The sequence below is a fragment of the Mesorhizobium sp. P2_F8 genome (genome assembly GCF_056403655.1).
This window is the reverse complement of record NZ_JBFUFB010000002.1, coordinates 505,842-561,366: the sequence shown is the minus strand read 5'-3', so window position 1 is coordinate 561,366 and position 55,525 is coordinate 505,842. Positions and strand designations below refer to the sequence as shown.

At 64.2% G+C, this 55,525-nt stretch carries 57 protein-coding genes (2 of these 57 only partly in view); 16 read left to right on the top strand and 41 right to left on the bottom strand.

Going from position 1 to position 55,525, the window contains the following annotated elements; genetic code table 11:
* On the top strand, nt 1-467 hold the final stretch of the coding sequence (locus tag AC1DZP_RS06405; protein WP_477300924.1) for a DHA2 family efflux MFS transporter permease subunit. It extends 964 nt beyond the left edge of the window; only the last 467 of its 1,431 coding nucleotides appear in the window; its start codon lies off the left edge, out of view; it ends in the stop codon at nt 465-467.
* An 88-nt stretch (nt 468-555) separates the two neighbouring features.
* Here the strand turns inward: AC1DZP_RS06405 and AC1DZP_RS06400 are convergent, their stop codons facing one another.
* The 8 genes from AC1DZP_RS06400 to AC1DZP_RS06365 all read right to left on the bottom strand — a co-directional run bounded on the left by AC1DZP_RS06400 (nt 556) and on the right by AC1DZP_RS06365 (nt 7,895).
* Nucleotides 556-1,011, bottom strand: a complete 456-nt coding sequence (locus AC1DZP_RS06400) for a MaoC/PaaZ C-terminal domain-containing protein (RefSeq protein WP_477301172.1) — start codon at nt 1,009-1,011, stop codon at nt 556-558.
* Complete coding sequence (locus AC1DZP_RS06395) at nt 1,008-2,081, bottom strand: Gfo/Idh/MocA family protein (protein ID WP_477301170.1); 1,074 nt, start codon at nt 2,079-2,081, stop codon at nt 1,008-1,010. Before AC1DZP_RS06395 ends, AC1DZP_RS06400 begins: the two co-directional genes overlap by 4 nt.
* Complete coding sequence (locus AC1DZP_RS06390) at nt 2,077-2,406, bottom strand: L-rhamnose mutarotase (protein ID WP_477300922.1); 330 nt, start codon at nt 2,404-2,406, stop codon at nt 2,077-2,079. The genes AC1DZP_RS06395 and AC1DZP_RS06390 overlap by 5 nt, the downstream gene beginning before the upstream one ends.
* Before the next feature lie 9 nt (nt 2,407-2,415).
* Entirely contained in the window at nt 2,416-3,528 is a 1,113-nt protein-coding gene (locus tag AC1DZP_RS06385) for a mandelate racemase/muconate lactonizing enzyme family protein (protein WP_477300920.1), read from the bottom strand.
* A 4-nt stretch (nt 3,529-3,532) separates the two neighbouring features.
* Nucleotides 3,533-4,630 (bottom strand): ABC transporter ATP-binding protein, encoded by a 1,098-nt coding sequence (locus AC1DZP_RS06380; protein ID WP_477300918.1) that lies wholly within the window; start codon nt 4,628-4,630, stop codon nt 3,533-3,535.
* A gap of 3 nt (nt 4,631-4,633) precedes the next feature.
* Nucleotides 4,634-5,500, bottom strand: coding sequence for a carbohydrate ABC transporter permease (locus tag AC1DZP_RS06375; protein WP_095080845.1), 867 nt, complete (start codon nt 5,498-5,500; stop codon nt 4,634-4,636).
* A gap of 16 nt (nt 5,501-5,516) precedes the next feature.
* Entirely contained in the window at nt 5,517-6,413 is an 897-nt protein-coding gene (locus AC1DZP_RS06370) for a carbohydrate ABC transporter permease (protein WP_477300916.1), read from the bottom strand.
* A 162-nt stretch (nt 6,414-6,575) separates the two neighbouring features.
* Nucleotides 6,576-7,895, bottom strand: coding sequence for an ABC transporter substrate-binding protein (locus AC1DZP_RS06365; RefSeq protein WP_477300914.1), 1,320 nt, complete (start codon nt 7,893-7,895; stop codon nt 6,576-6,578).
* A gap of 168 nt (nt 7,896-8,063) precedes the next feature.
* On the opposite strand from AC1DZP_RS06365, the gene AC1DZP_RS06360 reads away from it, so the two are divergent.
* Both AC1DZP_RS06360 and AC1DZP_RS06355 read left to right on the top strand, forming a co-directional pair.
* A complete protein-coding gene (locus AC1DZP_RS06360) occupies nt 8,064-8,849 on the top strand; it encodes an IclR family transcriptional regulator (RefSeq protein ID WP_477300912.1) in 786 nt (261 codons plus the stop codon).
* 63 nt (nt 8,850-8,912) lie between these two features.
* Entirely contained in the window at nt 8,913-9,752 is an 840-nt protein-coding gene (locus AC1DZP_RS06355) for an amidohydrolase family protein (protein ID WP_477300910.1), read from the top strand.
* Here the strand turns inward: AC1DZP_RS06355 and AC1DZP_RS06350 are convergent.
* From AC1DZP_RS06350 to AC1DZP_RS06325, 6 genes are all read right to left on the bottom strand, one after another.
* The gene (locus tag AC1DZP_RS06350) at nt 9,749-10,903 is read right to left on the bottom strand and encodes an extracellular solute-binding protein (RefSeq protein ID WP_477301168.1); all 1,155 of its coding nucleotides are present in this window, start codon (nt 10,901-10,903) and stop codon (nt 9,749-9,751) included. The two genes, AC1DZP_RS06355 and AC1DZP_RS06350, sit on opposite strands and share 4 nt — an antisense overlap.
* 26 nt (nt 10,904-10,929) lie before the next feature.
* Complete coding sequence (locus tag AC1DZP_RS06345; protein ID WP_477300908.1) at nt 10,930-12,090, bottom strand: CaiB/BaiF CoA transferase family protein; 1,161 nt, start codon at nt 12,088-12,090, stop codon at nt 10,930-10,932.
* A 2-nt stretch (nt 12,091-12,092) separates the two neighbouring features.
* A complete protein-coding gene (locus AC1DZP_RS06340; RefSeq protein WP_477300906.1) occupies nt 12,093-12,644 on the bottom strand; it encodes a MaoC family dehydratase in 552 nt (183 codons plus the stop codon).
* Nucleotides 12,645-13,031: 387 nt separating this feature from the next.
* On the bottom strand, nt 13,032-14,054 hold the full coding sequence (locus tag AC1DZP_RS06335) for a Tim44 domain-containing protein (RefSeq protein ID WP_477300904.1): 1,023 nt from the start codon (nt 14,052-14,054) through the stop codon (nt 13,032-13,034).
* Between the two features lie 74 nt (nt 14,055-14,128).
* Nucleotides 14,129-14,428, bottom strand: coding sequence for a TFIIB-type zinc ribbon-containing protein (locus AC1DZP_RS06330; RefSeq protein ID WP_477301166.1), 300 nt, complete (start codon nt 14,426-14,428; stop codon nt 14,129-14,131).
* Between the two features lie 166 nt (nt 14,429-14,594).
* On the bottom strand, nt 14,595-15,584 hold the full coding sequence (locus AC1DZP_RS06325) for a zinc-dependent alcohol dehydrogenase family protein (protein WP_477300902.1): 990 nt from the start codon (nt 15,582-15,584) through the stop codon (nt 14,595-14,597).
* A gap of 101 nt (nt 15,585-15,685) precedes the next feature.
* Here AC1DZP_RS06325 and AC1DZP_RS06320 point away from each other — a divergent pair, with 101 nt between their 5' ends.
* Entirely contained in the window at nt 15,686-16,588 is a 903-nt protein-coding gene (locus AC1DZP_RS06320; RefSeq protein WP_477300900.1) for a LysR family transcriptional regulator, read from the top strand.
* Nucleotides 16,589-16,660: 72 nt separating this feature from the next.
* On the opposite strand, the gene AC1DZP_RS06315 is transcribed toward AC1DZP_RS06320, so the two are convergent.
* From AC1DZP_RS06315 to AC1DZP_RS06280, 8 genes are all read right to left on the bottom strand, one after another.
* Nucleotides 16,661-17,830, bottom strand: a complete 1,170-nt coding sequence (locus tag AC1DZP_RS06315) for a substrate-binding protein (RefSeq protein ID WP_477225859.1) — start codon at nt 17,828-17,830, stop codon at nt 16,661-16,663.
* Nucleotides 17,831-17,910: 80 nt separating this feature from the next.
* Nucleotides 17,911-18,612, bottom strand: a complete 702-nt coding sequence (locus AC1DZP_RS06310) for an ABC transporter ATP-binding protein (protein WP_477300898.1) — start codon at nt 18,610-18,612, stop codon at nt 17,911-17,913.
* A gap of 2 nt (nt 18,613-18,614) precedes the next feature.
* On the bottom strand, nt 18,615-19,319 hold the full coding sequence (locus tag AC1DZP_RS06305; RefSeq protein WP_095080870.1) for an ATP-binding cassette domain-containing protein: 705 nt from the start codon (nt 19,317-19,319) through the stop codon (nt 18,615-18,617).
* Nucleotides 19,316-20,302, bottom strand: a complete 987-nt coding sequence (locus AC1DZP_RS06300) for a branched-chain amino acid ABC transporter permease (protein WP_477300896.1) — start codon at nt 20,300-20,302, stop codon at nt 19,316-19,318. Before AC1DZP_RS06300 ends, AC1DZP_RS06305 begins: the two co-directional genes overlap by 4 nt.
* Nucleotides 20,299-21,156: an urea ABC transporter permease subunit UrtB gene (gene urtB / locus AC1DZP_RS06295; RefSeq protein WP_477300894.1), complete on the bottom strand. Its 858-nt coding sequence runs from the start codon at nt 21,154-21,156 to the stop codon at nt 20,299-20,301. The genes AC1DZP_RS06300 and urtB overlap by 4 nt, the downstream gene beginning before the upstream one ends.
* A gap of 4 nt (nt 21,157-21,160) precedes the next feature.
* Nucleotides 21,161-22,282, bottom strand: a complete 1,122-nt coding sequence (locus tag AC1DZP_RS06290) for a class II histone deacetylase (RefSeq protein ID WP_477300892.1) — start codon at nt 22,280-22,282, stop codon at nt 21,161-21,163.
* A gap of 83 nt (nt 22,283-22,365) precedes the next feature.
* Nucleotides 22,366-25,080, bottom strand: coding sequence for a winged helix-turn-helix domain-containing protein (locus tag AC1DZP_RS06285; RefSeq protein ID WP_477300890.1), 2,715 nt, complete (start codon nt 25,078-25,080; stop codon nt 22,366-22,368).
* The gene (locus AC1DZP_RS06280) at nt 25,081-25,749 is read right to left on the bottom strand and encodes a GNAT family N-acetyltransferase (RefSeq protein ID WP_477300888.1); all 669 of its coding nucleotides are present in this window, start codon (nt 25,747-25,749) and stop codon (nt 25,081-25,083) included.
* Between the two features lie 177 nt (nt 25,750-25,926).
* Between AC1DZP_RS06280 and AC1DZP_RS06275 the strand changes: the two genes are divergently transcribed.
* The 4 genes from AC1DZP_RS06275 to AC1DZP_RS06260 are packed head-to-tail and all read left to right on the top strand — an operon-like array spanning nt 25,927 to nt 30,273.
* Nucleotides 25,927-27,228 (top strand): ArgE/DapE family deacylase, encoded by a 1,302-nt coding sequence (locus AC1DZP_RS06275; protein ID WP_477300886.1) that lies wholly within the window; start codon nt 25,927-25,929, stop codon nt 27,226-27,228.
* On the top strand, nt 27,225-28,283 hold the full coding sequence (locus AC1DZP_RS06270; protein ID WP_477300884.1) for a phosphotransferase: 1,059 nt from the start codon (nt 27,225-27,227) through the stop codon (nt 28,281-28,283). Before AC1DZP_RS06275 ends, AC1DZP_RS06270 begins: the two co-directional genes overlap by 4 nt.
* A complete protein-coding gene (locus tag AC1DZP_RS06265) occupies nt 28,284-29,600 on the top strand; it encodes an aspartate aminotransferase family protein (protein ID WP_477300882.1) in 1,317 nt (438 codons plus the stop codon).
* Nucleotides 29,601-29,616: 16 nt separating this feature from the next.
* On the top strand, nt 29,617-30,273 hold the full coding sequence (locus AC1DZP_RS06260) for a GntR family transcriptional regulator (RefSeq protein ID WP_477300880.1): 657 nt from the start codon (nt 29,617-29,619) through the stop codon (nt 30,271-30,273).
* Between the two features lie 8 nt (nt 30,274-30,281).
* On the opposite strand, the gene AC1DZP_RS06255 is transcribed toward AC1DZP_RS06260, so the two are convergent.
* The 5 genes from AC1DZP_RS06255 to AC1DZP_RS06235 are packed head-to-tail and all read right to left on the bottom strand — an operon-like array spanning nt 30,282 to nt 35,032.
* Entirely contained in the window at nt 30,282-31,586 is a 1,305-nt protein-coding gene (locus AC1DZP_RS06255; RefSeq protein WP_477300878.1) for an NAD(P)/FAD-dependent oxidoreductase, read from the bottom strand.
* 47 nt (nt 31,587-31,633) lie between these two features.
* On the bottom strand, nt 31,634-32,566 hold the full coding sequence (locus AC1DZP_RS06250) for a branched-chain amino acid ABC transporter permease (protein WP_477301164.1): 933 nt from the start codon (nt 32,564-32,566) through the stop codon (nt 31,634-31,636).
* Complete coding sequence (locus AC1DZP_RS06245) at nt 32,563-33,471, bottom strand: branched-chain amino acid ABC transporter permease (protein WP_477300876.1); 909 nt, start codon at nt 33,469-33,471, stop codon at nt 32,563-32,565. The genes AC1DZP_RS06250 and AC1DZP_RS06245 overlap by 4 nt, the downstream gene beginning before the upstream one ends.
* Nucleotides 33,468-34,235 (bottom strand): branched-chain amino acid ABC transporter ATP-binding protein, encoded by a 768-nt coding sequence (locus AC1DZP_RS06240; protein WP_477300874.1) that lies wholly within the window; start codon nt 34,233-34,235, stop codon nt 33,468-33,470. The genes AC1DZP_RS06245 and AC1DZP_RS06240 overlap by 4 nt, the downstream gene beginning before the upstream one ends.
* Nucleotides 34,232-35,032 (bottom strand): ABC transporter ATP-binding protein, encoded by an 801-nt coding sequence (locus AC1DZP_RS06235; protein WP_477300873.1) that lies wholly within the window; start codon nt 35,030-35,032, stop codon nt 34,232-34,234. The genes AC1DZP_RS06240 and AC1DZP_RS06235 overlap by 4 nt, the downstream gene beginning before the upstream one ends.
* Nucleotides 35,033-35,159: 127 nt before the next feature.
* Between AC1DZP_RS06235 and AC1DZP_RS06230 the strand changes: the two genes are divergently transcribed.
* From AC1DZP_RS06230 to AC1DZP_RS06200, 7 genes are all read left to right on the top strand, one after another.
* On the top strand, nt 35,160-35,894 hold the full coding sequence (locus AC1DZP_RS06230) for a GntR family transcriptional regulator (RefSeq protein ID WP_095081116.1): 735 nt from the start codon (nt 35,160-35,162) through the stop codon (nt 35,892-35,894).
* Entirely contained in the window at nt 35,891-36,373 is a 483-nt protein-coding gene (locus AC1DZP_RS06225) for a DUF3830 family protein (protein ID WP_477300871.1), read from the top strand. The genes AC1DZP_RS06230 and AC1DZP_RS06225 overlap by 4 nt, the downstream gene beginning before the upstream one ends.
* Entirely contained in the window at nt 36,374-36,727 is a 354-nt protein-coding gene (locus tag AC1DZP_RS06220; RefSeq protein ID WP_477225874.1) for a TIGR04076 family protein, read from the top strand.
* On the top strand, nt 36,724-37,779 hold the full coding sequence (locus AC1DZP_RS06215) for an aldo/keto reductase (RefSeq protein ID WP_477300869.1): 1,056 nt from the start codon (nt 36,724-36,726) through the stop codon (nt 37,777-37,779). Before AC1DZP_RS06220 ends, AC1DZP_RS06215 begins: the two co-directional genes overlap by 4 nt.
* A complete protein-coding gene (locus tag AC1DZP_RS06210) occupies nt 37,776-38,204 on the top strand; it encodes a DUF4440 domain-containing protein (RefSeq protein WP_095080910.1) in 429 nt (142 codons plus the stop codon). Before AC1DZP_RS06215 ends, AC1DZP_RS06210 begins: the two co-directional genes overlap by 4 nt.
* 102 nt (nt 38,205-38,306) lie before the next feature.
* Nucleotides 38,307-39,566, top strand: coding sequence for an ABC transporter substrate-binding protein (locus AC1DZP_RS06205; protein ID WP_477300866.1), 1,260 nt, complete (start codon nt 38,307-38,309; stop codon nt 39,564-39,566).
* A gap of 162 nt (nt 39,567-39,728) precedes the next feature.
* Nucleotides 39,729-41,138 (top strand): FAD-binding oxidoreductase, encoded by a 1,410-nt coding sequence (locus AC1DZP_RS06200; protein WP_477300864.1) that lies wholly within the window; start codon nt 39,729-39,731, stop codon nt 41,136-41,138.
* Nucleotides 41,139-41,182: 44 nt separating this feature from the next.
* On the opposite strand, the gene AC1DZP_RS06195 is transcribed toward AC1DZP_RS06200, so the two are convergent.
* The 8 genes from AC1DZP_RS06195 to AC1DZP_RS06160 form a co-directional block, all read right to left on the bottom strand.
* On the bottom strand, nt 41,183-41,983 hold the full coding sequence (locus tag AC1DZP_RS06195; RefSeq protein ID WP_095080914.1) for an ABC transporter permease: 801 nt from the start codon (nt 41,981-41,983) through the stop codon (nt 41,183-41,185).
* The gene (locus tag AC1DZP_RS06190) at nt 41,980-42,852 is read right to left on the bottom strand and encodes an ABC transporter permease (RefSeq protein WP_477300862.1); all 873 of its coding nucleotides are present in this window, start codon (nt 42,850-42,852) and stop codon (nt 41,980-41,982) included. The genes AC1DZP_RS06195 and AC1DZP_RS06190 overlap by 4 nt, the downstream gene beginning before the upstream one ends.
* Nucleotides 42,849-43,952, bottom strand: a complete 1,104-nt coding sequence (locus tag AC1DZP_RS06185; protein ID WP_477300860.1) for an ABC transporter ATP-binding protein — start codon at nt 43,950-43,952, stop codon at nt 42,849-42,851. Before AC1DZP_RS06185 ends, AC1DZP_RS06190 begins: the two co-directional genes overlap by 4 nt.
* A gap of 76 nt (nt 43,953-44,028) precedes the next feature.
* Complete coding sequence (locus AC1DZP_RS06180; protein WP_477300858.1) at nt 44,029-45,054, bottom strand: ABC transporter substrate-binding protein; 1,026 nt, start codon at nt 45,052-45,054, stop codon at nt 44,029-44,031.
* A 52-nt stretch (nt 45,055-45,106) separates the two neighbouring features.
* The gene (gene araD1, locus AC1DZP_RS06175) at nt 45,107-46,105 is read right to left on the bottom strand and encodes an AraD1 family protein (RefSeq protein WP_477300856.1); all 999 of its coding nucleotides are present in this window, start codon (nt 46,103-46,105) and stop codon (nt 45,107-45,109) included.
* A 32-nt stretch (nt 46,106-46,137) separates the two neighbouring features.
* Nucleotides 46,138-46,914: an SDR family NAD(P)-dependent oxidoreductase gene (locus AC1DZP_RS06170; RefSeq protein ID WP_477300854.1), complete on the bottom strand. Its 777-nt coding sequence runs from the start codon at nt 46,912-46,914 to the stop codon at nt 46,138-46,140.
* A 13-nt stretch (nt 46,915-46,927) separates the two neighbouring features.
* Complete coding sequence (locus AC1DZP_RS06165; RefSeq protein WP_477300852.1) at nt 46,928-48,655, bottom strand: IlvD/Edd family dehydratase; 1,728 nt, start codon at nt 48,653-48,655, stop codon at nt 46,928-46,930.
* Nucleotides 48,652-49,452: a FadR/GntR family transcriptional regulator gene (locus tag AC1DZP_RS06160; RefSeq protein WP_477300850.1), complete on the bottom strand. Its 801-nt coding sequence runs from the start codon at nt 49,450-49,452 to the stop codon at nt 48,652-48,654. The genes AC1DZP_RS06165 and AC1DZP_RS06160 overlap by 4 nt, the downstream gene beginning before the upstream one ends.
* Nucleotides 49,453-49,504: 52 nt before the next feature.
* On the opposite strand from AC1DZP_RS06160, the gene AC1DZP_RS06155 reads away from it, so the two are divergent.
* On the top strand, nt 49,505-50,428 hold the full coding sequence (locus AC1DZP_RS06155) for an aldose 1-epimerase (protein ID WP_477300848.1): 924 nt from the start codon (nt 49,505-49,507) through the stop codon (nt 50,426-50,428).
* 30 nt (nt 50,429-50,458) lie between these two features.
* On the opposite strand, the gene AC1DZP_RS06150 is transcribed toward AC1DZP_RS06155, so the two are convergent.
* From AC1DZP_RS06150 to AC1DZP_RS06125, 6 genes are all read right to left on the bottom strand, one after another.
* Nucleotides 50,459-51,904, bottom strand: coding sequence for an aldehyde dehydrogenase (locus AC1DZP_RS06150; RefSeq protein WP_477300846.1), 1,446 nt, complete (start codon nt 51,902-51,904; stop codon nt 50,459-50,461).
* A 76-nt stretch (nt 51,905-51,980) separates the two neighbouring features.
* Nucleotides 51,981-52,766, bottom strand: a complete 786-nt coding sequence (locus AC1DZP_RS06145; RefSeq protein ID WP_477301162.1) for a coniferyl-alcohol dehydrogenase — start codon at nt 52,764-52,766, stop codon at nt 51,981-51,983.
* Nucleotides 52,767-52,768: 2 nt separating this feature from the next.
* Entirely contained in the window at nt 52,769-53,827 is a 1,059-nt protein-coding gene (locus AC1DZP_RS06140; protein WP_477300844.1) for a branched-chain amino acid ABC transporter permease, read from the bottom strand.
* Nucleotides 53,824-54,714, bottom strand: a complete 891-nt coding sequence (locus tag AC1DZP_RS06135; protein WP_477300842.1) for a branched-chain amino acid ABC transporter permease — start codon at nt 54,712-54,714, stop codon at nt 53,824-53,826. Before AC1DZP_RS06135 ends, AC1DZP_RS06140 begins: the two co-directional genes overlap by 4 nt.
* Nucleotides 54,711-55,439, bottom strand: a complete 729-nt coding sequence (locus tag AC1DZP_RS06130) for an ABC transporter ATP-binding protein (RefSeq protein ID WP_477300840.1) — start codon at nt 55,437-55,439, stop codon at nt 54,711-54,713. The genes AC1DZP_RS06135 and AC1DZP_RS06130 overlap by 4 nt, the downstream gene beginning before the upstream one ends.
* A protein-coding gene (locus tag AC1DZP_RS06125; protein WP_477301160.1) for an ABC transporter ATP-binding protein crosses the window boundary here: on the bottom strand, nt 55,436-55,525 show its 3' end. Its footprint extends 654 nt past the window's final position; the window shows 90 of its 744 coding nt (coding positions 655-744); the start codon falls outside the window, past its right edge; its stop codon occupies nt 55,436-55,438. Before AC1DZP_RS06125 ends, AC1DZP_RS06130 begins: the two co-directional genes overlap by 4 nt.

The following is a 55,525-nucleotide window of genomic DNA, read 5'->3' as shown; positions in this document are numbered from 1 at the left end:
GGCCGCTGCTGTCGCCGCTGTTGCGGCGCTTCGGTTTCAATGTCGTGCTGATCGGCAGCGCGCTTGTCGGCTCCGCCGCTGTGGCGGGCTTCGCCCTGATCGGCGCCGACACGCCACACTGGATGATCGGCCTCTACGTCTTCGTGTTCGGCATCATCCGGTCGGCGCAGTTCATGACCTCCAACACGCTGTCCTACGCCGACCTGCCGGCGGACAAATTGAGCCGCGCCACCAGCCTCGGCGGCGTCCTGCAGCAGCTCAGCGTTTCGCTCGGCGTTTCAATCGCCGCCATGGTGCTGGGTCTGGTTGCCGGGGAAACCCACATCGTGACACCGGAGCGCTTTCATCAGGTGTTCCTGCTGACCGCGATCATCCCGCTGCTGTCCATTCCCGGCTTCCTGTATCTGCGCGCCGAGGACGGCGTGCAGGTTAGCGGCCACGTCCGGAAGGACAATTCTCGCAAATAGGGCGACGAAAGTTATGACGTAGCATCGGGGCGCGTATACGGGCATACTTGCATCCACACAGGGAACCATCGTTAGGGTGCCCTGAGCTTCAGCTCTCCGCCGGCTTGCGTTCGACGATGTAGATGTGGTCGGCCGCCAGCACCACTTCGCCGCGCTGGTTGATCACTTCGCAGCGCTCGATGACTCGTCCCGAAGCCGGCCGCTTGGGATCGCCTTCCTTGGCCGCGATGGTGGTGCGCGTCCGGATCGTGTCGCCGATGAACACCGGCTTGATGAAGCGCAGCCGGTCGTAGCCATAGGAAAAGGCGACAGGATTGACGATGGTCGCCGTCAACCCGATGCCGATCGAGAACACCAGCGTGCCATGCGCGATGCGCTGGCCGAACGGCGTCGTCTTCATGAACTCGGCGTCCATGTGATGCGGGAAGAAATCGCCGGTGTGGCCGGCATGGACGACAAAGTCGGTTTCGGTGATGGTGCGGCCGCTGGTGAGGCGCGACGCGCCGATCTCGTAGTCCTCGAAATACTGGATCTGTTCCATCAGGGTCTTTCTGCGATCGGTGTCGCCGGTGCCGAACTCGACTGATAGGCCGCCTCGACCAGCGCCATCGTGCTCCAGGCATCCTCGACCGGACTGATCAGCGTCGCGTCTTCGCCGGTTGCAAAACGCTGGACATTGGCCATGCGGCCGACGAAGGCATCGGGAAACCACTCGCCGGCCAAGGGCACCGCGACCCAGTCCGTCCCGCCTTTGGGGTAGATTTCCAGCACATCCGGTTCACCGCGCGGATAGTCGAGGTTGAGGCCAAGCTTGAGATAGGCAGCGCCCTGGGTGCCGCAGATGCGGAACTCGCAGGCCTGGTGCCGGCGGCCGAACTTGTGGTCATGGTTGATCGACAGCACGCAGCGTACGGTGTCGCCATAGTCGAGAATGGCGCTGGTGCGCGTCTGCGCCACCGCATGGTTGGGATGGCCGAGCGTCTTGGCGTGCACGCCTCGGGGGTCACCGAGCAACTGCCGGATCAGGTCGAGATAGTGGATCGAATGCATGGCGATCTCGACGCGTGGCGCCTTGAGCAGGAATTCCCACAGTTCCCACGGTGTCGCCAGCGCCAGCCAGGCGTCGAAGTCGACGATCTCGCCGAGCCAGCCCTTGGCGATGGCGTCCTTGAGCGCCAGCATCATCGGCGCGAAGCGCAACTGGAAGTTCACCGCTGCCTGAAGCTTTTTGGCGCGACAGATTTCGAGGATCGTGGTTGCTTCGGTGAGGTTGCTGCCCATTGGCTTCTGGATCAGCGCCACCGCGCCGTCAGGCAAGGATTTCAGCACATCGGCATGGCGCGACGGCGGCGTCGCGAGGTCGAAGATCGCACCCTTGACCGCTGCAGCCTCCTCGGCGGAACGAAAGGCTGTCACACCCCATTGGTTGGCCAGCTTTTCAGCTCGAGCATGATCGGGATCGTAAAGCCCGGCGATCGGAAAGCCGGCCTTCCTGTAGGCCGGGAAATGCGCGTCGCCGACGATCGACCCGGCCCCGAAGGTGACAATCGGCCGGGGCGTCGAAGGTTTGGGCCAGGACTGGGCGAGTGAGGCAGGGTCGAAACCGCCTTCAATCATGATGGAAGACCTCGTCCATCGCTGCCCACCATTCGCCTTCCCCGCGCGTCGCCAGCGGTTCCTGGCAAGGCATGCAGACCGCCCACCATTCCTGCGTCTTCGGGTCGCCCGCCATCTTGGCCATGTCGGCCGCGTAGTCGGTGCCGTGATATTCGAACGTGCTGAACAGCAGGTTCTCCGGCCGCTTCAGGTAGATCGAGTAGTTCTTGATGTTGCAGGCCGAGATCATGGTCAGCACGTCCGGCCAGACGGCGGCGTGAAGGCGAACATACTCCTCGACCTTTTCCGGCTTCAGGCCCAGAACCATCCCCATCCGCTGCATATCAGTCTCCTATCCGGTGATCGCCGTGGTGAATTCGGCGATGCTCATGGCCTTGACCGCGTCCCAGTCCCAATCGATGCCGATGCCCGGTTCGTCGGGCGCCAGTGCCTGGCCATCCTCGATGCGCATATGCTTGCCGGTCAACTGGTCGAGCTGCGGAATGTACTCGACATAGCAGCCGTTCTGAACTGCGCAGACCAGGCTGACATGCAGTTCCATCAGGAAATGCGGGCAGACCGGAATGTCGAAGGCCTCCGCTGCATGGGCGATCTTGAGCCAGGGCGTGATGCCGCCGATGCGGCCGACATCGACCTGGACGATCGAGCAGGCGCCTTTCTGCATGTATTCGCGGAAATGGCGGATGGAATAGAGGGACTCGCCGATGGCGATCGGCGTCGGCGTCGAGTTCGACAACCGCACGTGCCCGTCGATATCGTCGGCCGGCAGCGGCTCTTCGATCCAGGCGAGGTCGAGCTCGCGCAGCCTGGCGGCGCGCCGGATCGCCTCATCGACAGAGAACCCCTGATTGGCGTCGGTCATGATCTCGTAGCCGTCGCCCACCGCCCTGCGCACCGCAGACAGGCGGGCGAGATCCTCCGAGCCGTGCGGCCTGCCGATCTTCACTTTTGATCCGCGAAAGCCCTTGGCCTTGGCGGCCAGCGCATCGTCGACCAGCGCCTGCGTCTCGATGTGCAGCCAGCCACCCTCGGTCGTGTAGAGCGGGCAGCGGTCCTTGGCGCCGCCGGCCAGCTTCCACAGCGGCAGGTTTTGCTTCTTCGCCCGAAGATCCCACAGCGCCGTGTCGATCGCGGCGATCGCGATGGCGGTGATCGCGCCGATCGTGGTGGCGTGGGTGGCAAATTCGAGATCGTGCCAGATCGCCTCGATCATGTCGGGGTCGCGGCCGATCAGGCGCGGTGCCAGATGGTCGGACAAGTGCCGCATCACCGACGAGCCGCCGGTGCCGATCGTATAGCTGTAACCGGTGCCGACCGCGCCGTCGGAATCGGTGATCGTCACGATGGGCGTTTCCTGGCTGACGAAGCTCTGGATGGCGTCGGTGCGCTTGACCTTGGGCACAAGGTCCACCATCCGCAGTTCGACTTTCTCGATTCTGGCCATGTCGTCAGCTCCGCAAGGTCTTCCCGGTGTCGGCGGCAAACAGATGTGCCTGCGACATGTCGAAACTCATGGCGATCCGCTCGCCCGATTTCAGCGGCCTCGGGTTCAGCATGCGCGACACCCAGTCAGTGCCGTTGAATTCGACGAACACCAGCGTCTCGTTGCCGAGCGGCTCGGTGACGGTGATCGGCAGCTCGATCTGGTGGACGTCGGCGGCGCCGCCGGAACTGATGCCATGGCCGGTCGGATAGATGTCGTCAGGCCGCAGCCCGAACACCACCTTGTCGCCGGTGGCGACATTGGACTTGAACTGGCCAGGCAGCGGCAGTTTTTCACCGCTGGCGAAAACCATCTGGCCACCATCGATCGTGGCTTCGTGCAGGTTCATGGGCGGCGAGCCGATGAAGCCGGCGACGAAGCGCGTCGCCGGCCGCCGGAAGACCTCGTCGGGCGTTCCGACCTGTTCGATGTAACCGTCGCGCATGATGACGATGCGGTCGGCAAGCGTCATCGCCTCGACCTGGTCATGGGTGACATAGATCACCGTCGACTGCACCTTGGCATGCAGCTTCTTGATTTCGGTGCGCATCTGCGTGCGCAGCTTGGCGTCGAGGTTGGAGAGCGGCTCGTCGAACAGGAAGACGTCGGGATCGCGCACGATGGCGCGGCCCATGGCAACGCGCTGGCGCTGGCCACCGGACAGTTGCGACGGGCGGCGGTCGAGCAGCGTGTCGAGGCCGAGGATGGCCGAGGCCTCGGCGACGCGTCGGTCCATGTCGTCCTTGGCCGCACCGGCGATCTTCAGGGAGAAGCCAAGATTCTCGCGCACCGTCATATGCGGATAGAGCGCATACGACTGGAACACCATCGAGATATTGCGCGAGCGCGGCGGCAGGTCGTTGACGATGCGGCCACCAATCTCGATCGAACCGGCGCTGATCTCCTCCAGCCCGGCGATCATGCGCAGCGTCGTCGACTTGCCGCAGCCGGAGGGGCCGACCAGCGCGATGAATTCGCGGTCGGCGATATCGAGATCGATACCGTGCACGATCCCGACATTGCCATAGCGCTTGGTCAGCTTGGTGAGGGAAACGGTTGCCATGGGTCAGCCTTTCACCGCGCCGGAGGTCAGGCCGCCGACAAGGTGTTTCTGGACAATGTAGGTGAGGGTGAGCGCCGGAATGATCATCACCACGGCGAGCGCGCACATGCCGCGCCAGTCGATGGTGAACTCGGCCGTGTAGTCGAGCAGGCCGACCGGCAGCGTCTTGGCGCTCACCGAGCGGGTCAGCTGCGAGGCCAGCGCGAATTCATTCCAGCAGGTCAGGAAGGCGAAGATGGCGGCCGACGCGATGCCCGGCCCGGCGAGCGGGAACTCGACCTGCCAGAATGCCTGCCAGCGCGTGCAGCCGTCGATCTGCGCCGCTTCAGCGAGGTCCTTCGGCACCTGGCGGAAGAAGCCGTCGATCAGCCAGATCGTGAACGGCACGTTGAGCGCGACATAGGCAAGGATCAGTCCGAAATGCGTGTCGATGATGCCAAGCCGCACATAGAGGAAGAACAGCGGCAGCGACAGCGCGATGCCTGGCACCGTGCGCGTAAGCATCAGGCCGAGGAAGACGCTCGACTTTCCGCGGAAGCGGTAGCGCGCAAACGCATAGCCGCCGGCCATGCCGATGGCCACCGCAATGATCGTCGACGTCACCGAGATGATCAGCGAGTTGCGGAAATATTCGATCACCGGGATGCCGCCCTTGCCGATGCCGCTGAACATCGCGACATAGGCGTCGAACGAGATCTCCTGCGGGATCCACACTGGCGGCTTGGCCATGATCTCGACGGTCGGCCGCAGCGACGACAGCACGATCCACAGGCCAGGCAGGCAGATGGTCAGCATCGCCAGGAACAGGCCGATGCGATAGACGATGCCTGTGAGCCGGCGCTTCAAGCGGGCGGAAGAATTCTCGTCCATCTTCACCACCCAGCCCTCACCACTCGGCACCGATCTGCGTGCGCGCCGCGGCGAGCTTGTTGAAGAAGTAGACGGTAAAGGCGATCGACAGCAGGATCGAGAAATAGGCCATGGCGTTGGCCATGCCCATGCGGCCGTCGCTGTAGGCGGTGCGCGCCACCAGCGTCCACAACAGCTCGGTGCGGCCCGCCGGTCCGCCATCGGTCATGATCTTGACGATGTCGTAGGCGCGCGCCACGTCGAGCGAGCGGATGGTCATTGCGATATAGGCAAAGGGCATGACGAACGGCCACGTAACATAACGGAATGTCTGCCAAGGCGTACAGCCGTCGACGCGCGCCGCCTCGATCGGTTCCTTGGGCATGGCGAGCAGGCCGGCCAGGATCAGGATGGCGAAGATCGCGGTCGACGACCAGATTTCGGCGATCGAAATGGCGATGAAGGCGAGGTGGCTCTCGATCAGCCACGGTATGGCGTCCTGCGTGAGCCCAAGCGACTGCAAGGCATTGTTCACCAAGCCGATATTGTCGTTGAACATGAATTTGAACTGGAAGCCGACGAGGATCGGCGAGAACATCATCGGAAACATCATCAGCGTGCGCAGGATGCGCTGGCCGCGCGTCGCCTTCTCGACCAGCATCGCCAAGCCGAGGCCAAGCAGCATTTCGAGATTGAGCGCGAGCGTCAGCAGCAGCACCGTGCGACCGAACGCCCACCAGAAATCGGTGTTGGACAGGATCGAAAGATAGTTCCGGAAGCCGATGAAGACGAAGAAAGTCTCGGGCCGCGTCAGGCGGAAAGGCGTGAAGCTGGAATAGAGCGACAAAAGCAGCGGCACCACGACAACCGCAGCCAGCACGATGATAGCCGGGAGCAGCAGCAGGAATGGCGCGGATGGTTTGAAGCCCTTCATCAGGATCCTGTGGGGTGTTGCATTCAACTATCGGTGCCTCTTCTTCGTCGAGGCCCGGGCCGGGGAACGGAAGGCTATCATGGATCGGTCAGCACACTCGCCCCGGCAAGGCGCGATCGCCTCCCCCATCGCTGATGGGGGAGGCCGTCTTGGGAGCAGTCGCTAGAGCTTGCCGGCGTCCTGGAGGATCTGCGTCGCCTTGGCGGCGGCCTCATCCAGTGCCTGCTTGGAAGTCTTGTCGCCGAGGATCGCCGCCTGCAGCTCGGGATAGACGGCGTTCGAGATCTCGATCCACTCAGGCGTCTGCGGCACGGCAAAGGCGTGCTTGGCTTCTTCCTGGAAGGCCGACAGAACCTCCTTCTTGTAAGGATCGTTCTCGGCCTGCTTTAGGTCCCAATCCCAGACCGCGGTGCGGGTCGGCAGCGGGCCTGCGGCGGCCTCGAGCTTCTGGCTGTCCTCGTTGGTCAGCCACCACACCAGGGAAGCCGCGGCCTCCTTGTTGGGACAGTTCTCGGTCACCGAGAAGCCATGGAAACCGGACCAGCCGGTGCGCTTGCCCGAAGAGCCCTTCGGCGCAACCTTGACGCCGACATTGCCGGCGACCTTCGACGACTTCGGATCGTTGAAGAAGCCGGCCCAGCCCGGCCAGTCGAGGTTGATGGCGACGGTGCCGGAAGCAAAACCCTGGCCAAGGTCGTCCCAAAGGTAGTTGGTCGTTCCGGCCGGCACGGCCTTGGCCTTGTAGAGGTTGACGAACCAGTCGAGCGCCCTGATGCCGGCCTCGGAGTTGAAGACCGGCTTGCCGTCCTTGTCGAGGTACTCGCCGCCTTCGGCGACCACCATCTCGTAGAAACGACCATTGATCGCCTCTTCCTTGCCGGCGAACTGGGTGCCGTAGAAATTGGGCGGTTTGGCGAAGAACTCAGCCTGGTCGGTGACTTCCTTCCAGGTGTCCGGCGGCACCAGATCATAGCCGTATTTGGCCTTGAACTTGGTCTTGTTGTCGGCGTTCTCGTACAGGTTCTTCTGGTAGTAGAGCGCCGAAACGTCGAACTGCGCGCGGGGCAGCATCTCCAGCTTGCCGTCGATGGTTGCCGACTTGATCGTCGAAGGCACGAAGGCGTCGATCTCTGCCTTGGGCAAGAGCTTGCTGAGATCGGTGTAGAGGCTCGTATACTGCGGCGCGAACGACGAATGGTTCCAGCCGACGCACCAGTTGGTGCTGCCCGAGGCGATGTCGGACTTGAGCTCCTTGTCGATGTCGAAGCCGTTCTTCTTGGTGAGGATGTTGACCTTGGCGCCGGTCAGCTTCTCCCATTCGGGGATGCGCTCATAGAGTTTTTCATATTGCTGGCCGCCGATCAGCTTGGCGTCGATGGTGACGCCTTCGAACTTGCCGGGTAGGTCGCCGGCAAGGGCCGTGCCTGCACCGAATGCAAGCAACAATGCGCCGGCGGACACGCCGGAAAGCAATCTGTTCATTGGTATCCTCCCTTGGTGCGCCTCACCGGCGACCGCAACTCGTCTGATGACAAGAAGTGCTACATTCATATACAAACAAAACATTCACGGGTACGTCAAGGCGAAATTTGTTTCCGTCGACTGCGTTCCTGCGTATATGAAGAATCGAATTCACTGGAGAGATGCGCCATGGATGACAGCGAAGACGAGCGCTATCGCGCGCCGGCGCTCGACAAGGGGCTCGATATCCTCGAACTGCTTGCCGGCGTGGACGGCGGCCTGACGCAAGCCGAAATCGCCAAGAAACTTGACCGCAGCCCCAACGAATTCTACCGCATGCTCGACCGGCTGGTGCGGCGCGGCTACGTGACCCGGCTGGATGGCGACCGCTATTCGCTGACGCTGAAGTTGTTTGGCCTGGCGCAACTTCATGCGCCGGTGCGGCGGCTGGTTTCCTACGCCACGCCGCTGATGCGCGAGCTGGCAGAGACATCGCAGCAGGCCAACCAACTCGTTGTTTTTGATCGTGGTTCCGCCGTCGTGATCGCCCAGCAGGAGGCACCGAACTACTGGGGCATCTCGATCCGCGTCGGCTCCCACATCAGCCTGTTCGACACCGGTTCGGGACATGTGTTGCTCGCCTTCCGCTCACAGGAAGAGCGGCAGATGATGATTTCCGAGCACGTCCGCAGCACCGACAAGACGGCGCAGTCGGCCGAGTTCTTCGCCCGGCTCGACCAGATCCGCGACCGTGGTTACGAGATGATGGCTTCGATGCAGACCGCCGGTGTCTTCAACCTGTCGGCCCCGGTGCGGAGTTCCGACGGCAAGGCGATCGCGGCACTGTCGATTCTTTACATCACCGTCGTCAACGCGCCCTCCGCGCCTGACATCACCAGGACCATCGAACTGTTGCTGGTCACGGCCGAAAAGCTGTCGCACCTGGCCGGATCGGCGGTCGGATCGTCGACATGAATTCTTATTTGAATGAAGAATTCCTCCGTGAGATGATTTAACGACCCAAGAGGAGGAGCTACAGTGATCGTCGATACCCATCTGCATCTCATCGATCGTTCGGTGCTGCGCTATCCCTGGCTTGCCGGCGTGCCGGCGCTTGACCGCGATTTTTCCTATGAGGAATACGCCGTGGAGGCCCACCGCGTCGGCGTCGGGCGCGTGCTGCATATGGAGGTCGACGTCGATCCGGCGGACATCGAAGCCGAGACCACTCGTGTCGAAAAGTTGTCGCTGCAGCCCGGCAGCATGCTGGCCGGTGCGATCGCGTCCTGCCGGCCGGAACAAGCAGACTTTGCCGCCTATCTCGAGCGGCAGCGGGCAGATCCCTTCGTCAAGGGTTTCCGCCGCGTCCTCCATGTCGTGCCCGACGATCTCTCGGACGGCGCGCTGTTTCGGGACAACATCAAGCGGCTTGGCGGCACCGGCCTGACCTTCGATCTGGTCGTGCTGCCGCACCAGATTCCCAAGGCGATCGCGCTTGCCGACCTGGCGCCAGATGTCCAGTTCGTGCTCGACCATTGCGGCGTCCCCGATATCAAGGGCAATGGCGAACATCCGTGGCGCGAACACATGAGCGAGATCGCGCGCCGCCCGAATATCATGGCCAAGATTTCCGGCGTCGTCGCCTATGCCGATCCCGGCAGTTGGACGGCCGGGACGCTACGGCCCTATGTCGAACACACCATCGATGCGTTCGGCTGGGACCGCGTCGTCTGGGGCAGCGATTGGCCGGTCTGCACGCTTGGCGGCGGCCTCTCGACCTGGGTGGCCGCGACCCATGCGCTGCTTTCAGGCTGCAGCGTCGATGAACGCGACAGGCTCTTGTTCGCGAATGCCCGCAAGCTGTGGCGGATCGACTAGCTGGGTTCGTTCGTTCTCGCCCCAGCCTGGGACACCTGCACCGGAACACTTTCCCGGAACAGGCGATTGAGATCGGCAACGACCTGACCAGCCCGGTGCCTGGATGTCAGGCCGGCGACGATGCGGTCGGACGCCGCCTGCTGGAACGCCATGTAACCGTCATGGCGCGGCCGCACCCATGCGCCTTCCAGCGTCGCGCGCGTATCGCGATAGAAGTTGCCGGTCGCGGCGTTGACCTTCTGATCTTCCCACGCCGCGGCATGGCCGGGCTGGCCGCCCGCGGCGGCATAGGCACCGCGCTGGACATCGCCACTGGCGACCCAGTAGGCGAAGTCGATCGCTGCATCCTTTGCCTTGGAAAAGGCTGAAACCGCCATGCCGGTGCCGCCAAGCGCTGAACCGATGGGGCCGCCGGAACCGATGACCGGGATATCGGCGAAGGTCAGGCGGTGCGCGCGGAACCCAGCCATCGCATAGGAGACGTAACCATAGATCAGCGGCGCGCAGACGATTCTGGAATCCGTCTCTGCCATGCGCTCCGAGACGGCGATCGGATCCATGTCAAAGCAGGCCGGGTCGATCAGTGCCGCGATCTCGCGCATAGCCTCGAAGACGTCGCTGCCGGTTTCAATGTCGATGAGATCGTGGGAGGGATCGGTCGCGCAGGCATGACCGAAATTGCCGGCAAGCGTATAAAACACCATCAGCGCGTGGGGCGGCCGCAACGGCAACAGCACGCGGCCTTGCCCGGCGAGATCGAGCACCTCGCTCCAACGCGATGGCGGCACATCGAGTGCATCCGGTCGCCAGGCCTGGACCTGGCTGGCCGCATCGATTGGGAACGCCCACTGCCGTCCCTGCCAGCTGTAGCTCGGATAGGATTTTCCGACGCTGCCCGACGCAAGGGCCGCGCGCTCCGACTCGCGGCCGGTGACGTCGAGCGGCTCGAGGCAGCGCTCCGCCGTGATCTGGCCGACATGCGGATGATCGATGACGATGAGGTCATAGGCCCGCGCCAGTTCCTCGACCGGGAAGGACTCGAAATCCTGCAGCGAACGCTTGTCCCATTCAATGGCAACGCCGGTCGTCTGCTTCCACAGCGACGAGCAGGCGACCATCGGATCGTAGCCGCGCGGATGGCTCCAGGTCATGCCCCTGAGGGTGGGCGCGAGTTTGGTCACAGCCCGAACTCCTCGCTGATCGCAGCGCTGTGCTCGCCGATGCGCGGTGCCGCCCGGTCGACCTTGGCTCTGACACCATCGACCCTCAGTGGCGAGCTGGTCGTGAGGATCGAGACGTCGTCCTCGCGCGTCACCGTCTGCAGCATGTCGAGCGACTGGAACCCTTCGCTTGCCAGCATTTCCGGCCAGGTCAGCACCTTGGCGCACCAGATGTCGGCCGGCTCCAGGATATCAAGCCACTCGTCGATGGTCTTTGTGGCGATCCTTTGCGCGATGATCGCCTTGATGTCGTCGCGCGCAGTGAACCACGATGCCGGCTTGTCGCGATAGGGCGCCAGTTCGCCGAGCGACAGCAGGTCGGCGAGTTTGGGGATCGGCGTCATGGCGATGGCGAGGTAACCGTCCTTGGCGGGGTAAACGCCGTAAGGCGCAGAAAGATAGGCATGCGCGCTGCGGAAGCTGGAGCGCCGGGGCAAGCGACGGCCGTCATTGAGATGCGTGGTCAGCACCTCGAACTGGAAATCGACCAGCGCTTCCAGCAGGCTGGTTTCGATATGGCTTCCCTGGCCGGTGATGCCGCGCCGCACAAGTGCTGCCAGGATACCCTGTGCGCAGGCAGCGCCCGCCAGCATGTCACCGATGGCGAGGCCGAACGGCACCGGGCCCTGGTCTTCGTCGCCGTTCAGCCACATCACACCGGAGCGCGACTGCGCCAGCAGATCCTGGCCCGGCCGCTTGACCCAGGGGCCGTCCTCGCCATAGCCGCTGATCGAGGCGTAGACCAGGCGCGGGTTGATCTTGCGGACGGCTTCGTAGTCGAAGCCGAGCCGCTCGATGACGCCCGGCCGGAAATTCTGGATCAGCACATCGGCCTTGGCCAGCAGGCCGCGCAGCGTCTTGAGGTCGGCTTCGTTCTTGAGGTCGATAGCAAAACTTTCCTTGGCCCGGTTGATGGCATGGAAGATTGTCGAGTCGCCACCGATCTCGGTGTCGCTGAGATAGAGTCGGCGCGACAGGTCGCCGCCGTCCGGACGCTCGATCTTGATGACGCGGGCGCCGAGGTCGAGCAGCCTGAGCGAGCAATAAGGCCCGGACAGGAACTGGCTCATGTCGACGACGACGAGACCGGCTAGCGGCAATTCGGCTGCTGCCGGCATCGCTATTTCTCCGTCTTGCCGACAAAGTCGGCCGGGTTGCGGTACTTCACCGTCTGCAGATGCTCGCAGTAGAGAACGAGTTCGCCTTCGCCCTTGAACACCTCGTAGCTGGCGCGGATCAGCCCCATCTCCTTGTAGCGCGGCTTCTTGTCGAGGTTGGAGCGGATCGAATAAATCGTATCGCCAATGAAGACAGGCTTTATGAAGCGGAGCTTGTCGTAGCCATAGGAAAAGGCGTTGATGCAATTGGTGGCGACCAGCCCGAGGCCAGCCGAGAACACGAAGGCACCGGCGATCAGCCGCTTGCCGAAAATGCCTTCCGTCTCGGCAAACATCTGGTCCTGCACATAGGGGTGGATGTCGAGCACCAGCGTGTTGAACAGGTGGCTGTCGCCTTCCGCCATGGTGCGCCGCAACGAGCGGATCTTCTGGCCGACCGGCCAGTCCTCATAGAACCAGTTCTCGGCGTTCCACACCGGCAGGGCGGCGTGATCCTCGGGCATGTTGGCGGGGTGCGTCGAGGCGACGCCGACGGTGGGCGCGAAACCGTTCATGGTCGGCTCCGCCAGCCCTGTGGCGGGCACCGCAGAGGTGCTGGAGCACGCATCAAAGCGCCAAAACACGACGTCTCCTCCGTCAATCTTCTTTTGTAAATAGTATTTTCACATATGGGATTGCGTTGCAAGCGTGAACAGGCGAAATCTTGGCCGCTCCCGCGCCCCGAAGCTGGCGCGCAGGGGAGGAAACAATGCGAAATGCCTGTCTGGTATTTATCGGCCGCTTGAATCGTGAGGCGCCGTAATTTCAAGGCGCGACACCGACACCGGCATGTTTACCGGCACCGGACGGGCCATCGAGATCGGCACGCCGATGTGCGTCAAGAACGTGCGCTGAACGCCCGCAACGACTGTCGAGGCCTCAGCACAAATACTGGTCGGGGCTCAAGCCTGTTGGATTGCCGAGAGCTTCCAGTTCGAGCCATTCTCCCGCATGAATGTCCACAGCTCCGTCGTCTCTGTCGGATGTTCATCGTCGCCCTCGACGACCTTGCCGCTGGCCCGTTCGCGCATCACGTCGCGAGACTCGTAGCGCAATGCGGCCGTGGCGTAGTCACGGTCATCCTCGCGCCAGCTTTCCGCGATGTCGGCCTGCAGCAAAGTGATGTCCGATACGTCGTTCCTGAGACCTTTCTGGGCATTGTCGGCCAGCTCTTCGGACAGATAGGACACCATCTCGGGAGTCGTCGCCCGGCGCAGGGCGGCATGGTCTTCGCGCCCGAATGCTTCCTGGACGTCGGTCAACAGCTGCTGGAACGCGTCGAGGTCGGTCTGAACCAGCGTGATCTCCTCCGAACCGGTGGCTTGAGAGCCTCCGCCCGAACCGCCGCTAAAGCCGGGAATTGTAAAGGAGCGTGCCGCGTCCGCCTGCTGCTGTGGCGTTGCGCGGTTCTCAAATCTCGAAGCCTGGGCATTGGAAGCCTGGGCACTGGAGGATTGGGCATTGCCGGCACTGGCCAGTGCCGAGGCAGGGCCGCCCGCGGATTGCGACCGGAAAAAGCGAATGGCCAGCACGATTGCGCCACCTATCAGCAGGGCCTGAAGCAGGAAACCGAACATGCCGGCCAGGCCGCCGAGGCCTTGGCCGACGAGCAGGCCGATCAGGCCACCGAGCAGCAGGCCCCGCATCATCGTTCCACCGAAGCCGCTCATGAAGCCGGGCCGCTGCAGGCCGGCCTGCGGTTGCCGTGCCGGAGTGTTCACGCCGGTGTTGGGCGTCATCGAACGCTCGACCGGAGCGATCGGCGCCGGCGCCGTTCTGGTCGGCGGTGCCGATTGGAACGTACGTGTGCCACGACTGCCGAAACTGCCGCCGCGACGAGCCTCGGCATGCTCCATCGCGACCATGGAGAATGCAAGGACCAGCCCTGCAATCAGGGCGGCAAATCGGCTTGAACGAGACATCATCGGGGGTGGCCTTTTTTCGATGTGGTTTCAGAAATTTTCAGCAAACGCCGGCCCGGACGCCGGACATCATGCGGTCAGTCGAACAACTCTTCGAAGAATGATTTCTTCCGCTTCGGATAGCGGTGGCCCTGCGAGCGGGAATAGTCGTCACCGCGCCCTTGGCCATGTTGCGGCTGGGAGAACGCTGCTGGCTGTGGCTGCTGCACAGGCGCGGCGTCTTTGCTGGAACGCTCGATGATCTTGTCGAGTTCGCCGCGATCAAGCCAGACGCCTCGGCACTGCGGACAATAATCGATCTCGATCCCCTGGCGTTCGCTCATCACGAGCGCGACGCGGCAGGAGGGGCAAACCAAACCAAGGAGGGAAGATGTCATGAGGGGCTCCAAACCAAAAAAGAATGAGCCCGCTTGACCGAAAAGAATGGAAACGGGCCCGTTATAGCGGTCCGACATCACAATCGCCAAGGAAGCGACAGTCAGAGGGGCCCGGCCCGCACAAGGCAATTAGGAATGCAGAGGCGCGCCTTCAAGGGATTGTTGCTCAAACCGTCACCACAATCTTTCCGAACTGCCGGTTCGATTCCAGGAAGCGATGCGCCTCGACGATTTGCTCGAACGGGAAAGTTCTGTCGATGATCGGCCTCAGCGCGCCGGTCTCCAGGCCTTCGAGGATGAACGCTTTGGCCGCTTCCAGCTTCGCCGGGTTGCCGGTGATCTCGTGGACGAGATAACCGCGCAGCGTGAGCGTCTTGGCCAGTACGGCGAACAACGGGAACGGCGTCGGCTCGCGGCTGAGGCCACCATACTCGATGAGAATGCCACCCCGCGACATCGCCGCCGTCAGCGGCTCGAAGATCGGGCCGCCGATCGCATCGAACACGACGCGCACGCCTTGCGGCGCGGCGATTTCATCGAGCCGTGCGGCCAGATCCTCCTCCGTAGAGGCCACCACATAGGCCGCGCCGGCGTCAAGTAGGGCCTGCCTCTTGGCCGTTGTCCGCGTCACCGCAATCGCGGTCGCTCCAACCCTGTTGGCGATCTGGATCGCTGCAAGCCCGACACTGCTCGATGCCGCGGTGACGACAACGAAATCTCCGCTGTGCAGCCCGGCGATACCGATCAGCGCGCCATAGGCGGTGAGGTATTGCATCCAGACCGCCGCCGCCATTGGCCAGTCGAGCGAGGGCGGGTGCTTGACGACGAGCCCGGCAGGATAGGTGGCAAGCTCGCCATAGGCGGGCCAGCGGATCATCGACTGCGGCGGGATGATGCTGACGCTGTCGCCCGGCGCAAAATCCTTCACACCTTCGCCCACCGCCTCGATGATGCCCGCCGCTTCGAGGCCAAGTCCCGAGGGCAGCGTCGGCGTTTCGATATAGGCACCCGCGCGCAGCAGCGCCTCGGCGCGATTGAGGCCGAGCGCCTTGACGCGGATTTGAACTTCGCCCGGCCCCGGTCCGGGAAGCTCGACATCCTCGATACGCAGGACCTCGGGGCCACCATGCTGGTGGAAGCGAACAAGACGTGCCATTCGGTTACTCCAAATCATCTGAACCGAATGAGCTATGCAGGCAAGATTCTCGGCGATAAATGGCTATAAAGGTAAAACAGTAGAAACCAGGAGTTCTGAATATGGATCGGCTTGAGAGCATGGCCGTGTTCGTCAGGGCGGTCGACCTCGGCTCGTTCGCGGCCGCGGCGGTCGCGCTCGATCTGTCCGGGCCGATGGTCGGCAAGCATGTCCGGTTTCTTGAGGAACGGCTGGGTGTGCGGCTGCTCAACCGGACCACGCGCCGGCAGAGCCTGACCGACTTCGGACGCGCCTATTATGAACGCTGCCGGGTCGTGCTGGCCGAGGCCGAAGCCGCCGATGCGCTCGCCGCCGACGAGTTTTCCGAACCGCGAGGCAAACTGCGCGTCACCATGCCGGCGCATTTCGGCCGCCACTGCGTGACACCCATATTGCTGCGGCTGGCGCGGCAATATCCGATGCTGGAACTCGACCTGTCCCTCAGCGACCGCTTCGCCGACCTTGCCGAGGACGGCTTCGATCTCGCCATCCGCACCGGCGCCCTGGACGACAAGGCAGGGGTGATCGCGCGTCGTGTCGCGCGCCAGGGCATGGTCGTCTGCGCGGCACCCTCCTATCTCCAACGCCACGGCGAACCGCGTCGGATCGAGGATCTCGCCGACCATCAGGCCATTGTCTACCGCCGGCTCGGCCAGGTCGTTCAGCCGTGGCTGTTCGTGCGCGAGGGGCAAGCCGCACAGGAGTTCATACCGGCCGGCCGACTGCGGCTCGACGATCTCGATGCCATCGCCGATGCCGCTGCCGAAGGCATGGGCCTCGCCTGGTTGCCCTATTGGCTGGTGCGCGAGCGCATTCAGGCCGGCGCGCTGGTGGCGCTGCTGCCGGATCAGCCGCGATATCTCTACGACTGCCACGCGCTTTGGCTGCAGACGCCGCATCTGCCGTTGAAGGTACGGCTGGCCGTCGATGCACTGGCGGCCGCTTTGCCGAAATCGATGGCCTGATCGCAGGCGTCGCCGTCGGAGGTCTGCGCGGCTCAGGCACCGCAAGGTGGCCTGAGCCGCGCAGCTAATTCACTACAATTTGCAGTAAGGCGTCACCGGCGCGATGACGCCGAAATCCTTGGCGATCTCGTAACCGATGCCGTCTGCCGCCGCCTTGCCGACATAGGAATGGCAGAGCGTGTGGTTGTTGGTGGCGTCGACGCGGATTTTGCCTTGCGGTGCGTCGAACTCGATCGATGGCAATGCTGCCAGCACATCGTCGTCCTTCAGCGATCCGGCCTTCTCGGCGGCCAGCGCGTAGAGATGCAGCCCATTGTAGCCGGCCTCGCCGATGCCGTTGACCATCTTCTCCTGGCCGAACTTTTCGCGGAAGCTCGAGATGAACTTCTTGTTGACCGGATTGTCGAGCGCCATCCAGTAGGGCTGCGGCGCGTAGGTTCCGGCCGCCACGCCGGGCGGCAGCGCATCCTTGTTGAAGACCTCGTCGAGCGGCGCGATCAGCGGCTGCTTGATGTCGAAGCTGCGATACTGCTTGAGCTGGGTGACGGCGTCGTTGCCGACCACCATCGACCAGACGACATCGGGCTTCAGCGACTTGATCTTCTGGAATGCCGGACCGAAATCCGTGGTGCCGAACGGATAGTAGTCTGCGCCGATGATCTTGCCGCCGGCCTTCTCGTAGGCCGCCGTGATCGCCTCGGTCATCTTCTGCGGCCAGGCATAGTCGGAGGCCATGACATAGATCGTCTTGCCGAGGTTCTCGGCCACCCAGGGCATCATCGGGTCGACCTGCTGCATCGGGATCGGGCCGGTGGCGACGAAGTAGCGGTTGCATTCGCCGCCTTCGAAATTGGTCGGGTAGAAGAAGAGCTTCTTGGCCTTCGAGGTGACGGACAGCGTCGCACTGCGCTCGGGCGAGATGATGGTGCCCATGATCACGTCGACCTTGTCTTCGTTGATGAGCTTGCGTGCCTTGTCGATCGCGCCCTTGGTCGTGGTCTGGTTGTCCTCGATGAACAATTCGACCTGGCGGCCGCCAATGCCGTTGGCGGCGTTGAGTTCGGCAGCCGCCAGCTTGTAGCAATTGAGCAGTGTCTCGCCGAGGATCGCCTGCAATCCGGTGATCGGGATCGACAGGCCGACCTTGACGGTGTCGGCGGCGCGCAGGATCGACGGCGCGCCGACCATGGCGAAGGCGGCCGCGGCGCCGCCCGATTTCAGAACAGTTCTTCTGCTTATCATTTTTGTGTTCCCTTCCAGTCCAGGCGCGCCCCATGCACGCCTTACAAAGCCAACAAATCCTGGGCGCGCTTTAAGCGCGCCTAGAGAGCCAACAGATCCTTGAGCAGCGTCTCGTCGGCGAACGCCTCCGGCGCGCCTTCATGCACGATCCTGCCTTTTTCCATCACCAGGCAGCGGTCCGCCGCCTTGAGAACGAGATCGAGATTCTGCTCGACGAGAACGATCGCGATGCCGCGCTCGCGCGCGATGCGCGGCACCAGCTCGGCAATCGACTGCACGATGTTCGGCTGGATGCCTTCCGAGGGTTCGTCGAGCAGCAGCACAGACGGCAGGCCGCACAGCGCGCGGCCGATCGCCAGCATCTGCTGCTGGCCACCCGAGAGCGTGCCGGCAACCTGCGCCTCGCGTTCACGCAGGATCGGGAAATAGCCGAAGATATCGGCCGGAATGCCGCCGTCGCCGCGCCCCTTGGCGGCGCGTGTGCCGACGTCCAGGTTCTGCCGCACGGTCAGCTGGTTGAAGATGCCGCGTCCCTGCGGGACATGCGCGATGCCCGCCCGCGCGCGGCGGAAGGCCGGCGCATTGGTGAGGTCCTGATCGCCGAGAAGCATGGCGCCGCCGCTCGCCCGCAAGGCTCCGGCGATGACGCGCAGCAGCGTCGTCTTGCCGGCGCCGTTGCGGCCGAGCAGGCCGACGACCTCGCCCGGCGCGACGCTGAGGTCGATGCCGTTCAACACCGGGAGCAGGCCGTAGCCGGCCGAGATCGCCATTGTCCGCAGCATCGTCAGCGCCTCCCCAGATAGACGTCGCGGACCATCTCGTCGGTCTCGATGTCATGGAAAGGACCGCTGCGCAGCCGGCGCCCCTGATGCAGCACCAGCGTTTCGCAGTTCAGCGCTCGCACGAAGCGGATGTCATGTTCGACCGCGACGATCGAGAATTCGCCCTTGAGCCGCAGCAGCATCTCCGCCGTCGCCAGCGTCTCCTGCGGCGTCATGCCCGCGGTCGGCTCGTCGAGCAGCAGCAGCCTTGGCTCGATCGCCAGCGCCATGCCGATCTCCAGCCATTGCTTCTGGCCGTGCGCGAGTTCGCCGGCCAGCGTGGCGGCACGATTGCCGAGCGCGACCAGTTCCAGCAATTCAGCGACCGGGCGGACAGGTGAGGGCGCCCCCCACCGCGCGACCTTCAGATTGTCCTCAACCGACAGGCTGGGGAAGACCGACGGGATCTGGAACTTGCGGGCGATGCCGAGCCGGGCGATGCGGTGCAGCGGCAGGCCGGCGATATCGCGGCCGAGGAAGCGCACACTGCCGCTGGTCGGGCGCAGCGTACCGGTCAGTACGTTGAGGAAGGTGCTCTTGCCGGCGCCATTCGGCCCGATGATGCAGCAAAGCTCCTTGTCGCGCACGGTGAGATCAAGCGCTTCCAGCGCCTGCAGGCCGCCAAAGCGGATGCCGACATTTTCGGCCTGGAGCAGGACATCGCTCATTGCGCGCGCCTCCGGCCTTTGAACAAGACTTTCAGCCGCGCGTAGATCGACAGGATGCCGTCCGGCAAGACGAAGACGATCACGACGAAGACGCAGCCGAGCAGCAGCGGCCACAGGCTCGGGTTGAAGCTGCTGATCGTCTGCTGCGCCCGCTGGATGAAGATGGCACCGAGCACCGGACCGAGCAGCGTGCCGCGCCCGCCGACCGCCACCCAGACGATGACTTCCGTCGACAAAAGCAGTCCCGAAAGGTCCGGCGCCACCAGCCCGGCCATGCAGACATAAAGGGCGCCGGCAAGTCCGGCGATGGCCGCCGACAGGACGAAGGTGACGAGCAGCCGCAAGGGCGCGTTGTGGCCAAGCGCGGCCGCCCTGACTTCATTGTCCTGGATGGCGGTGAGCACCGTGCCCCAGCGCCCGCGGCTGATCGACCACAGGGTGAGCACGGCCACCGCGACGATGGCTGCGACGAAGATGTAGCTCGGCAGGTCCTGGCTGAGATCGACATGCAGCCCGCCTATATCGAACTCGATCGGCGGGATGCCGATCAAACCGCTGTCGCCGCCGGTGACCGAACTCCAGGAGACCGCGGCCTGCTGGCAGATGACGCCCATGGCCAGCGTGACGATGGTGAAATAGCTGCCACGGATGCCGCCGAAGAACAGGAAATAGCCGATGATGGCGGCGACGACGGCCGCGCCGGCCACCGCGCCCATGATGCCAAGCAGGCTGGCGAAGGGGATCGCGTCGTTGAGCGTGACCAGCGCCATGATGTAGCCGCCAATGCCGAAAAAGGCGGCGTGGCCGAAACACAGAATGCCGGTGCGACCCCAGAAGAAGTCGAGGCTCGCCGCGAACAGGCCGAAGATCAGTGCGTCGCGGATCACCGTCAGCTGATAGCCATCGGCAATGAACGGATAGATGATGGCGAGCGCCACGCAGACGGCGAAGATCAGCAGCCAGTTGCGGTCCCGGGTGATCATCGCGATGCCCCGTTGAACAGGCCGTTGGGCCGCAGCCGTACGGCGACGATGGCCGCGAGCAGCACGATCGCTTGCGCCAGCGATGGCGATATCTGGTAGTTCAGGATACTCGTCAGGCCGCCGACGAAGACGCTGCCGGCGACAAGGCCACCGATCGAACCGACGCCGCCGACGATGACGACGAAGAAGGCGTTGGCGAGATAGTTCACTCCCATCTGCGGCAGCACGATCGCCAGCGGCGCGACCAGTCCGCCGGCGAGCCCCGCGATGGCCGCGCCGAAGGTGAAGGCGATTGCATAGGTGCGCCGCGTGTTGATGCCGACGCCCTCGGCCATCTCGCGGTTCTGGATGACGGTGCGGATGTCGAGGCCGAACGATGTCCGGCTGATCAGCAGCACGACTCCGAGCAGCGTCAGCGCGGCAATAGTGATCAGGATCAGCCGGTAGGCCGGATAGACGGTGAAGAAGAGATCGAGCGTGCCTTCGATCGGCGGCGTCACCGGCTTGGCGCCGAGACCGAAGGTCAGTTCCAGCCCTTGTTGCAGGATCAAGCTGACGCCCCAGGTGGCGAGCACCGTCGAGACCGGCCGCGAATAGAGATGGCGGATGATGGCGAACTCGAGGATGCAGCCGACAACCGCGCCGGCGATCGGTGCGGCGGCCAGCCCAAGCCAGAACGAACCGCCGATGCTCTGGACGAAATAGACCGCGAAGGCCCCGACGGTGACGAACTCGCCATGCGCGAGGTTGGTCACGTTCATCAGGCCGAAGCTGATCGCCAGGCCGAGCCCGACCAGCATCAGGATGCTGATCAGCGTCAGTGCATTGAGGAGCGTGGTGACGACAAAATCCATCGCGTCAGGCCGCACTGGCGAGGCGTTGGCGCAGGCCGGCAAGCAGTCCTTCGGCGGTATCGATCACTTCAGCCTGATGCGGCTGCAATTCCTGGCCTGCCCATTCATCGATATGGTCCGACAGCGGGTCGACCACTTCGGTGCGATGGTTGGCCAGCGTCTCGATGACGGCATGGCCGCAGAACGGTACATAGCCTTCCGAATAGCCGCCTTCATGGCTCATCATCAGGCGTCCGTTCGATGTCTCGGCGGCCAGCGCCACCATGCGTGCGGCAAGGCGCCGGAAGCACTCGCTGTTGAGCATCATGCGGCCGAGCGGGTCGAAACCCGATGCGTCGAAGCCGGAAGCGACGATGACGAGGTCCGGCTTGTAGGCGCGCAGGGCAGGGGCGATGACGCGGTCGAAGGTCGATTCATAGGCGCCGGTGCCGCTGCCCGCCGGCAGCGGAATGTTGATGTTGTAGCCTTCGCCGGCATCCTTGCCGTTGTCGGCCAGTGCACCGCGCCCGGTCGGATAGAGATTGTCCTGGTGCACGGAAATGGTCAGCACCGATGGGTCGGAATAGAACACCGTCTCTGTGCCGTTGCCGTGATGCACGTCCCAGTCGACCACCGCTGCGCGGCCAAGCAGCCCTTCATGCTGTAGCCGGCGCACGGACACGCCGATGTTGGAGAACAGGCAGTTGCCCAACGCCTGGTCGGGCTCGGCATGGTGCCCTGGCGGCCGCGCCAGCGCATAGGCATTGTCGACCCGGCCGGTCAGCACGGCGCGCATGGCGGCATAGGTGGTACCGGCCGACAGCAGGGCGATGTCAAAACTGTTGAGCCCGATCGGCGCCTGCGGTCCGGCGAAGCCGGAACCCCGTTCGCTGAGCATGCGGATATCGTCGACGTGGCGTTGGGTATGCACGCGCAGCAGATCCTCGATCGAAACCGGCTCGGGAATGATCGGCACGAGGTGGCGCGACAGACCGCTGACCTGGATCAAATTGTTCAGCCGACGTTTCGAGCCGGGCGATTCCAGATGTCGGCCGGGTTCCACGAAACGGCCGGGAGGCATCATGTCGGCGCTGGAGCCGGTATCATGCCACATCAGCTGTTCGTGAAAAACATAACCTGTCGCCATCCGCAGCGTCCTCTAAAAACCGGGTGACGCTAACAGGCTTGCGGTGGCATGGCCCGACCCGAAAGAGGGGTTGTGCCCGTTATCTATGCCCCTCCTTTCGGAGGGGTTTGGAGGCTTGCCGACCCTTGCGCGGCGCGCACGGCCTGGACCCGGTTGCTCACCGCCAGCTTGCCGAAAATGTTCTTCAGATGCCACTTCACCGTGGTTTCGCTGACCGACAGCGCAAGCGCGATATCGCGGTTGGACATGCCTTCCGTCAGGCAGCGCAGCAGCTCGGCCTCGCGCTGGGTGAGGTGTTCCTTCTCTACGGCTGGCGGGGCCGGCCTGCGCGTCGCCACAGGCATCGTCTGCGCGGCATCGATGATGCGCGTGGCATAGGCTGAGAGTGCCGGATCGGTCTTTGCCTGGGCCGCACGCAGCCGCATCAACCCTTCGACAACGGGCCTTCCCTCATCGACGAAGGAGCGGATGAAGCCAGAGGGGTGGGCAAGGCGCAGCGCTTCGAGCAGATAGCGATCGGCCTCGCGTTGGTCTTGGCCGGCGCTCTTGGCGCGCTGGATCAGCGCCAGGATATGGCGGCGCATGCGCCCGCTGTCCCTCGTGCGCTCCAACAGCGCGTCGAAGACCCGCGCCGCATCGACATAGGATTTCTCCGCGGTCAGCAGTCTGCCTTCGGCGAAGAACTCGAATTCATTGGCGACGGTGGGAGTGGTTTCGGCCCGTCCGCGGCGATGCTCGTTCAGCAGGGCGCGCGCCTCGGCGCCGCGGTTCTGGTCGAGCAGCAGCCTAACGCGATCATGCACAAGCACCGAAGCGAGACGACGATACACGGAGCCGCGCACGCGCTGGTAGACCCGCTCCAGCATATCGAGTGCGGCCTCCGCGCGGCCGGTCAGTTGCAGCACGCGGGCATAGGTCGGAACGCTGGCGAGCGGATAGACGATGACCGCCGCTCCCTCGATCAGCGGCCCGAGATTCTCGACCAAGGTCAGCGCTTCGCTCGACGCATTGGTCTCATAGGCAAGTTCGGCAAGCAGCGTGCCCGCCAGCGCTTCGGCATAAGAATTAGGACCGATCCGCGCCCTTGCCTCGGCGATTGCATCGCGCAGGAGCCGTTCGGCGACGGGCAGGCGGCCGGCCGAGCGTTCGATGACGGCCATGTAGCAATTGGCGATGGTGACGCCGAGCAGGCTGCCGCTTCGCTCATGCGCCTTGCGCGCCGCGTCCACCGCCGCGCGTGCACCGTCGAGGTCGCCCAGTGCATAGAGATTGTAGCCGATGACGTTGGCGGTAGCGCCCTCCATGAACCAGGCGTCGGGCGCAATGACGCGCAGGGCCGCCAGTGCGGTGTCGCGCGCCTGCTCGAACTGCTCCAGCGTGCTGTGGACGGCGGCGGCGAGCACCACCAGTTCCGCATCGATCGTGGTGCCGGTCAACGTGCCGGGATCCTTGCCGTCGGCCGGCCCGGTTTCGACCAGCTTGCGCGCATTGTTCAGCGTCTGTTGGGCAAGCTCGGGTTGGCTGCTGTGCACCGCCAGCCACAGCACGACAAGCTGCAGACGGATGCGCTGGTCGATCAGCTTTTTGGGCAACAGCGCCAGCAATTGGCGCACATAGAGAAGCTGGCACTGGGCGATGAGGTCGAGCGCGTTGTTCTCGACGAACACCGCCGCGCGGGCCTGGTCGCCGGCGGCGAGCGCGTGGCCGATCGCCTCGGTCAGCATCTTGCGTTCGCCGAACCATTCGGCGGCCGCCAAATGCAGCGGCGCGATCATCTCCGGTTCGCGCCGTTCCATCTCGCGGCTGAGGAAGTCGCGGAACAGATGATGATAGCGGAACCAGCGCCGCTCCTCGTCGAGCGGCACCAGGAACAGGTTGCGCGTCTCGATCTCGGTGATCGCCGCCTCGGCATCCGCCGCCCGCATCACCGCCCGGCAGGCCTCCGCGCTGAAGCGTTCGAAGATAGAGCTGTAGAGCAGGAACTTCGCGATCGCCGGCGGCAGTTCGAGAAACACTTCCCCCATCAGGAAATCGGCGACGTTGCGGTTGGCGCCGGTGAAATTGCCGATGACGGTTTCGGGCGCATGCGCGGCACTGAGCGACAGTGAGGCGAGCTGCAGGCCGGCGGCCCATCCTTCGGTGCGCGAACACAAGGTCTCCACAGTGCCGCTGCTGACGCTCAAACCGAGCTTCTCGTTGAAGAAGGCCTCGGCTTCGGAGGAGGCGAAGCGCAAATCGTCGGGGCCGATTTCGCAGACGTCGCCCAGCACCCTAAGCTTGCCGAGCTGCAGGTCGGGCAGGGTGCGCGAGCCGATGACGAAGGCGACATTGGCCGGCGCCTGTCGGGTCAAGCGTTCCATGAACCGCTTGACCGCTGGCGCCTCGATGGCGTGATAGTCGTCGAAGAACAAGGTGATGTCGGCCTCGCGCGCCGCCAATCCCGCCACCAGCGCGGCGAGCACGACGTCAAGCTGCGGGATCGGGCTCGACTGGAAGGCAAGGTCGAGCTCCGCCGGGCTCTGTACGAGGTGGCGCAGCCCGCCCACCAGATGCGACAGGAAGGCACCCTCATCATTGTCTGTTGCCTCGCAGGACAGCCACGCAGTCAGCCGGCCGAGGCGCGCCGCTTCCGCAGCCCATTGCGCCATCGTCGTCGACTTGCCGAAGCCGGCCGGCGCGGCGAAGAGCACGATGCGCGTGTCGATGTGGTGCTTCAGCGTCGACAGGATGGTCTCGCGACGGACCCATCGGCGGTGATGCGGCGACGCGTGCGGGGTGGGTTGCGGAGCTGTTCTCATCTAGGCTCGCGCAACCTGTCGGTTTTCCGAACCGCAGCTGTTCCACTCCGCTTCGATCAGCGGAATTTGTGGCGCGGCATTGCGCGGCAAGGTGCCCTTTATCCGGGGATCGTCGACGATCTCAAAACCGGACGCGAACGGCACAAATCCACAGGCGCCGTAGAAGCCTATGACGCTGTGATGATCGAAGCTGCTTGTATGCAGCCAGACGCGGCTTGGTTTCAGGCGCCATGCCTGCTCGAGCGCACCGGCCATCAGACGTTTGCCGAAACCGCGGCCGGTCAGGGACGGGAACAGGCCGAAATAGGTGATCTCGATCTCGTTGCTGTCGGCGACGAAGAATTCGACCATGCCGAGATGCATGCCGCCTTCATCATGGCCGTAGTAGAGATGCTGACGCGGATCGGCGAAGTGCTCCGTTATCTCGGCGTCGGACATTTCAGACACGCGGTCCCACAGCCAGGGGGCGCCGATCTCGAGGAAGATCGCCCGATAGGACGCGCAGTCGGGGGTGGTGATCCGGGTCATGGCCAAGGGTTGCGCGAGGTCGGGCCGCGGCGCGCGCGCCTCCATCCATGTCACCGCATTGGCGAGCTTGCCCGCCGGCAGGCGCCGGTAGCCAATGGCGAGATCGGTGATTTCGGCCGGCATCGTGTCTTCGGGGATCAACGCATTCCTCTTCATCTCTGCCGATAGCAGTATCGGCTTACCGCCGCTGATGCCAACACCCGCGAATGGTCTGACAAGAGCGGCTGGCCTGGATCGGATTTTGGCGCCACTGCCTCTTGCATTTCATGAGAATGGCATATGAGATATGATACACCATCCAAATGAAAGTGAAATACAATGCCTGAGCGGATTGCGGACGAGGCCATTCTCAGCGCGGTCGATGACGGCTTCGCGCGACAGGTCGCGTTCCTGGCCGATCTCGTACGCTTTCCCTCCCAACGCGGCGAGGAGCATGCCGCGCAGTCGTTCATGGCGGCTGCCTATGAGGCCGACGGCTATGCGGTTGACATGTGGCGCGTCGATGTCAACGCGATTCGCGATCTGCCGGGTTTTTCACCCGTGGCGGTTTCTTATGACGATGCCTTCAATGTCGTTGCTACCCATACGCCGAGAAACGCGACCGGTCGCTCGCTGATCCTCAACGGCCATATCGATGTCGTGCCGACGGGACCACTCGACCGCTGGGCGCGCGATCCCTACGATCCGGTGGTCGAGGACGGCTGGATGCATGGCCGCGGCGCCGGTGATATGAAGGCTGGCCTGTCCGCCTGTCTTTACGCGCTGACCGCATTGCGCAGCCTCGGCTATCAACCGGCCGCGAAATTGTTCCTGCAGTCGGTCGTCGAGGAAGAGTGCACCGGCAATGGTGCACTCGCCTGCCTGCAGCGCGGCTACCGCGCCGATGCCGCCTTCATCCCCGAGCCGTTGGAGCCGAGGCTGATGCGGGCGCAGGTCGGGCCGATCTGGTTCAGGGTCGAGGTCGACGGCGATCCGCAGCACGCGTCGGGCGCTTTTTCGGCCGGCGCCAATGCCATCGAAAAGGCATTCGTGATCATCCAGGCGCTGAAGCAGCTCGAAATCGTCTGGAACGGCCGCAAGGTCGATGATCCGCATTTTTGCGACCATCCGCACCCGATCCGCTTCAATCTCGGCAAGATCGAAGGCGGCGAATGGACGTCGAGCGTTCCGGCGCGCTGTGTTTTCGAGATGCGGGTCGCGACCTATCCCGGCCAGAAGCTCGAGGATGCCAGAGCAGAGCTTGAGGCGTGCATCGCCGATGCGGCCCGCGCCGATCCGTTCCTGGCCAACCGCCCGCCCAAGATGAGCTACAACGGCTTCATGGCCGAGGGCTATGTGCTGCAAGGGGCCGACGAGATGGAAGCCGTGCTGCGCCGCAGCCATACCGCTGTCTGGGGCGAGCCGCTTACGGAACATGTCACCTCGGCGACCACCGATGCGCGCTTCTTTGGCCTCTATGCCGACACGCCGGCGATCGTCTACGGCCCGATCTGCCGCATGCCGCATGGCTATGACGAGGCCGTCGACCTGGACGCGGTGCGCAAGGTCACCCAGACCATCGCGCTGTTCATCGCCGACTGGTGCGGCCTTGAGCCCGTCGATCCAGAGGCCGGGCCATGAACGCGGCAGTGCCCGATGCTTTCGGGGACACACTGGCTGAGGACGCGCCGGACGTTTCGACGGCCGACGCGCTTGCCATTCTGCGCCGGCACTACGGCGTGAGCGGCACCGCGCGTCCGTTGCCTGGTGAGCGCGACCACAATTTCCACATCCAGACGGACGGTGATGGCGAGTTCGTCCTGAAAATCTCCCATCCGGCAGAAGAAGCGGGCTTCACCGACTTCCAGAACAAGGCACTCGATCACATCCTTGCGGTCGACCCGACCTTTCCGGTTCCCTCGGTGTGCAAAAGCCTGCAAGGAGAGGCGCAATTCACGGTCAGCGTCGGTGGATCGGCGCCACGCATCGTCCGGCTGGTCACCTATCTGCCCGGCCAGTTGCTGTCGCGGTCGCCTGCATCACCGGCACAAGATCGCAATCTTGGCATCTTCCTCGCCCGCCTTGGCCGCGCGCTGCGCGGGTTCTTCCACCCGGCTGCCGGCAGCGACCTGCTTTGGGATATCCGCAAGGTGGCCAAGACGCGGCCGATGCTGTCGCATATCACCGACGAAGGTCGGCGGGCCATGGTCGAGCGTGCGATCGACGCTTTCGAGGAACATGCGGCGCCGGTCATCCCGAAACTGCGCGCCCAGATCGTCCACAACGACATGAACTCCTACAATGTGGTGATGGATGCGTCGCGGCCGGAGGTCGTGAGCGGCATCCTCGACTTTGGCGACATGATCCATGCTCCGCTGATCTGCGATCTCGCCATCGGCGCCGTCTATCGCTGGCCGGCCGAAGGTCATCCGCTGGTGCCGGCCGCGCGCTTTGTCGCCGGCTACCGGTCGGTGCAACCGCTCGAGACCGAAGAGCTGGGCATCCTCGTCGATTTGATCCGGGCCCGGCTTGCGCTCATCGTCAACATCGCCAGCTGGCAGGCCGAACGCTTCCCGGCCAAGCGCGACTACGTCCTGCGCCTCGCCACCGAGGTCTGGGCCTCGCTCGAACGGCTGGACGGGCTGTCGTCCGCTGATGCCCGCCGCTATTTTCTCGACCATTCCAATCCGGAGTAGATGCCCGTGTCCCAGTCCTCGCCTGCTAATGCCTCTGCCGATGCCGGCGCTTCGGCACAAGAGCACGCCCTGCTCGAGCGACGCGCCAGGCTGCTTGGCCCGACTTACCGCGCCTTCTACCGCAAGCCGATCCATCTCGTGCGCGGCAGCGGCGTCTGGCTCTACGATGCCCAGGGTCGAAAATTCCTCGATGCCTACAACAATGTCGCTTCGGTCGGCCACTGCCACCCGCGTGTCGTCGAGGCACTTTCGGGGCAGGCAGCGACGCTCAACACGCACACACGCTATCTCAGCGAGATCATCCTTGATTACGCCGAGAAATTGCTCGGCACCTGTCCGCCCCATCTCGGCCATGCCATGTTCACCTGCACCGGCAGCGAGGCCAACGACCTTGCCATCCGCATCGCCCAGCATTCCAGCGGCGGCACCGGGGTGATCATCACCGACTTCGCCTACCATGGCGCGACGATCGCGACCGCACAATTGTCGCCGGCCGCGGTCGGGGTGAAAGCGGTGCCCGCGCCGCACCGCACTATCGCGGCGCCGGACACGTTCCGCGATCATGGCCGCGCCGCGCGCGATTTCGCGAAAAACGTCGCCGCCGCCATCGAGGACATGCGCGCGCGCAATGTCCGTCCCGCGGCAATGCTTCTCGACTCGGCGTTTTCCAGCGACGGCATCTTCTTTCCCGATGCGGCGGTGATGCGCGAGGCGGCAAGCCTCGTCAAAAAAGCCGGCGGCATCGTCATTGCCGATGAGGTCCAGTCCGGCTTCGGCCGGCTCGGCCAGGGCATGTGGGGCTTCGCCAATTATGGCATCGAGCCTGACATCGTTACGATGGGCAAGCCGATTGGCGACGGGCATCCGATGGGCGCGGTGATGGTACGGCCGCAGCTTGTCGCCTCCTTCGGCTCGAACACCGGTTACTTCAACACCTTCGGCGGCAACCCGGTCGCGGCCGCCGTCGGCATAGCCGTTCTCGAGGTGATTGAGGGCGAGGGGCTGATCGAGAATGCACGCATGGTCGGCGCCTATACGGCTGATCTGCTGGGCTCGCTGAAGGGCCGGCACGGCATGGTCGCCGACGTCAGGCAAAACGGCCTTTATTTCGGTGTCGAGTTGACGGCTGAGGGCAACGAGGCCTTGGCCGCCAGCAAGACATCGGCAGTCGTCGAGGCCATGCGCGAGGACGGCGTGCTGATCTCCTCCTGCGGTCCGCGCGGCAATGTGCTCAAGATCAGACCGCCGCTGCCCTTTGCCAGGGACAATGCCGAGCAACTGGCCGAGACCCTCGACCGCGCACTGTCGAACTGGTGACCGGAGCGGGCCGCGCATGCTGAAGCTTGAACATCAAACCCTGAACGACCGTGCCTATGGCGCGCTCAAGCAGGAATTGATTTCCGGCGGCTTCAGCCCGGGCCAGACACTGGTCATCCGCAAGCTCGCCGAGACGTTCGGCATATCGACCACGCCGATCCGCGAGGCGCTGCAAAGGCTGGTCGCCGAACGGCTGCTCGAGATGCAGAACAACCGCTCGGTTATCGTGCCCTTGCTGTCCGCCCCCGCCTTCGAGGAACTGACGCGCATCCGCATCGCCGTCGAGGGTCTGGCGGGCGAGATGGCCGCATCGCGGATGACCGAAAGTGGGCTGGTCGATATCCACGCTACGCTCGCCGGCATGCAGCACGCCATCGAGGCGGGCGACGCCAAGGGCTATCTCACGTTGAACGAGGCCTTCCACTTCGCCATCTACCAGCATGCCGGCGCGCCGATCCTTCTGAATATGATCCGCGACCTCTGGGGGCGGGTAGGGCCGTATCTCAAGCTGCTGATGCAGGCTGATCGTTACGTGCCACAGTCGAACGACGCGCACCGCAAGATCGTCGCCGCGCTGGAGCAGCGCAGCGGGCCCGCCGTCCGAACCTTTATCGAACAAGACATCGCCATGGCAGCCGCTGTTCTGTCGTCAAACCTTGACGCGGCCAGGTGACGGTCCGCCTATCTCGTTTCGTCCAACCGGTCGCGCAGCATGCTCCAGCCGAGCAGCATGTTGGGTGCGTGCCGCAACAAGCCATGGAACGGGATCGGCGCCGGCAGCGCAAACGGCAGCGGCAGATCACGGGCATCGGTTCCAGTCGCCCAGTCGGCCAGCACCTTGCCCATCGCCGTCGTCATGGCAATGCCCCGCCCGTTGCAGGCGCGACCGGCAATGAGCCCCGGCCCGAGGTCCATGAGGTGCGGCAGGAAGTCCGGCTCGACCGCGGCCGTTCCCGACCAGCTATAGGCAAGGGGCGGCAGGTTAGGCAATTCAAGATGCCTGGCGAGCCGTCGCCGGATCGTCTGCGGCACGCGCGCATCGGCTCCGGCGCCCAGGATATGCATGCCGCCGCTGATCAGCCGGTTCTCGGCGTCGAAGCGGAAGGTGAAGAGATTGCGCCTGGTGTCGCCGACGCCTTGCCCGCCGGGCAGGAGACGCGTCCGAATTTCGCGGGGCAGCGGCACGGTGGCGATCTGGAAAACCTTGAGCGGAAAATAGGTTCGTTGCAGCAACGGATTGAGCGCCCCACCATAAGCGTTGGTGGCGATCAGCACCTTGCCGGCGCGTACCGAGCCCTCTGGCGTTTTCAACACCCAGCAATCCGTCGTGCGATCGAGCGCGGTGACGCGCGTATGCTCGAAGATGCGTGCGCCGGCCTTCTCGGCCGCATCGGCCAGCCCACGTGCGTAGTCCACCGGATTGAGCACGCCGCCAGAACGATCCATCCAGCCGCCGACATAGCCGCGCGCGCCGGTCAGTGCCTCGACGCTCTGCCGGTCCAAGGCAACGGCAGGCCGGCCGCGCTGCGCCCATTGCCCGGCGCGTGATTTGACCTTCTCGAACGCGGCGGGGGAATGCGCCGGCTGGATCCATCCGCTCTGCACGGCGTCGCAGTCGATGCCGTGTCGGCGGATCAGGCCGAAGACCAGGTCGGCGCTGCCGGCGGCAAAATCGATCAGCCGTTCACCACGCTCGGGGCCGAGATGGCCGATGATGTTGTCCGGATCCATTTTGGCGAAGTTCGGCACGACGAAGCCGGCATTCCTGCCGGTCGCGCCCCAAGCGATTATTTCGGCTTCGAGAACGGCGACCGACAGACCTTTCCCGGCGGCGTGTAGCGCGGTCGAGAGGCCGGAAAAGCCACCGCCGACGATGGCGAGGTCGACATCGAGCCCGCCTTGCAGCGCCGGCCGGCCGCGACGATTGTGGCTGACGGCATGCCAGAGCGAAACGTCGTGCGCTTCCTGCCGGACCGCGGCATTCATGATCCGCAACTGCTCTTGCCGGCAACCATCTTCGCCCGCTTGCCGAATCATGGCCGCCGCGCCCGGTCGCCGAACAGGCCATTCGGCCGGATCAGCAGGATGACACAGAGCATGACGCCGATGGCGGCGATCTGCAGCGCGGCGGCGCGGGCCTGCTGTTCGGGCGGGAACAGCACGCTGGTCAACGTGCCCGATCCAGCCCATATCGCCCAGACCAGGATGCTGCCGACGACAGCGCCGACATTGCTGCCCGAGCCGCCGACGATCAGCATCACCCAGACCTGGAAGGTCAGGATCGGCAGGTAATTGTCCGGCGCGATGAAGCCGGTGAAATGCGCCTGCAGCGCGCCGGCCAGCGCCATGATGGCGCCACCGACGGCAAAGGCCTGGACGCGATAGAAGCGCGCGCTCTTGCCCAACGAGATCGCCGCCCGTTCGTCCTCGCGCAGCGCCTTCAAGACGCGACCCCACGGGCTGCGTGACAGGTGCTCCAGGGCGAGATAGGCGACCAGCGTAACCGCCGAGACGACGGCAAGGTTGGAGAGGTTGAACAGTAGCGGTGTCTCCGCAAGGCTGCCGAAGGGACGCGGGATGAAGCCGATGCCGAACGGGCCGCCGGTCAATCCCTGCGCGTTGAGCGCGACCAACTGCACGACGACGGCGACGCCGAATGTGGTGATCGCCAGATAGTCGGATCTCAGCCGCAGCGTGGCCATGCCGGTCAGTGCCGCAGCGATGCCACCGACGGCCATGGCGCCGAGCCAACCGACAAGGATCGGCAGGCCGAAGCCACCCAGTCGCGCAGCATCGTCAGGTGTGGTCAGCAGCGCCGAGGTATAGGCACCGATGGCGACGAAGCCGGCGAGGCCGACATTGAACAGCCCGGTCAGCCCCCATTGCAAGTTGAGCCCCAGCGTGACCAGCGAAAAGATCAGAGCGGTGGTCAGGAAGAAGGCGCCGTAGCCGAGCAGATCCATCAGCGTTCCCTCACACCGAACAGGCCGATTGGTCGCACGAACAGCACCGCCATCAGGATGATGAAGGAGACGGCCGCACGCCATTCGGCGCCGATCAGCTGCACCGCGCCGGCTTCGGCGAGCCCAATGATCAGGCCGCCGAGCACCGCACCCGGGATGCTGCCGATACCGCCGAGAATGGCGGCGGCGAACATCGGCAGCAGCATGTCGAAGCCCATGAACGGGCGGATCTGTACCAGAATGCCGATCATCACGCCGGCGACACAGGCCAGCGCACCGCCAATGATCCAGGTCACGCGCACCACGCTGGTGACATCGATGCCGACGATGCGGGCCAGTGCCGCATTCTGGCTGAGCGCCTGCATTGAGCGGCCGGTCTGCGTGCGCGTCATCAACAGATGCACGCCGAGCACCAGCACGGCGGTCAGCAGCAAGAGAGCAATCTGGTCGGGCGTGATGCGAATGCCGAAGCCGACCGGCATGGCGATCTGGATCGCCCGGCTGAAATAGGTCGGCCGCGAGGTGAAGGTGAATTCGAGCAGGCTTCTGAGCGCCATCGAGGCGCCGAAGCTCGCCATCACCACGATGATCGCCTGGCCTTGCGATCGCAGCCGCGCAAACAAAACCTTGTCGAGCAGCAGCGCCAGCAAAGCGGTGAAGGCCATGCCGATGATCAGTGCGACGATCAGCGGCCAGCCGAAGGACAGTGGTCCGATCGGCGCCACCTTGCCGAATGTCGCGCCGATGGCGCTGACGACGGCCAGCGTCGCATAGGTGCCCCAGGCCATGAAGTCGCCATGGGCGAAGTTCGAAAAGCGCAGGATCGAATAGGTGAGCGTCACGCCAATGGCGCCAAGGCCGATCATCGAGCCGGTCAAAAGCCCGTCGACGATGAATTGCAGGCTCATGCCGCGCCTCCTTTCCCGGCGTGCGGCGTTTTCTCTGCCTTGAGGGGGCGCTGGCCAAGATAGAGTTCGGCGACGACCGGGTCGTTCCACAGTTCGGAAGCAATGCCTTCGTGGCGGTCTTTGCCTTCGACCAGCACATAGGCGCGGTCGCCGATGGCCAGTGCTGCCTTGGCGTTCTGTTCGACCAAAAGGATGGTGACACCGGATTTGCGGATGCCGGCCAGCATCTCGAACAACATCGACACGAATTTCGGCGACAGGCCGGCCGACGGCTCATCGAGCACCAGCACTTTGGGGTGGACAATCAGCGCCCGCGCGACGGCGAGCATCTGCCGTTGCCCACCCGAGAGATTGCCGGAGGCGGTCCGCCGCTGGCGGACGAGGTCGGGGAAGGCTGCATACATTTCGTCGATGCGAGCAGGGATTTCGCGCCGCTCGAGAATGCCGCAGGCGACCTTCAGATTGTCCTCGACCGACATCAGCGGGAAGATGTTTTCGGTCTGCGGCACGAAGGCCAAGCCAAGCCGCACCATGGTGTGCGCCGGTGCGGCGGTTATGTCTTTGCCGTCCAGAAACACCGTGCCGCCACTGATCGGGACAAGGCCGGCGATCGCCTTGATGAAGCTCGACTTGCCGGCGCCATTGGGGCCGAGCACGACGACGATCTCGCCCTTGCTAACGGTGATCGAGGCGCCGCGCACGATCGGCACGCCGGGCTCGTAGCCAGCCTCGAGATTGCGGACATCGAGGACCGTCTCGCTCATGCCGCGCCTCCGAGATAAGCCTCGATAACGCGCGGGTCGCTGGCGACCTCTTCCGCCGTGCCTTCGCTGAGCAACTGGCCGCTCGCCATGACGAGGACGCGATGGCAGAGCCGCGTCACCATGTCGATGTTGTGCTCGATCAGCAGGAAGGTGATGCCGCGCGCGTTGATATCGCGGATGCGGTCGATGATGACTTCGAGCAGCGTTGCGTTGACGCCGGCCGCCGGCTCGTCGAGCAGGATGATCGCCGGATCGGCCATCATGACGCGGGCGAGTTCGAGCAGCTTGCGCTGACCGCCGGACAACACGCGCGCCGGTTCATGCGCGAGGTGGGTGAGGGTGACCAGATCCAGCAGTTCGAGCGCCTTGGTCCTTGCGGCTTTCTCCTGCGCCGCCACCCGCCATGGCGCGACGAAGTTGGCAAGCAGCTTTTCGCCGGCCTGACCCTGCGCCGCCAGCATGATGTTTTCGATCAGCGTCAGATTGGGCAACGGGCGCGGGATCTGGAAGGTGCGGCCAAGGCCGCGACCGATGCGCAGATGCGCGGCTTCACCCGAAACGCGCGCACCGTTGAGCAGGATATCGCCGCTGGTCGGCAGGATGCTGCCGGCAAGCAGATCGAACATCGTCGTCTTGCCGGCGCCGTTCGGCCCAATCAAGCCGAGGATTTCTCCCGCCCTGACGTCAAACGAGACATCGTTGACGGCGACGAGGCCGCCGAACCGCCTGACGACGTTCCTTGCCGTCAGAACCGGCGCATGGGTCTCTTGTCCCTGCTGTTCCGCTGCCTCGCTCATCAAACCCTCTGGCCGAAGACGATCGTTGTCGCCTCCTGATTTTTGATTTGTGATCACACTTGCTTTGATCACGCTATTCGGCTTTAATTTCGTCCGCAAGCCGAAAACCGGCCGAGAACGGAATTCCATGCAAAAGGCTGCCATCGAAAAGAACAACGAGGCCATCGCGGCCCAGCTGGCGCCGGTCGGCCGCGAGACCGTGCAGGATCGCGTCTATTCGGAATTGCGCCGTGCCCTGATCGGCGGTCTGTTCGAGCCAAGCCAGGTGCTGACCATACGTGGTCTGGCCGACGCGCTGGTCACCTCGACCATGCCGGTGCGCGAGGCGCTCGGCCGGCTGATCACCGAAAAGGCGTTGGAGGCGCTGCCCAACCGTTCGGTGCGGGTGCCGCCAATCACGTTGGAGCGCCTTGACGATCTCTTGCGTGCCCGCATTCTGATCGAGGGTGAGGCCATCGCGCTGGCCGCCGCCCGCATGGGGCCGCGCCAGATCGCCACCATCGAGACTATTCTCGGCGAATGGGACGAGATGCGGGCTCTGAAACACAAGAAGGATGTCGATCGCGAAGTGACGCTCAACCAGAGCTTTCATTTCGAGATCTATCGCTCCTGCGGCTCGGCCGTGCTGATCCCGATGATCGAAAGCCTGTGGCTGCAATCGGGCCCCTGCATTCGTGTCGCCATCTACGCCTTCTCGGAAGCCGGCGAGGTCGACACCGCCCAGTATCACCGCCGCATCGTCACGGCACTGGCCACCCAGGATGCACAAGCCGCGCGCGAGTCGCTGGCCGCCGACATCAGCCGGCCCTTCACCTTCCTGCGCAGCAAGCTGCAATCCGCCGCCGCGAAAGACCAGACATGACCGCCATCAGGATCACCGAGCCACGCTCGCAGCTTTCCGTGACGGCGCTGTTGCTGCCGCAAAAAGCGCCGGAAAACGCTGCTTTCCTCAAGGCATATCTCGGCACGCCACGCGTCGTCCCGGGCATCCATGCGATGTGGACGGGGCCGGAAATCTCCTGTCCGGTTCCCGCTGCCGATCTCGAGGGCCAGCCCTATGCCAGGCCTCTGCCGGCCGAGAACGCGACGCTGACGCCGCAGCCGGGCGACGTCGTGCTGTCCTATGTGCCGCCGCGCATGTGGGGCGGCAGTCCCGATGCGATCTTCGACATCGGGCTCTACTACGGGCAGGGCGCGCGCCTGCTGTTCCCGATCGGCTGGCTCGCCGGCAGCGTGGTGGCGCAAGTGCGCGCCGAAGAGCGCGATCGGTTCGCCGCCGCTTGCGGCGTCATCCGCCGCAATGGCGCCTGCGACGTCACCTTCAGCCTGGTGGAGGACTGAATGGCCGACGACAGTTTCGAGCTCTTTGATCTTCGCGTCGAGGCGGTCATCCCGGAGGGCAAACCGATCTATTGCGGCGCCAAGGCCGGCGACTATTTCGAGCTCAAGGGCGAGATGCTGTCGATGCCGGCTGGCCAGGGCTTTTCGATCTATTCGATATCGGCCGTGTTGCCGTTGCTGGCAGCCAAGCAGCGCCCGACCCACCCGAACGACTGGATGACCTCGGACGCCGAGATCGCCTGTCCCGATCCCAATTGCGCCAGTCGGCTGAGGATCGTCAGGCTGGCCAAGCGGCGGTTCAGCCATGCCGAGACCACGGCCGTGCCGCTGCCGAAGCGGGGAGACGACAAATGAGTACCCAAACTTTCGAACTCGGCTCCGGCTACACCATCTCGCGCGTCATCCGCGGCGGCTGGCAACTGGCCGGCGGCCACGGCGCCATCGACCGCCAGCAGGCGGTGACCGATCTGATCGCCACCTTCGATGCCGGCATCTGGACCTATGATTGCGCCGACATCTACACCGGCGTCGAGGAGCTGATCGGTGCGGCGCGCCTGCGGCTGGCCAGCGAGCGCGGCCTCGATGTCGCCGCCAGGATGAAGGTGCACACCAAGCTGGTGCCCGACCTCGAACGGCTGGCCGGCATCAGCCGCGACTACATCAGGCGTATCGTCGACCAGTCGCTGCGGCGGCTGAAGACCGAGCGGCTCGATCTCGTGCAGTTCCACTGGTGGGACTATGCGCAGCCGCGTTACGTCGAGGCGATGGGCTGGCTCAACGAGCTTCGGCTTGAGGGCAAGGTGCGCAACCTCGGCACCACGAATTTCGACACGCCGCGGCTGGCCGAAATCCTCGCCGCCGGCATCCCGCTGGTCAGCCAGCAGCTGCAATATTCCGTGCTCGACCAGAGGCCGGGCAACAGCCTTGCCGCACTCGCCGCGAAAAACGGCGTCAGCTTCCTCTGCTACGGCTCCGTCGCCGGCGGCTTCCTCAGTAACAAATGGCTAGGCGTGGCCGAGCCGGCCACCCCGCTCGAAAACCGCTCGCTGGTCAAATACAAGCTGATCATCGATGACTTTGGCGGCTGGGACCTGTTCCAGCAGTTGCTTCAGGCGCTGAAGGCAGTCGGCGACCGCCACGGCGTCGACATCGCCACCATCGCCAGCGCCTGGGTGCTGGAGCAGCCGCACGTGGCGGCTGTCATCGTCGGTGCTCGCAACCAGGCACATGCGCTTGCCAACGCCGGCATCATGAACGTCACGCTCGATGCCGAGGACCGGGCGCGGATTGCCGCCGTCATCGCGCAAGGCACCGGCCTCGAGGGTGATGTCTACACGCTGGAGCGCGACCGCCACGGCCGCCACGGTTCGATCATGCACTACAACCTCAATGCGGGGAAGCAATGAGCGGCGAGCCCTCCCTGTTTTCACGCGCCAGCGCCGAGATCGTCGACCTGCATCGCTTTTTCGTCGACTGGTTCGTTGCGGCGCGCGCCAATAAAGCGGACTTCAGCCGCTTCGAGCGCGTCATGGGCGACGGCTTCGCCATGGTCGCACCGGACGGCCAGATTCTCGATCGCGACGCGGTCGTCGGCCATGTCCGCACCAGCCGCGCCACGTGTGACGACGGTTTCGCCATTTCGATCGAGGACATCCGGCCGGGCTGGCAGGATGCCGAGACAATCGTCGTTTTCTACGTCGAGGCGCAACTGCGCGGTGGCAAGCACAGCCGCCGCCAGTCGAGCGCCGTCTTCACCACCAGTTCATCGGCGCCCAATGGCGTCCTATGGCGACATCTGCATGAAACCTGGCTGCAGGTGCCGGAACGCTGAACAGGAGCATCGGACATAGAGTGCGAAGCGGTTTTTGGGTTAATCCGATGCGCAGACAAAGACACATGTAATCCAGTTCGTGTAGCTCAAAGGGGAACAACAATGAGAAAGACGATACTTCAACTCACCACCGCGCTCGCCCTCGTAACGATGGCCGGTGCGGCGCAAGCGGCCGATTGCAAGATCACCGTAGGCCTCGTCATGGAACTGACCGGCCCGGCCGGCGAATATGGTCAGGCCGGCGCCAAATCGGTCGAGATGGCCTTCCGCGACATCAATGCCGCCGGCGGCGTGCGCGGCTGCGACCTGGCAACCGACACGCGCGACAGCCAGAGCCAGGGCAACATCGCGGTCGACGCCGCCACCCAGTTGGTTCAGGTCAAGAAGGTGCCGGTCATCATCGGCGGCATCATCTCGTCGGTGTCGATCCCGATCCTGACCTCGGTCACGGCACCGGCCAAGATCGTCCAGGTGTCGCCGGCTTCGTCCTCGCCGACGCTGACGGCGCTCGGCCGCGACGGCAAGACCAATGGCATCTTCTTCCGCACCATCACCTCGGATGCGCTGCAGGGCGTCGCCGCCGCCAAATACGCCGTCGACAAGGGCTTCAAGAGGCTGTCGATCATCCACGTCAACAACGACTTCGGCGTCAACATGGTGGCCGAGTTCTCGCGCGCCTACAAAGCGCTCGGCGGGACCATCGTTTCCGACACGCCCTACAACGAAAAGCAGTCGAGCTATGCTTCCGAAGTGACGGCGGCGATGGCCGGCGAGCCGGACGGGCTCTATCTCGTCAGCACGCCGGTCGACGGCGCGACGGTTGCCCGCACCTGGATATCGCAGGGTGGCGTGCAGAAATTCCTGCTCAATGACGGCATGAACAGCCCTGACTTCATCGAGTCTGTTGGCGCCGACTATCTGAAGGACGCCTATGGCACGTCGTCCGGCACCAGCCCGACGGCCTCCACCGACTATTTCACGAAGAACTACAAGGAATTTTCCGGCATCGAGCCGTCCAATCCGGCGGCCGACCGTTCCTACGATGCGGGCGCCATCGTCGGCCTCGCCATCGCCATTGCCGGCTCCGAGGATCCGGCCAAGATCAAGGAAGCGATGTACAAGGCGGTCGACCCGGCCGGCACGCCGATCTTTGCCGGCAAGGACGAATTCGCCAAGGCGCTCGGCCTGATCAAGGACGGCAAGCCGATCCGCTACGAAGGCGTCATCGGTCCCGTCGCCTTCGACAAATATGGCGACATCACCGGCCCCTTCCGGCTCTGGAAGATCGTCGACGGCAAGGTGACGACCGACGGCGAAATGACCACCGACGACGTCAACGCGCTGCAGGCCAAACTTCAGTAAGACAACTTGTCGCCCAGCGTCGATCCGATCTCATCGCGATCGACGCCGGACGGTCAGTTTGTGTCGCCCATGGATGGCCGTGAGAACCATATCGATTACACGGACAAGGGTTTGACCGGCAGGCGATCACGAATAGGATTGGCCCATCAACAGGATTGGCCAATGTCGCCTGAAACTGAAAAACTTCTATCTGCTCTCGGCGACAGGCTGGGTGCGGGCGGTGTGCTCGCCGGCTCGGCCGTGGATCAGCGCTATCGCGACGATCCCGATGGCAAGCTCGGCGCTTTGCCCGAAGCAGTGCTGCGCCCGCGCGACACCGAGGGTGTCGCGGCCGCGTTAGCCGCATGCAACGATCTCGGCCAGCCAGTTGTCGTGCAGGGCGGACGCACCGGGCTGACCGGCGCCGCGCGCGTGCAGCCTGGCGAAATCGTGCTGTCGCTGGAACGCATGACCGGTCTCGATGCACCGGATCGTCTGGCTGCCAGCATCGTCGCCGAGGCGGGCGCAACGCTGCAGGCGGTGCAGGAGGCGGCCGACGGCGCCGGTCTGATGTTCGGCGTCGATATCGGCGCGCGTGGTTCTGCGACAGTTGGCGGCAATGTCGCCACCAATGCCGGTGGCATCCGCGTGCTGCGCTACGGCATGTACCGAGCGCAGGTTCTGGGGCTGGAGGCGGTGCTTGCCGATGGCAGCGTGCTGACCTCGATGAAGGGCCTGCCCAAGGACAATTCCGGCTACGACCTCGGCCAGCTCTTCATCGGCACGGAAGGGACGCTCGGTGTCGTCACACGCGCGGCGCTCAGGCTGCATCCGAAGCCGGTGTCCGAGGTAAACGCCTTCTGCGCACTCCCATCGCTCGATGCGGCGATCGCCCTGCTTGGGCTGCTGCGGCAAAGGCTCGGCCCGCTGTTGTCTGCCTATGAAGTCAACTTCGCGCCGCTCTATGACGCGATGGTCGCCAGCATGGACATGCCGGCGCCGCTGCCGGCGGGTTCGCCTGTCTACGTGCTGGCCGAGATCCAGGGCAGCGAGCCCGAACGCGACGGCGAGCGCTTCGCCGAGGTCTTGATGCAGGCGGTCGAGGACGGCGTGGTCGACGATGTGGTCGTCTCGCAGTCGCCGCGCGAAGTTCGGGCGCTGTGGGCGGTGCGCGAGGACGCCAATCGCGTCCTGTTTTCGATCAAAGGCCTTGTCGGCGTCGACATCAGCATCCCGCTGGCGCGGATGGGTATTTTCCTGCGAGAAGCGGACGCTGCCATCCATGCCATGGATCCCGGCGCCGACATCTATGTCTTCGGCCATCTCGGTGACGGCAATCTGCACTACCAGGTCCGCACGGTGGATCCGGCGGCGGCATACGATATCGTCTATCGCGGCGTGGCGGCAGCGGGAGGGGGCGTTTCGGCCGAGCATGGCATCGGCCTCGACAAGAAGAAATGGCTGCATCTGGTCCGCAGCGATGCCGAGATCGCCACGATGCGGCGGCTGAAGACAGCTCTCGACCCCAGAAACATCCTCAATCCGGGGCGGGTCTTCGACCTGGTCCCGTCTGCCTTAGCGGCCGGCCTGTAGTCAACGTGGCACTGCGACATCCGTCGGCAGTGACTGCCGCGCACTCAGGTCCGTTCCGTCGCGACTTGCCTGGGGATGAGAAAACGCGCGGCGAGCACGCAAAGCAGTACGGTGAACATCAGGATCAGCGCCACCAGCGCATTGATGTCGGGTGAAAAGCCAAGCCGCATCATCGCCCACAGCCTGACCGGCAGCGTGCTTTGGGTGCCGGTGACCAGGATGGTGATCATGGTCTCGTCGAACGACAGCGCGAAAGCCAGGATGGCACCGCCGACCATGGCGCTCGACAGGTTCGGCAGGACGATGCGCCAGAACGTTTGCCAGCCGGTGGCGCCGAGATCGTAGGATGCTTCGACCAGCGTGCGGCTCATCGACTGCAGCCGCATCAGCACCGTGCGATAGACGATCGCCAGCACGAAAACCGTATGTCCGATGACCACCGTCAGCAGCGAGCGTTCAAGGCCGATCTCGCGGAAGAAGATCAGCAGCGCCAGACCGCTGATGATCGGCGGCATCAGGAACGGCAGGAAGATGATGAACTGCAGCAGCGTGCGCCCGGAACGGCGGCTGTGATAGTAGAGCGCCAGAAGCGTTCCGCTGACCACCGACAGGATGACGGTGCAGACGCCGACGATCAGCGTGGTCCGCAAGGCGGCCAGAATATCGTGGTTTTCGGCCAGGGCGACATAGGTCGCAAGCGTCGGCGACGACCAGTCGACATTGCCATGCGCAATGGTGAAAAACGACGACACGATCGGCACGGCCAGCGGGCTGTAGAGCAGCACCGCGACCAATGTCGTGATCGCAGCCAGAAAGACAGTGGATAGCCGGGGCAGGGCGGTCATATCGCTGTCCCCCGGTTTCGGCCGAAGCGCTCGCCGACAAGAATTGCCGCGATCACCACGACTGCCAGCGCCACTGACAGCGCCGCACCGAACGGCCAATTGTAGGCCGTGCCGAACTGGCTGTAGAGGATGCGGCCGAAGGTGAAGCCGCTGATCCCGCCGACCATTTGCGGGGTCAGGAAATCGCCGATCGCCAGCACGAACACGAAGCTCGCCGCCGAGGCGACGCCTGGCAGGCTGAGCGGCAAGGTGATGCGCAGGAACGTCTGCAGGCCGCTTGCGCCCAGATCGTCGGAGGCGCGCAGCAGCACCTGCGGAATCCGCTCCAGCGACAGGAAGATCGGCAGGATGGCGAACGGGATCAGCAGCAGCGTCAGCGTCAGCAGGATGGCGTTCATGTTGAACACGAAAAGCGTCGACGGCTCCTGCAGGATGCCGAGGCTGACCAGCGCCTTGTTGAGAAAGCCGTTAAGGCCGAGGATGCTGCGGATCGCATAGATCTTGATGACGTAGCTCATCAGCAGCGGCACCAGCAGCAGCATCAGCAAGGCATAGCGCCAGCGCCCCTTCAGGGTCGTCAGGAAATAGGCGGCGGGATAGGCGAGCAGAATGCAGATTGCCGCCACCGAGAGACACAGCACAATGGTGTTCCAGAATACCGGAAGAAAGATCGGATCGGTAAAGAAGCGGACATAGTTGCCCAGTGACAGCGTATGAACGATCGTGCCCTGGTCGACGCTGAAGAAGCTATAACCGAGGAAGATCGCCAGCGGCACGAGGACGAAGACCACCGGCAAGGCGAAAGCCAGCACCGTCACCAGCAGCGACCATCGCCGTTCCGCGAGCGGTATCGTGCCGGTTCCGCTCATGCCAGCACCAGGTGGCCTTCATGCGGCGCAAACGCAAGGGAGATCGTCGCGCCGGATTTCAGCGTGCTGCCGTCGACCCGGCTCGGCATGCGCAACCGCAAGCGTTGCGCAGCATGGTCGGCGCCGGCCGTGATGGTGGCAACGGTCGATGAGCCGGCGAAGGCCATGTCGGCGATCGTGCCGGAGAAGCGGTTCTCTGTGTCCTTTGCATAGGCAAGGTGCAAGGCCTCGGGACGGAAGGCAGCGAAGGCACTGGCGCCATCCGCCGCGGTCTTCAAATGCGGCTGGTCACGGATCGAACAGACCAGGCGTCCGAGCGTCGTCTCGATCGATCGCAGTTCGTCCTGGACGGATCCAAGCTTTCCGGCCACCAGATTGTTCTCGCCGAAGAAGCGCGCCACGAACTCGCAATTCGGCTTGTAGTAAAGCTCGTGCGGCGTGCCGAGCTGGCGGATATGGCCGGCCTGCATGACGCAGATCCGATCGGCCATGCCGATCGCTTCTTCCTGGTCGTGGGTGACGAACAGGAAGGTGGTTTTGATTTCGCGCTGGATGGATTTCAGGAACTCCTGCATTTGCCGGCGCAGCTCCAGGTCGAGCGCCGCCAGCGGCTCGTCGAGCAGGATCAGGCGCGGCTGGCAGATCAGCGCGCGGGCCAAGGCGACGCGCTGGCGTTGGCCACCGGAGAGCTGGGCTGGAAAGCGGTCGGTGAAACGCCCGAGCTGGACAAGCTCCAGCGCCTCCGCGACGCGGCGCGCAATCTCTTTGCGCGGCACGTGCCGAACCGAGAGCCCGTAGCCGACATTGCCGGAAACGGTCAGATGCGGGAACAGCGCATAGTCCTGGAACACGGTGTTGAATGGCCGCCGGTTGATCGGCATGCGGCTGATGTCCTGGCCGTCGAGCCGGATCTCGCCCGACGTCAGTGGTTCCAGCCCGCCGATCAGCCGCAGCACCGTGGTCTTGCCGGAGCCTGACGGTCCAAGAACGGTCAGGAACTCACCGTCCTTGATCGACAGGTCGATGTCGTGCAGCACCGGAACGGTGCCGTAGGATTTCGAGACGGACCGCAGCGTCAAGAGGTCGGTGTTCTGGTTCATAGAATACTCTCGCATACGCTTCGGCGGTCCGGAACGTCCGGACCGCCGGGTCCTTCGAAGTCTTCGTGCGGAAAGATCAGGGCGTGGCCTTGATCTCGTTCCACATGTCCGACCGCTTCAGCGGGTCCTCGACATTGTTGAGCCAGACCAGCTTGTCGTTGCCGCCGGCGCTGCCGGTTTCCGTCACCGTGTTGCCGAAACCGGTTCGCTCGGAAAGCTCGCCGCTGACCTTCTTGCTCAGCATGAAGTCGATCCATTTCTCGGCCGCCGCATTGTCGCGGACGCCCTTGGAGATGACCCAGTTGTCGAGCCAGGCAAGCGCACCCTCGCTTGGATTGACGTAGGCGACATGGGCGCCGATCTTCTGCAGTGCCTTGACCTGCTGCTGGCCATAATTGGCCCAGATCAGTGCCACGTCATTGTTCTGATAGATCTGCTGCGCCTCGTCGGCGGTGGTGTAGAAGCTCAGCACATTGCGCTTGAGTTCGACCAATTTGGCCTTGACCGCCGCCATCTGTTCTTCATTCAGATTGAACGGATCCTTGTAGCCGAGCGTTAGCGCGGTGAACGAGAAATTGTGCTCGCCATTGTCGTAGGCCAGGACTTTGCCCTTGTAGGCCGGGTCCCAGAGGACCGACATCGATGTCGGTGCCGGCTTGACCTTGTCGGTGTCGTAGATCAGGCCGATCGAGTCGAAGCAGAACGGAATGCCATAGACCTTGCCGTCCTTGGTGACGCCGCTCACCGCCGTGAGATCGCGGAAGCGCGGCAGCACCTCTTTCTGGTTGGCCAGTTTCGTCACGTCGATCGGCGACACCAGATCGGCCTTGATGTAGCGCTGCAACTGGGCGGTGTTGACGGCGAAGACGTCGAAGTCCTGCCCTTCGCTGCCCTTGATCTTGGCCCAGATCTCGTCGTCGCTGCCGATGAACACGACATCGACGCCGATGCCGGTTGCCGCGGTGAAGTCCTTCACCCAGTCCGGGTCGGCGTAGCCGTCCCAGGCCAGAACCCGAAGGTTCGCGGCCAAGGCTGCCGATGTCATCAGGCCGATGCCGAGGCCGATTGCCGCCATTCTTAGAAACAGTTTTTTCAGTCCCATTTTTAATCTCCCATTGTCGTTCTGGTGGACCGCAGTTTCCGGACCTTTGCCGTCACAGCTGGGTGACGGCGACCAGTCCCTCGTCCGGCACCGACTCCATCCGATTGCGCAGTGGCTTTCCGAATGTCTGTGCCTGGATTTCATACTCGTCGCCGGAAGCCGTCTTGATGCCGGAGGCGTAGCTCATCACCGCCGCGCCGAAGAAGTAGGCATGCAGGTCGCCTGCTCTGCGGTGCATCGGGTAGCGGAAATGGAAATGTTCGAGATTGGCGATCGAATGCGACATGTGCGCCTCGCCCGACAGGAACTCCTGCTCCCAGATGACGGCGCCGTCGCGCAGGATGCGGGAATGGCCGCGCACTTCATCGGGCAGGTCGCCGATCAAAAGCTCCGGGCCGATCGAGCAGGAGCGGAGTTTTGAATGGGCGAGATAAAGGTAGTTCTCGGCTTCCGTCACATGGTCGGAGTATTCGTTGCCGAGCGCATAACCGATGCGATAGGGGTGGCCATCCGGCCCATTGAGATAGAGCCCGACGATCTCGGCCTCTTCCGCGCCGGCGCGCGCGAAGGCCGGCATCGGCAGCGCAGCGCCGGGCGGCACGACGCAGGTGCCGACGCCCTTGAAGAACCATTCGGGCTGGATTCCGATCTGCCCGGCGGCGGGTTTGCCGCCCTCGAGACCCATGCGGAAGATCTTCAGTGAATCGGATTCCTCGGCGTCCTCGCCATGCGTAAGCACATGCATCTTGTCGCGTGCCGCGGCACTTCCGGTATGGGTCAGGCCCGTGCCGGTGACCAGGAAACGCGCCGGTTCGGGATGATCGACCGGGGCCAGTACGCGGCCATCGCGCAACAGCTCGTCATAGTCGACCGTTGCAGTGCCCGTCCGCTTCTCGACAAGTGCGGCGATGGAAACGCCCTCAGCAATTGCCGCTTCGGCCAGTTCCAGCACGGTGCTGGTCTTTTCGAGCGGGTGCAGGTGATTGCCGTCGTCGGAGACGCGGCCAACCCGCCTGTTGCCATCGGACATTCTGAACTGAACAAGACGCATGAGGTACCCTTCTTCCCTTGGGGCCGTGCGGGTCACACCCAGCCCGCATCGACGATGAATTGCTGGCTTGTGCACATGCGGCTGTCGTCGGCGGCCAGGAACAGCGCCATGCGCGCAATATCGGAGGGCTGCAGCCGGTCGGGCAGGCACTGTCGCTCCTCGATCTGCCGCTCTCCGGCCGGGTTCAGCCACAGGCGCATCTGGCGCTCTGTCATCACCCAGCCAGGCACCATGCAGTTGACGCGGATGCGCTCGGGACCAAGCTCGCGGGCCAGCGCCCGCGTCATGCCGTAAACCGCCGCCTTGGCCGTCACATAAGCGGGGCAATCGGGATCGCCGACCATCCAGGTGATGGAACCGAAATTGATGATCGAGCCGCCGCCCAGCGAGCCCATCTGCGGGCGCACCGCTTGCGCCGCAAAGAACTGGTGGCGCAGATTGACCGCCATGCGGTCGTCCCAATAGGCGACCGTCACGTCATTGGTTTGATGGCGATCGTCGTTGCCGGCATTGTTGCACAGAACCTGGATCGGGCCGTTGTGCTGCATCGCTTGCACCGTTGCCGCCTGCAGTTGCTCGACGTTGCGCAGGTCGCAGGCAATGAACAGCGGCGCACGATGTCCATCCGCCGCGATCGCGTCGACCAGGCGCTGCGACGGCTCCTCGGCTAGATCGACAAAGGCAACGCGGCTGCCTTGCGCGCAGAAATGGCGCACCAGGCTTTCGCCGATGCCGCTGCCACCGCCGGTTATGAAGACGCTGCGATCCTTGAGGCTGGGGTAGGTGGCGTAGCCGCCGATTTCATCCATCGCGCGCGCCTCTCTAGTGGGAATGCCGGGGGATGCCGGCATCGCGCCGACCGACGAGAAAGTCGAAATCGCAGCCCTTGTCGGCCTGCAGAACGCGCTCGACATAGAGGCTCTGGTAACCGCCTTCGGGCGGCGTCGGCGGCTGCCAGTTGTGCCGGCGGATAGCCAGTTCCTCGTCCGACACCAAAAGCTCCAGGCGCCGGCCGGCCACGTCCAGCTCGATGAGATCGCCATCGCGCACCAGCGCCAGCGCCCCGCCGGCCGCTGCTTCCGGCGCCACATGCAGCACCACGGTGCCGTAGGCGGTGCCGCTCATGCGCGCGTCCGAGATGCGCACCATGTCGGAGACGCCTTGCTTCAGCAGCTTGGCCGGCAGCGGCATGTTGCCGACCTCGGCCATCCCGGGGTAGCCACGCGGTCCGCAGTTCTTCAGCACCATCACCGAAGAGGCGTCGATATCCAGCTCCGGATCGTCGATGCGGGCGTAGTAGTGCTCGATGTTTTCGAAGACGATCGCCTTGCCGCRATGCTGCATCAGCTCGGGCGTCGCCGCCGACGGTTTGATGACCGCCCCGTTGGGCGCCAGATTGCCGCGCAGGATCGAGATGCCGCCTTCCCTGGTCAGCGGGTCGCTCAGCGGGCGGATGACCTCGCTGTTATAGTTGGGCGCGCCGTCGATCAACTCGCCAATGGTCTTGTTGCTGACGGTCATGGCGTCGCGATGAAGAAGCCCCACTTCATCAAGCGACGCCATGACCGCAGCCAGCCCCCCGGCATAGTAGAAATCTTCCATCAGGAACCGGCCCGATGGCATCAAATCGACAATGGTCGGAACGTCGCGGCCAAGGCGGTCCCAGTCATCGAGGCTGAGATCGACGCCGACACGGTTGGCGATGGCGATCAGGTGCAGCACTGCATTGGTCGAGCCGCCGATCGCGCCATTGACGCGAATGGCGTTCTCGAACGCTTGCTTGGTGAGGATCTGCGCAATCGTCACATCCTTGCGGACCAGCTCGACGATCTGGCGTCCGGCCATCTGGGCGAGCACGCCACGGCGTGAATCCACCGCCGGGATCGCGGCATTGTCCGGCATGCCGATGCCGAGCGCCTCCACCATGCTGGCCATGGTCGAAGCCGTGCCCATTGTCATGCAGCTGCCCGCCGACCGGCTCTGGCCCTGTTCGGCGGCCAGGAAATCGGCGACCGGCATGCGGCCGGCCTTCACCTCTTCGGCGAATTTCCAGACATGTGTGCCCGAGCCAATATCTTGTCCGCGGAACTTGCCGTTGAGCATCGGTCCGCCGGAAACGGTGATGGTCGGCAGATTGCATGACGCAGCACCCATCAGCAGCGCAGGCGTGGTCTTGTCGCAGCCGACCAGCAGGATGACGCCGTCGATAGGATTGCCGCGAATGGATTCCTCGACATCCATGCTGACCAGATTGCGAAACAGCATGGCGGTGGGGCGCATGTTGCTCTCGCCCAAAGACATGACCGGGAATTCCAGCGGCAGGCCGCCGGCCTCATAGACGCCGCGTTTGACGTGGTCGGCCAGGGCGCGCAGATGCGCATTGCATGGCGTCAGTTCCGACCAGGTGTTGCAGATGCCGATCACCGGGCGGCCGTCGAAAGCGTCGGCGGGAATGCCCTGGTTCTTCATCCAGCTGCGGTGCATGAAGGCGTTCTTGCCTTCGCCGCCGAACCAGGCCTCGGACCGCAGTTTGCGTTTGATCTCGGTCACGATTGCTGGCCCCGATCCTGGCGGCGTTTGTTGCGGTTCTCGACGCTACGGCGCACGTCGTCCTCGGCATTGTCGATGAGCACCAGTAGTGCCTTCTGCGCGCCGGCTGCGTCGCGCGCGGCTATCTTCTCAGCCACTTCCCGGTGCAGCGGCAAAGAGTGGCGCTGTCCTTCCGGATTGTCGTTGGAGAGGCGGAAGCTCATCACCAGAGCGGTTTCGACCAGTGCCGCGAGCGAGCCGATCAGCTCGTTGCCGGTCATGCGCAGAATGGTCTGGTGGAACAGCAGATCAGGCTTGGCGAAGCGGTCGCCATCATCGACAACGGCTTCCATTTCGGCGAGCGCCGCATTGATCTCGGCGATCTGTGCCGGCGTGGCGCGCTGCGCGGCGAGTGCGGCCGACATCGGCTCGATGGCCCGGCGCAGTTCGAACAGTGCCCGCACATCGTCGGCGCTGACGCCGCTGGCGTAACGCCACGACAGGACGTCCGGGTCGAGGAAGTTCCAGTCGGAGCGAGGACGCACCCTTGTCCCGGTCTTCGGCCGCGATTCGACAAGCCCCTTGCCGGCCAGAACCTTGATCGCCTCGCGCAGCACCGTGCGGCTGACCCCCAGCATCTCGCTGGAATCGTCCGCATTGGGCAGTGCCTCGCCGGGCAGGAAATCGCCCTGCACGATGCGCAACCCGATCTGCTCGACAACAGTTGCGTGCAGTGCCGTGGAGCCGCTGGAAACCGCGACGGCGACGCGCGAAGTCCGCGCCGTGCTAAAAGATTTCTTATTCTTCATACTATTCATATGATATGTCTTATAGCCGTGGCGATTGGAGTCAAGGGATGGGGACATGCCGATGACAAAGAATTCAGCAGCCGTTGTGGAGCAGCACACAGAGCTGCTTTCGATCAGCGACGGCATTGCGACGGCCGAGATTGCTCCGGCCGCCGGGGGTGCGGTAGCGTCGTATCGCTGGCGGCAAGACGGCTCTGTCGTGGACTTGCTACGCCCCGCCGATCAGGCGGCGATCAGCCGCCGCGATGCCGACGCCATGGCCTGTTTCCCACTGGTTCCCTATTCCAACCGCATAAGGGGTGGTCGCTTCGCCTTCGCTGGTCGTACCGTCACACTGCCGACAAGCCCCGATGACCCGCATCATGAGCACGGCCATGGCTGGCGCCGGCCTTGGACAGTCGAGCGGCACGAACCCAGCGCTGTCGTCTTGCGCTATCGCCACGCCGCCGATTCCTGGCCATGGAGCTACGAGGCCGAGCAAGTCATCTCGCTGGCCGATGGCAGTCTGGGCATCACCATCTCGCTGCGCAATCTCTCGGACACGCCGATGCCGGCCGGCTTCGGCCTGCATCCCTATTTCCCGTCGACGCCGTGGACGCATGTCCAGGCGCCGGTGTCCGGCATGTGGGAAACCGATGCGGACATCTTGCCAACCCGCCACGTCCTGCCGCCGGCCGGTGCCAACCCGACCACGGGCTWCGATGTGTCCGAGACGGACTTCGATACCGTCTTCACCGGATGGACGCGCCGGGCCCGGATTTGCTGGCCGGAGCATGGACGGCAACTGGAGATCGAGGCCGAGGTGCCGCTTGATTTCCTCGTTCTCTACACGCCGCCCAACGAGCCGTTCTTTTGCGCCGAGCCCGTCACCAACATCACCGATGCCTTCAACCGCGACGCGGGCATCGACACCGGCCGCATCGTGCTGGCGCCCGGCCAGATGCGATCCGCCAGCGTTCGCTTCACGCCCTCACAGGCGGTCTGACCGATGTCGAACCGTCCAAAGGGGGTCGGTTCAGAACGGATAATGCTGGCCCGGATCCTCGATCGTCACCCAGCGCAAATCGGTGAACTCGGCGATCGATGCCTTGCCGCCGAAACGGCCATAGCCCGAGCCCTTGACGCCGCCGAACGGCATTTGTGCCTCGTCGCCGACGGTCGGGCCATTGATATGGCAGATGCCGGCTTCGATGCGCGCGGCGACCGCCATGGCACGCTTGATGTCGCGGCTGAAGACGGCTGACGACAGGCCGTATTCGGTGTCGTTGGCGACACGCACGGCCTCGTCCTCGCCCTTGACCCGGATCACCGGCTTGACCGGCCCGAAGGATTCTTCGGCATAGATGCGCATAGCCGACGTGACATCGTCGAGCAAGGTCGCTTCCACCACGGTTCCACTGCGCTTGCCGCCGGCCACCAGCCTGGCGCCCTTGGCGACGGCATCGGTGACGAGTTCCTCCATCTTGTCGGCCGCCTGGCTGCTGATCAGCGAGCCCAGCACGACATGGCCGCGTGGATCGCCCGCCGGCAGTTGCGACGCGCGTGCCGCGAGCTTGGAAACGAATTCATCGGCGACCTTCTCGTCGACAATCAGACGCTCGGTCGACATGCAAATCTGGCCCTGATGCATGAAGGCGCCGAAGGTGGCGGCGTTGACGGCCGCGTCGATGTCGGCATCGTCCAGGACCAGCAACGGCGCCTTGCCGCCGAGTTCGAGCAGCGCCGGCTTCAGGTGCCGTCCAGCGAGTTCGGCGATGATCCTGCCGACCTTGGTCGAGCCGGTGAAGTTGACGCGCTTGACTGCAGGGTGCGCGACCAGCGCCTCGACAATGCCGGCGGCATCCCTGGGATCGTTGGTGACGACATTGATGACGCCCTTCGGCAGGCCGGCCTCGACCAGCACCTGGCCGATCAGTCGGTGCGTGCCGGGGCACATTTCGGATGCTTTCAGCACCACCGTGTTGCCGCAGGCGATCGGCATGGCGATGGCGCGGGTGCCGAGAATGACCGGCGCATTCCATGGCGCGATGCCGAGGCACACACCAGCCGGCTGGCGGATCGCCATGGCCAGCGTGCCCGGCTTGTCGGATGGGATGATCTCGCCCGAGATCTGCGTCGTCATCGCCGCCGCCTCGCGCAGCATGTTGGCCGCCAGCATGACGTTGAAGCCGGCCCACGGGCCGGTCGCGCCGGTCTCTTCCATCATCAGCTGGGTGAATTCGCCGACCTTCGAGGCCATGACGTCGGCCGCTTTGCTCAGCAAGGCGCGGCGCTCGCCAGGCCCGGTCTTCGACCAGGCCGGAAAGGCCGCCTGGGCAGCCTCCACCGCGGCATTGGCGTCGGCAATGCTGGCCGCGGCGGCGCGTGTCGCCAGCCTGCCGGTGAACGGATCCATGCGTTCGAAGGACGCCGCACCTGAGGCAGCCCGCTCGTCGCCGTCGATCAGTAGTCCGATGTCCATGACTGTCTCCATCCCTCTATTCCTGCTTGACCATGATCTCTCCCGAAAACCGGTTCCCGCTTTTCGGGATCATGGTCTAGAATCCGAACATTTCGGCATTGATCGATGCTTCGAGGCCACCATCGACCGGTACGTTGGCGCCGTTGATCCAGCGCGCGCCATCCGAGCACAGGAACAGCACCACCGGTGCGATATCGCCCGCTGTGCCGGCCCGTCCGACCCTGGCGATGTCGCTGTCGACGCGGGCGTCGCCGAGCACGGTGCGGAATTGCTTGAGGATCGGTGTCTCGACCGGGCCAGGGCTCACCGCATTGACGCGGATGCCGCGGCGTTTGAACAGGTCCTGGTGCGCCGCACTGAAGGTCCATAGCAGCAGCAGTTCCTTGGAGACGGGATAGCCTTCCTCGTTCCTGACCGCATGGTCGCAGACCACCTCGGCGACATCGGGAAAACCTTCGATGCCGACCATCGAGGCGGCGCGATTGAGATGGGCGCGCCAGCCATAGCCGGCGATCGAGGCGACGTTGACGATGGCGCCGCCTTCGCGAAGTTTTGGCACAAGACCTTCCGAAAGCGCCCGCAGCCCGAAGAAATTGACGGCCAGTGTCGCCGCCGCACCGGTGTTGCCGGAGAGGCCAGCGACATTGCAGAGTGCGTCGATACGCTGCGGCAGACGCGCGATGAGATCGTCGACACCGGCCTTCGACGAGATGTCGGCCTTGACGAAGCTGCCAACCGCGGCAGCCGGCTCACGCACATCGACGCCGATCACATCGGCGCCGAACTGGCCGGCGAGTTCCGCGGTGCGGGCGCCGATGCCGGAAGCGACGCCGGTGACAAGGATGGTCTTGCCGAAGAGCATGGTCATGCCTTTTCCTGATGCATCTTGGTTTGTTGTGGCGTCGCGTCGTCATCTGCGGAGGCCGCCGCGAGCCTGACGCGATAACCGACCGGCAGCAGGCGAAGCCCAAAGCGCTCCTCGATCGTCCCCCACAGGCCGCGCGGCAGGAAAAGCGAGAACAGCACCGCCGTGGCGCCAAGCCCGACCAGATACCAGACACCGGTGCCGCCGAACCATGTCTCGATGAGGAAGAACACCAGCGCGCCGAGAATGGCGCCCTCGAAAGTGCCGATGCCGCCGACCAGCACCATGAAGATCATGTAGGCGGTCCATTGCACGTTGAAGTAGGTCTTCGGCTGGAAGGTGATGGAGGTCGCCAGCCACAGCGCACCGGCAATGCCGATGCCGAAGGCGGCAAGCACGAACAGCAGCCGCTTGGTGCCGGTGACGCGCACGCCGACCGAGGCGGCGGCGTCCTCATTGTCCCGGATCGCCCGGATCGCGGCACCGGTGCTGCCGCGCAGCAGACCAAACAGGATGGCAAGCAGCGCGGTCATCGAGGCCAGCGCCAGCCAGTAGATCGTCGCTCGCCTAGTGCCGGCGTCGTAGACATTCAGCGAGATCAGCGAGGTGCCGGTTTCGCCCTGCACCAGCCGGTCGAGATTGACCAAGAGATGCGTGAGTGCCGCGATCACCCACATGCCGATGGCGAATTCGCCATTTCTCAGCCGCAGCATGAAAAGCGAGAGCGGGATAGACACCACGCCAACGACAAGTCCGGAGGCGAACAGCGCCAGGAACGGGTTGAGGCCCGCATCGGCCAGCCGGATGGCGAAATAGGCGCCGAGGCCGAAGAACACCTGCTGGCCGACCGAGACCAGCCCGCCGAAGCCGGCCAGCGCATTCCACATCGCCGCTAGGATCACATAGATGAACAGTGCGGTCATGCGGTCGACCGCACCGGCCGACAGGAACTGCGGCGCGATCGCCAGCAACGCGATGATGACGGCGACGGCCATCGCGGCAATCCGCGATGTCGCCGTGCCGCGCTCGATGACAGGCATGGCGGCGGGAGCACTCATGACGTCTTCCCGAGGCGCAGCAGGCCGCGCAGGCCGAGGCCGGACGCGGACAGCCGCACGAAAAGCACGACGAGAAAGACAGCGTGGCCGCCGATCAGAAACCCCTGCGGATGCACCTGTGCGCCGAGCGTCTGGGCAAGCGCCAGCACGATACCGCCGATCAGCGTTCCCCACAGCGAACCGGCGCCACCGATCACCGCCGCCTCGAAGGCGAACAGCAATTGCGGCGCCCCGGCATAGGGATCGAAGGTAGCGCGCATGCCCAGGAACGCACCGGCAAGGCCAACCGTGACCATGGCGATGGCCGCGGCAATGGCGTTGGCGCGGCGGGCATCGACACCGACCAGGCCGGCCGTATCGGGGTCTTCCGATGTGGCGCGGATCGAGCGGCCAAGCCTGGTGTGCGTGAGGAACAATTGCAGCCCGCCGAGCAGGACAATTGCGGTGGCAAACATCATCACCGCGAGCTTGCCGACATAGATGCTGCCTGGCCATTCCCAGGAATCATAGGACAGGCTGCCGATATAGGGCGCCAGCGAACGCGTATCCGCGCCGAACTGCTCGAACAACAGATTGTCGATGACGATGGCCAGGCCGAACGTCGTCAGGATCGGCAGCAGGGCTCCACCGCGCGCGCTGCGTTCGAGCAGGAAGCGCTGCAGCGCCCAGCCGATCGCCGCCATCAATGGCAGCACAATGAGCAGGCCGACAAAGGGCGAGACGTGGAATCGCGAGGCCAGCAACCACAGCGCATAGGCGGAAAGCACCGCAAGGCTGCCATGCGCGAGGTTGATGATGCGCATCACCGAAAACATGAACGACAGGCCGCAGGCGATCAGCGCGTAATAGCCGCCGAGAAGGATGCCCTGGATGATCTGGTTGCTCATGCCGGAACGCTTCCGGTGCTTTTCCGGTGCAGACCGAAATAGGCCTTAGTCACCTCGTCGCGCGAAACCTCCTTGCTTGGTCCTTCGAGCGCGACACGCCCTTCGAGCATGCAGATGACCCTGTCGGATACATCGAGCGCCCGGTTGAGGTCCTGTTCGACCAGGATGATCGTCGTCCCTGAAGCGATCAGCCCTTGCAACGCGGCGTAGACACGGTCGACGATCAGCGGCGACAGGCCGAGCGAAACCTCGTCGAGCAACAGCAGTTCAGGGTTGCTCATCAAGGCCCGGCCGATCGCCGTCGCCTGCTGCTCGCCGCCCGAGAGGTGGCCCGTCCTGGCATGGCGGCGCGGTTTGAGGTTGGGGAACATCTCGAGCACCTTGTCGACACTCCAGTCGCCCGGCCGGCCGACGGTCCTGCCAAGCAGGAGGTTCTCCTCGACCGTCATCTGCACGAACAGTTTTCGTCCTTCCGGCACCAGCGCGATGCCCATCCCGACGCGCCTGTGGGACGGCACGCTGGTGAGGTCGGCGCCGTCGAGCAGCACGCGGCCGGCGGCCGGCTGATGCGCCCCGGCGATGGCCCGGAGTAGCGTCGTCTTGCCGGCGCCATTGGCACCGACCAGCGCCAGCGTCTCGCCGCGTTCGACGGTCAAGCTGACGCCGCGCACCGCCTGCAGCAGCCCATGCCGGACAACCAGGTTCTCGACCGACAGCAGGCTCATTTCGGGCCTCCGCCGAGATAGGCACGCACGACCTCAGGGTCGGCCATCACCGCTTGCGGCTCGCCATCGGCGATGATCTTGCCGGC

What these genes read in the sequence shown, in the direction of transcription:
- AC1DZP_RS06390 (WP_477300922.1), bottom strand. Translation starts at nt 2,406, where the DNA reads ATGCAGCGGATGGGGATGGTTCTGGGCCTGAAGCCGGAAAAGGTCGAG.
- AC1DZP_RS06385 (WP_477300920.1), bottom strand. Translation starts at nt 3,528, where the DNA reads ATGGCCAGAATCGAGAAAGTCGAACTGCGGATGGTGGACCTTGTGCCC.
- AC1DZP_RS06380 (WP_477300918.1), bottom strand. Translation starts at nt 4,630, where the DNA reads ATGGCAACCGTTTCCCTCACCAAGCTGACCAAGCGCTATGGCAATGTC.
- AC1DZP_RS06375 (WP_095080845.1), bottom strand. Translation starts at nt 5,500, where the DNA reads ATGGACGAGAATTCTTCCGCCCGCTTGAAGCGCCGGCTCACAGGCATC.
- AC1DZP_RS06370 (WP_477300916.1), bottom strand. Translation starts at nt 6,413, where the DNA reads ATGAAGGGCTTCAAACCATCCGCGCCATTCCTGCTGCTGCTCCCGGCT.
- AC1DZP_RS06365 (WP_477300914.1), bottom strand. Translation starts at nt 7,895, where the DNA reads ATGAACAGATTGCTTTCCGGCGTGTCCGCCGGCGCATTGTTGCTTGCA.
- AC1DZP_RS06360 (WP_477300912.1), top strand. Translation starts at nt 8,064, where the DNA reads ATGGATGACAGCGAAGACGAGCGCTATCGCGCGCCGGCGCTCGACAAG.
- AC1DZP_RS06350 (WP_477301168.1), bottom strand. Translation starts at nt 10,903, where the DNA reads ATGACCTGGAGCCATCCGCGCGGCTACGATCCGATGGTCGCCTGCTCG.
- AC1DZP_RS06345 (WP_477300908.1), bottom strand. Translation starts at nt 12,090, where the DNA reads ATGCCGGCAGCAGCCGAATTGCCGCTAGCCGGTCTCGTCGTCGTCGAC.
- AC1DZP_RS06340 (WP_477300906.1), bottom strand. Translation starts at nt 12,644, where the DNA reads ATGAACGGTTTCGCGCCCACCGTCGGCGTCGCCTCGACGCACCCCGCC.
- AC1DZP_RS06335 (WP_477300904.1), bottom strand. Translation starts at nt 14,054, where the DNA reads ATGATGTCTCGTTCAAGCCGATTTGCCGCCCTGATTGCAGGGCTGGTC.
- AC1DZP_RS06330 (WP_477301166.1), bottom strand. Translation starts at nt 14,428, where the DNA reads ATGACATCTTCCCTCCTTGGTTTGGTTTGCCCCTCCTGCCGCGTCGCG.
- AC1DZP_RS06325 (WP_477300902.1), bottom strand. Translation starts at nt 15,584, where the DNA reads ATGGCACGTCTTGTTCGCTTCCACCAGCATGGTGGCCCCGAGGTCCTG.
- AC1DZP_RS06320 (WP_477300900.1), top strand. Translation starts at nt 15,686, where the DNA reads ATGGATCGGCTTGAGAGCATGGCCGTGTTCGTCAGGGCGGTCGACCTC.
- AC1DZP_RS06315 (WP_477225859.1), bottom strand. Translation starts at nt 17,830, where the DNA reads ATGATAAGCAGAAGAACTGTTCTGAAATCGGGCGGCGCCGCGGCCGCC.
- AC1DZP_RS06310 (WP_477300898.1), bottom strand. Translation starts at nt 18,612, where the DNA reads ATGCTGCGGACAATGGCGATCTCGGCCGGCTACGGCCTGCTCCCGGTG.
- AC1DZP_RS06305 (WP_095080870.1), bottom strand. Translation starts at nt 19,319, where the DNA reads ATGAGCGATGTCCTGCTCCAGGCCGAAAATGTCGGCATCCGCTTTGGC.
- AC1DZP_RS06300 (WP_477300896.1), bottom strand. Translation starts at nt 20,302, where the DNA reads ATGATCACCCGGGACCGCAACTGGCTGCTGATCTTCGCCGTCTGCGTG.
- urtB (WP_477300894.1), bottom strand. Translation starts at nt 21,156, where the DNA reads ATGGATTTTGTCGTCACCACGCTCCTCAATGCACTGACGCTGATCAGC.
- AC1DZP_RS06290 (WP_477300892.1), bottom strand. Translation starts at nt 22,282, where the DNA reads ATGGCGACAGGTTATGTTTTTCACGAACAGCTGATGTGGCATGATACC.
- AC1DZP_RS06285 (WP_477300890.1), bottom strand. Translation starts at nt 25,080, where the DNA reads ATGAGAACAGCTCCGCAACCCACCCCGCACGCGTCGCCGCATCACCGC.
- AC1DZP_RS06275 (WP_477300886.1), top strand. Translation starts at nt 25,927, where the DNA reads ATGCCTGAGCGGATTGCGGACGAGGCCATTCTCAGCGCGGTCGATGAC.
- AC1DZP_RS06270 (WP_477300884.1), top strand. Translation starts at nt 27,225, where the DNA reads ATGAACGCGGCAGTGCCCGATGCTTTCGGGGACACACTGGCTGAGGAC.
- AC1DZP_RS06265 (WP_477300882.1), top strand. Translation starts at nt 28,284, where the DNA reads ATGCCCGTGTCCCAGTCCTCGCCTGCTAATGCCTCTGCCGATGCCGGC.
- AC1DZP_RS06260 (WP_477300880.1), top strand. Translation starts at nt 29,617, where the DNA reads ATGCTGAAGCTTGAACATCAAACCCTGAACGACCGTGCCTATGGCGCG.
- AC1DZP_RS06255 (WP_477300878.1), bottom strand. Translation starts at nt 31,586, where the DNA reads ATGAATGCCGCGGTCCGGCAGGAAGCGCACGACGTTTCGCTCTGGCAT.
- AC1DZP_RS06245 (WP_477300876.1), bottom strand. Translation starts at nt 33,471, where the DNA reads ATGAGCCTGCAATTCATCGTCGACGGGCTTTTGACCGGCTCGATGATC.
- AC1DZP_RS06240 (WP_477300874.1), bottom strand. Translation starts at nt 34,235, where the DNA reads ATGAGCGAGACGGTCCTCGATGTCCGCAATCTCGAGGCTGGCTACGAG.
- AC1DZP_RS06235 (WP_477300873.1), bottom strand. Translation starts at nt 35,032, where the DNA reads ATGAGCGAGGCAGCGGAACAGCAGGGACAAGAGACCCATGCGCCGGTT.
- AC1DZP_RS06230 (WP_095081116.1), top strand. Translation starts at nt 35,160, where the DNA reads ATGCAAAAGGCTGCCATCGAAAAGAACAACGAGGCCATCGCGGCCCAG.
- AC1DZP_RS06225 (WP_477300871.1), top strand. Translation starts at nt 35,891, where the DNA reads ATGACCGCCATCAGGATCACCGAGCCACGCTCGCAGCTTTCCGTGACG.
- AC1DZP_RS06220 (WP_477225874.1), top strand. Translation starts at nt 36,374, where the DNA reads ATGGCCGACGACAGTTTCGAGCTCTTTGATCTTCGCGTCGAGGCGGTC.
- AC1DZP_RS06215 (WP_477300869.1), top strand. Translation starts at nt 36,724, where the DNA reads ATGAGTACCCAAACTTTCGAACTCGGCTCCGGCTACACCATCTCGCGC.
- AC1DZP_RS06210 (WP_095080910.1), top strand. Translation starts at nt 37,776, where the DNA reads ATGAGCGGCGAGCCCTCCCTGTTTTCACGCGCCAGCGCCGAGATCGTC.
- AC1DZP_RS06205 (WP_477300866.1), top strand. Translation starts at nt 38,307, where the DNA reads ATGAGAAAGACGATACTTCAACTCACCACCGCGCTCGCCCTCGTAACG.
- AC1DZP_RS06200 (WP_477300864.1), top strand. Translation starts at nt 39,729, where the DNA reads ATGTCGCCTGAAACTGAAAAACTTCTATCTGCTCTCGGCGACAGGCTG.
- AC1DZP_RS06195 (WP_095080914.1), bottom strand. Translation starts at nt 41,983, where the DNA reads ATGACCGCCCTGCCCCGGCTATCCACTGTCTTTCTGGCTGCGATCACG.
- AC1DZP_RS06190 (WP_477300862.1), bottom strand. Translation starts at nt 42,852, where the DNA reads ATGAGCGGAACCGGCACGATACCGCTCGCGGAACGGCGATGGTCGCTG.
- AC1DZP_RS06185 (WP_477300860.1), bottom strand. Translation starts at nt 43,952, where the DNA reads ATGAACCAGAACACCGACCTCTTGACGCTGCGGTCCGTCTCGAAATCC.
- AC1DZP_RS06180 (WP_477300858.1), bottom strand. Translation starts at nt 45,054, where the DNA reads ATGGGACTGAAAAAACTGTTTCTAAGAATGGCGGCAATCGGCCTCGGC.
- araD1 (WP_477300856.1), bottom strand. Translation starts at nt 46,105, where the DNA reads ATGCGTCTTGTTCAGTTCAGAATGTCCGATGGCAACAGGCGGGTTGGC.
- AC1DZP_RS06170 (WP_477300854.1), bottom strand. Translation starts at nt 46,914, where the DNA reads ATGGATGAAATCGGCGGCTACGCCACCTACCCCAGCCTCAAGGATCGC.
- AC1DZP_RS06160 (WP_477300850.1), bottom strand. Translation starts at nt 49,452, where the DNA reads ATGAATAGTATGAAGAATAAGAAATCTTTTAGCACGGCGCGGACTTCG.
- AC1DZP_RS06150 (WP_477300846.1), bottom strand. Translation starts at nt 51,904, where the DNA reads ATGGACATCGGACTACTGATCGACGGCGACGAGCGGGCTGCCTCAGGT.
- AC1DZP_RS06145 (WP_477301162.1), bottom strand. Translation starts at nt 52,766, where the DNA reads ATGCTCTTCGGCAAGACCATCCTTGTCACCGGCGTCGCTTCCGGCATC.
- AC1DZP_RS06140 (WP_477300844.1), bottom strand. Translation starts at nt 53,827, where the DNA reads ATGAGTGCTCCCGCCGCCATGCCTGTCATCGAGCGCGGCACGGCGACA.
- AC1DZP_RS06135 (WP_477300842.1), bottom strand. Translation starts at nt 54,714, where the DNA reads ATGAGCAACCAGATCATCCAGGGCATCCTTCTCGGCGGCTATTACGCG.
- AC1DZP_RS06130 (WP_477300840.1), bottom strand. Translation starts at nt 55,439, where the DNA reads ATGAGCCTGCTGTCGGTCGAGAACCTGGTTGTCCGGCATGGGCTGCTG.